We start from the raw sequence: 55490 nt of genomic DNA, 5'->3' as shown, positions 1-55490 counted from the left end.
TGCAGAACCGCTACTACGCCACAGCCACGCCCGGATGCGATGGCTACGATTTCACCCCGCCCGGGCCGCCCCGCTTCGCCGACGAGCTGGCGTGGTGGGTGTACACATGCTGGCACGAAGGGCTGCGCCGGATCGACCCGGCCAAGATCGTTTGGTTCACCCAGGCCCTGCCCGCCGCCGCCGCCGAATACCGGCGCCGCCACGGCCGACCCCCGGCAAGCCTGCTCGATATCAGTGTGCCCGACATCGTGCGGCACGCCACGGTGCTCTTCGAGCAGCGCCGCCACCGCCTGCCCACCGCCTCCTACCGCCGCAACCTGGAATGGACCGTCGAGCACCTGCACACGCTGCTGGCGGTGCGCACCGCTTCGGCGCCGTGGTGGAGCTATGACACCTGGGACTTGCGGATCGACCCGCGGATCCCGCAACGCGAGCATGAACCCCATCACGAGCGCGTGCTCAAACTCGCTGGCATACAACCGGTGTGGCTGCGGGAGGGGCTGCGGTTCTGGATGCGCACCGCCATCACCCACCAGCTGTTCACCTGGACCACCGCGGTGAGCCGCTGCCAAACTCTCGGCCGGCATCTGGGCCTGTTCTGCCAACGCAACAACTACCACGACAACCCGCTGATCACCGCTGATCCCGAGCAGCTGCGCGCCGTGTTCATGGATTTTCTGGCCTACTTGCGCAGCCCTGAGGCCACCACCAAATCCGGCACCCTGGGCGACTACCTGGTGACCGAGATCCAGTACCAGGTGCAAGCGTTCTACACCTTCATGCACGATCACGGCGCCGAAGCTGCCGCCGCCACCGGGGACAAACGCTGGAAAGAGTTGGGGATCGGCCATACCCGGCTGTGGGCACCGGCCTACCTGCCGCGCAAAACCCGTCGGCCGCGCGAGCTGACTTGGTATAGCACCGCTGATTTGCAGCGGATGCTGGCCTACTTACAGGTGCTGAGCGCCGACACGGAAGAACGTGTGGTGCTCACCCACCCCGACGGGCAGATCTCGGTGATGGCCGGCCTGGGCGATCCGCAAGCCGCCCGCGCCTGGCTGCTGCAGGCGATGACCGGTCGGCGGGCCTCGGAGATCCTGATGCTCGATCATGACCCGCTGCAAGCCATTCCGGGTGCCGCAGCCCCGGCCGGTGCAGATACCGGCATCTTCGTGGCGCGGCTGCGCTATCAGCAGACCAAGGTCGCCGGAGTGGATCCCACCATCTTGGTAGAACAACAGATCGTCGATGTCATCCGCGAGCAGCAGCGCTGGCTGGCGCGCCGCTACCCCGGCATCAAGCCCAAGTACCTGTTTGTGGGGATGGTGCACCAGCACCAAGGCCAACGCGCCCGCCCCTACACCTCATATCTGAACGCACTCAAGAAACTGGACGCCGTCCACCGCCTCGTCGATGCCCAGGGCAATGCGCTGCGGTTCTCCCAGACGCACCGGCTGCGGCACACACGCGCTACCGAGCTACTCAATGACGGTGTCCCGTTCCATGTCGTGCAGCGCTACCTGGGTCACAAAAGCCCGGAGATGACCGCCCGCTACGCCGCCACGCTGGCGGCCACCTCCGAAGCAGAATTCTTGAAACACAAGAAGATCGGTGCGATGGGCGCCGAGATCGCGATCAGCCCCTCAGACATTTACGAGATGACCCAACTCGGCAAGCGCACCGACCGGGTGCTGCCCAACGGGGTGTGCCTGTTGCCGCCGCTGAAATCATGCGATAAGGGCAACGCCTGCCTGTCGTGCGGGCACTTCGCCACCGATGCCACCCACCTGCATGATCTGCGCGGTCAGCTCACCGCCACCCAAACCCTCCTGGCCGGGCGCCGGCGACAGTTCGCCGAGCGCACCGGACGCGAGCTAACCGACGACAACGTTTGGGTCAGCGAACGCCTCCGCGAAATCGTCTCACTACAAGCCATCATCGCTCGCTTGTCCAATCATTCAGATGCTTTGGCGGGCAGCGGATCTGCGCCCAGCGCGATTGCGGGCGCGGCCACCGCGGGCAGGCGGCCCCAGCTGCCAATCGCCACCCGCGGCGCCCACGAGAGCATCATCAACCATGCCAGCGGCGGGCGGCGCAGCGATGGCTGAGCATCACCGCGGCACCGACGGGCTGCGCCGCCACGCCCATCAGCGCTCCGATGAGGCCCGCCGCCGCATCGATAAAGCCATCCGCGATCGGCGCAAACGCGGCGAGCCGATCAACGTTAATGCCGTCGCCCGCACCGCCAGGGTCACCCGTAAAACCATCTACGCCCACCCCGACCTGCTCGAACGCATCCGCGCCCACACACCCCTGCACGTGGCGCCACTGGCACCCCAACCACGGCCTGCAGCCGAGAGCTCCATCGTGGCCGCACTACGCCGCCAGCTGACCACCCAACAAACTCAACTGAGCAAACTCAGAACCGAACTCAAAGCCCGCGACGAAGCGCTTGCGGCCGCGCACGGCGAAATCGCCCGCCTCTCAAACCCGCCGCGCTAGACCAGCTGCAGCAGCAGGGGGACTCTGCCTGATGCCCGATGTCTCACGACAGATCGAACTATCGTTGAGCTAACCCGAGTAAGGAGGCTCAGATGGTTGCTCAGGTAGATCGCGGCGCGGTCGCGGTCCGCTACTGCCCGTCCTGTGGCGCCGAACTGCCGGACCGGGTGCGCCACGATGCCCTCTATTGTTCGTCCGCGTGCCGGGCACGGCATTGGCGGTGGGCCCAACGCAGCCGCTCGCGGATCTGCGCGATGCGCGGCGAGGGCCAGCTGCGGGCCCGATGCGCTGAGTGTGACAGCACCTGGGTCGTCGGACTCGAGCACCGGGCCGGGACTATTTACTGTTCGCATCGGTGCCGGACCCGGGCTTGGCGGCGTTGCCGTTCGCTGTAGACGTCACCGTGACCGTTACCGCGAACGGCTACACAAATCTCTTTAACACCGGGCCTGACCAGCGTAATTAACGATCCGAAACTCTTGATCGGCGGCCGCGGCAAGCGCACAATGATGCAACAGCCGGTTTGCAGCCGTTCTTCAAGCGGCACCGGTGCGCGCAAGAAGGTGATAGACACAAGCACATCGATCATGCGGGCCCCCGCTGCAGCGCAGGGGCTCGGCCCACGGCGCACGGACGGCGTGACCGCGGTGCATCGAGCATCAGGTGCAGTGCAGGCCCGCGTGGCCCCGGACGGGAATCACGCGAGGAGACAACAATGCCCGAAAAAATCGGAAACGTCAGCAAGCGCCGCTACGACCAGCTGGTCGCCGAGGGCCGCAACCTAGTCGAGCAGCAATCTCGCTGCCAGTTCGAGCTCGGTGATCGAGCCCTGGAAATCGAGCCGCTGCAGCCGCGCGGCGGAGCGCACCCCGGCCCGGGCGTCGAGCTGCTCAGCGTCACCGCCGCGATCGCCATGTACGCCCAGGACATTGGCCTGGCCGCATCGACGATCATGGACTACCGGTGGGTCGCCTCGCGGTGGCCCACCGGTCAGCGAGTGCACACCGTGTCGCACTACATCCACAAGGTGCTCGCCGGCCACGACAACCGGTACGCATTGATACAACAACCACCCACGAACAGCCGTACTGGTGAGCGCCGATGGGATAGCGAGGCTGCCCGCCGGGCGGTCGGGTGGACGCCACGCACCCCCGTTACCAGCCAAGAGAAAGTCAACCAGGTCCACGACCTGACCAAGGACGACCACGTCGCGGTATCGGTGGCTCGGGACCTGCTCAAACGCCCCAACGTCGCATTCGAAGCCATGGGCGACCAATCAGCACGCCACGCGGTCAACAGCGCCCAATACGACCGATCCCGGCAAACAATCGTGTGCGCACGCCAACGCACACCGGCCATCCGGGCGCTCGAACATAGCATCGAATACATCGATCTGGTCGGTGCCTGCGCCCAGTTCGTCGCCGGCGTCGGCCGCATCCTGCCCAACCTGCGCGGCCAGGAGTTCAGCACGCAGGAAAAGGCCGCGGTCCAGCAGAACCTGGCCCGGGTGCGCAGCACGGCCGATTGGATACAACATGCGATGGACACCGGGGATGTCAGCCTTGATGAGGCTCTTGCCGAATTACTCAAAGGCGGGTGAACCATGCCCCACCGCATCCCCCGCACCGTCAAATCCGAGCGCGTGCGCTTAGCACTTCTACAAGCCCGACCCGGCGGCCTTACCCTACAACAGCTTTGTGCCGCAACAGGTCTGACCGCAAGCCAGATCCGTGACGGCCTCAGAGAGATCAAGGAACACGCCGCCATGGAACATATGACCCCCTTTGCCTGGTCCCGCAAGAACGGCTACGCCTTTCCCGAGGAGCCCTCCGACTGGATCGCCTACGAACGAGCCCAAGCCCACACCGCACTGACCCGATTCGTGCGCCTGATCACCGGCACCGTTTATCCCCACCAGCAACTTCTGCCGCACGATGACTACGCCAGGCTGCTGCTGGATCAACTCGTCGGCGTACGTGCATCACTGGAAAGCATCACCCGGCTAGCCAGTTGAGTACCGACCATCACGGTGCACCACAGGACCACGGCACCGACCCACGGTCTCCGGAAGCATCTGAGGGTGTCCAGGGCGACGGGTTGGCCGTCGTCGAGCAGCCGCAGCAGCGGCACCAGCAGGGCCGGGTCGAGCCCGGGATTCTCCGGAACAACCAGGCGGTCAAGGAAATTCGTCATAGTCACCTCGTCGTAGGGCGCGGGTCAGGACGCGCAGCAGGACAGTTGCGAAATATCGGTGGTAAACGACTGGGCGGCGATCTTGATGCTTTCAGCCATCGTCAGGTACGGCGCCCAGGACCGGGCGACCTGGTCGACGGTCATCGCGGCGTCGAGGATGTACACCCCCGCGGCGGCGATCTCACCGGCGTCGTCGGCGACGGCGGTGATGCCGCGCAGCCGTCCGGTGCCAGCGTCGGCGACCAGTTTGATGAACCCGCGGGTGTCGCGGTTGACCAGTGCCCGCGGCACGTACGTGAGGGGCAGAACCCGGCAGTCGCAGCGTATCCCCGCCGCGCGCATGTCGGCTTCGGTCATCCCGACCGCCCCCACGGCCGGGTTGGTGAACGTCACCCGCGGCAGGGTGGTGTAGTTCACTGACCGGTCCGCCCCACTGAACATGTTCTCGGCGGCCAGCGCGCCGTGATGGGCGGCGACGTACACGAATTCGGGGTGCCCGGTGACATCACCGGCCGCCCAGATACGCGGATTCGACGACTGCAACCGGTCGGTGACCACGATCTCGCCGGCCGCGCCGGTCTTGACGTCGACCGCGGCCAGGTTCAGGTCGGTGACAGGCCAGCGCCCGAGCGCGACCAGCAGCTTGTCCGCACGGAAGGGTTGTTCGCCGCCTGCGACCGCTGCGGTCACGACCGCCTGCCCGCCCACCCGTTCGGCCTTCACGATGGTGGCGCCGCGCACCACAGTGATGCCCTCGTCGGCGAACACGTCCTGCAGTGTCGTGGACACTTCCGGTTCCTCCCGGGACGCCAAGCGGGAGCGGACCAGCATCGTGACCACCGACCCGAGCCGGGCGAACAGCTGCGCCAGCTCCAACGCGACGTACCCGCCGCCGAGCACCAGCAGTGACTGCGGAACCTCGGCCAGTTCCATCGCGGTGGTCGAGGTCAGGGCGTCCACCTGGTCGAGTCCACGGACCGGCGGCATCCACGGCCGCGCACCGGTGGCCACCAGATACTGCGCGGCCTCGATCGTGTGGGTGCCCACCCGCAGTACCGGGTCCTCGGGTGTGCCCGCGAACGTGGCGTCAGCCTGGATTCGACGCCACCCGTAGGTGTCGGCCAGGTCGGCGTATTTGTCCGAGCGCAGCCGGTCCACCAGGTGCTGCTTACCGCCGATCAGCGCCGCCATGTCGACCGGGCCCGCGGTAGCCGAAATGCCGGGAAAGCGCTCGGCGCCGGCCGCGGTGTGCCGGGCCCCAGCGGCGGCGATGAGCGCTTTGGACGGCACGCAGCCGGTGTTCACACACGTACCACCGAACGTGCCGCGCTCGATCATCACCACCGACCTGCCCAGTGAGGTCGCGCGTATCGCGGCGGCCATCCCCGCCCCGCCCGACCCGATGACCGCAAGGTCGAATCTCTGACTCATGCACCCATCCTCAACCTTCAAGTAGGCTTGAAAGTCAAGTGATCGGTGAGGAGACCTCGTGCGAATCGGGCAACTCGCCGAAGCGACCGGGACGACTGCGGCGACGCTGCGCTACTACGAAGACGAGGGCCTCCTGCCGCCCGCCGAGCGCACCCCAGCGGGGTATCGCCAATACGGCGGTGATGCGATCGCCCGGGTCGGCTTCATTCATCGGGGCCAGGCAGCCGGGCTCACCTTGGCCCAGATCCGCCAGATCCTCACCGTCCGAGACAGCGGCCACGCACCGTGCACGCACGTACGTGAGCTGCTCGGCACCCGCCTGGCCGATCTCGATGAACAGATCAGCATCCTGGTTGCGCTGCGGGCCACCATCGCCCGGCTGCGCGAGCAGGCCGACACCGTCGACCCCGGGTCGTGCAACGCTGACGACGTCTGCCGCTACCTGTAGAAGGGGCTCGTCGCAAACCCCTGAGCACCGACACCCGATACGCAAAGATAGTGCGCTCCGTCGTCATCAGCGACACCCTGACCGTACTGCGGTACCGGAGGACATAAGCATCGACCTGGGCACGCCCGCTAAAGGCAACCTGGGCTACGCGTACGGCATGGGTCGGTTTCGTCAAGTAGTTCGGCCCCGGGCGGGAGATGGTTGCCGAATGGGGGGCTCTACGGCCCGAAGGCGCCACCGGTGATGAGGATGGTGACGCCGATGCTGATCAGCGCTACGGGCAGCACGATGTGACCCCAGCGCGATAGCACGTTGGCAATCAGTGGGTGCGAAGCGACGTACTTTCCGCCCGCGCACCAGATGGCCACGCCAATGAGAAACACGGCGGTGAACATCGAAATAGTGGCGGTGGTTGCAACCGCGAAGATCGGCACGTAGACGCCGATGTTGTCGCCGCCGTTAGCGAAGGTGACGGCGGCGACCTGCCACATTCTGGGACCCTGACGCGGGACCGCCGGTATCTGTGGGGCCGGGTCGGGGTCGCTGCGGCGTTCACGGTAGGCGCTCCAGCCCGCTTTGAGTCCGAGCAAGATGGGTATCAGCCCGAAGTATGGGAGCGCGGCGGGCGGCAGCAGTGTCGATCCCAGGGCGGCGATCGCGATCGAGACTGCCACGATCGCGATGAACGCGAGGTACTGACCGGCGATCACCCGGATGGCTGCTCCTCGATGGCCCGGCGCCTGCCCAAAGTTATCTCTAGGTCGTAAAGTCGTAAATGTGCGGGTTTGACGTTCATGACGGTGTCGGGCTGTCGCATTTTGGCTCTGTCGTGGCCGGGTTATCTGTAGGAAGGTGTTGACGAAGAAGGGCCCGGTTCTCGATCAGCGGCCCGCGATGTGGCCGTGTGGGAATTCTCAGTTGAGCATGATGTCGTTGACCCATTGGGTCCGCTGTTCGCGGGTGGAGATCCAGTGGTCGGCGATCTTCTGGCCCACAGCACGTTGCAGGTTGCGTAGATCGGCGTGGGAGCGGGCTTGGCGGGCGTCGTTTTGTTCGTGATGGATTCGGTACTGTTCGCGTTCGGTGGGGGTGGCGTGTGAATAGCAGTGTGCGCCAAACATTCCCGATCCGAGGTAGATCGCCGAGTTGGTGCAGTCCTGGCCGGTGCTCTTGACCAGGGCCGAGCATTTGGGGCGCGCGCCGGCGACGGTTTGGGTGCGGTCGGGTCGGGGCAGCTGGTACAGGTGGCGCTCTAGCCGGTCGCACAGCGCGGGCATCGCGGTTACCTTCGTTGCCCCGCGGCGCACCGCGGCGTTGTGCCGGGCGAAGATGGCTTTGGGGCGCGATAAGCCGTTGCCCCATCGCTGGTCGAGTTCGGCGCCCTGGTGCACGATGCTGGCCGCCTGATAGGCCTCCAGGGTGGCTCGGTGCGCGGCCAGGATGTCGTTGGCCAGATCGGTGAAATTAAGGTCGGCTTCCTCGGGCAGAGTGTGCAGCACCAGAAGGCATTCGAGCATTTTCATGCGCACCTCATCGATGACGTCCAAGGCAAACGAGGACACCGTTTCGTTGGGCTCAAAGTCAGAGTCAGTTTCGAACACGATCCAGCAATGTACTACTAGTAGGGCAGACTTTTGGTACGGGCGCCTCATTACTGAGGTGCGTGCCCACCCGTCCCAGTCAGAACGATCCCGAGCGTGTCGCGCAGTGGGAACGCGTCCGCGTCGAGGTGGGCGCCCGGATTCGACGTGAACGTCTGCGGCAGGGTTTGACTCAGGAGCAGTTGGCATTGGCCTGCGGGGTGACCCGCAATGTGTTGATCGACGTCGAACACGGCCGCCGTGGCTTGCTCTACGAGCGTTTGGTCGACATTGCCGAGGCACTGGTGGTGCCTACCGGCTCATTGTTCGGCGACACCTGATCGATTTCTGCTGCTGGGTATCGCGCAACACCATGGCGGCCTCAACAGCACAGGGCCTGTGCGAAAAGCCCTGGCGCTACGGTGCGTTGCGAACTCAGATCATCCCCGGCGCCGCCGGCGTATTCAGTGCGCCATCGCCTGGCACTGTTGGACGCATCGCCGGCAGGCCGCCGCGCACGCCCGGCAATACTGCATGTCGTACTTGTCGCATTCGGCGGCACACGCCGCGCAGATCTGGGCGCAGACCTGACACAACGGGCCGACCCAGCTGGACCCGCGCGACAACAGGGTTATGCACGCCGCACAGATCGCCGCGCAATCCAGACACAGCCGGGCGCAATCGGCCATCTGCCCGTCATTGACACAACAGTTGTACGCGCACACCTCACATGCCTGCGCGCACTCACTACAGGCATCCACGCAGGCTTTGTTCGCAGCGCTGACCATTGCCACTGACATGATCAAGAACCTCCTTGTTCGGCTGGGCATTCACCGGACCCGGACCCTGTCATGGCAGCCCGGCGGTTGGTGTTTCCCGGACACAGCGAGCCATACCCGTACGCCCCGGGGGTAAACACCGATGCACGCACCCCACCCGCAGACATACCCCGTGGGGGTATAGTGGTGTTGGTGGGTGCGGCGGCTATGGCCGTGTGGCATCACCGATTCGTTTCCGCGGAGAAGAGAGCGCAGATGGCACACACCTTGGGTCACAGTGCCCGGATGGTTCTGGCCGATGGCCGGGCGTTGCACTATATGCGCGCCGGTAGCGGTGCCGGCCCGACAGTGGTGTTCGAGTCGGGTTTGGGTGCTTCACGCTCGGAGTGGGGCCTGGTGGCGCCGCTGGTGGCCGAGCAGTTCCCGACGGTGGTCTATGACCGGGCCAATCTGGGCCGCAGCGACCCCGACCGGGCCCCGCGCACAGTGCAGCGTTTGGCCGCCGATCTGGGGGAATTGTTGACAGCTCTTGATGGCGGCCCGTACATCCTGGTCGGGCACAGCTACGGGGGCACGATCGCACTGGCCGCCGCCGGCGATCGGTCCGATATCGCCGCGCTGGTGCTCGTGGATCATTCCGATGAGCAGCTCGATGTGTGCTGCGGGTCTTCGCTCAAACATCTGCGCCGGCTGGCGCTGGCAGGCCGTTGGAGCATGGGTGTGCTGCGGCGGCTGCACCTGCTGGGGCCCCTGGTGCGCCGCGCGGCACCGGGGCTGCCCGCCGACGTGGCCGCCGATCTGATCGCCGAAGACTTGACCGTCGCCGCGCAGCAGGCCGCAGACGCCGAGGAGCAGTTCTTTCTGGCCGGGTTGGCCAGCCTGCGTGCGCAGCGCCCCGATCTCGGGGGCATCCCGGTCACCGTGATCTCGGGGGTCAAGACCACACTGCTGGACCGCTCGATCCGCGCGGCGTTCCTCGGCGCCCACCGCCGCGCCGCCGAACGCCTCGGCGCCCGCCACGTGCTCGCCCAAAAATCCGGGCACCTCGTGGTGTTCACCGAACCGCACCTGATCGCCGACGAGATCAGCGGCATCGCCGCACGTATCGCGACCACACCGCGCTAACGAGCGCGCGCACATCGCGCCCGTCAACCAGCCCGCCCCCGCAAGGTCCGCCCCCGGCGCTGTCGGGCCGCCGAATTCCTATGTGCGGCATGCATATCCACAGCTCCCCGCCCACTGGTATCCCGTTGCGCCACCGGTATATCGGCCGGGCCAGGGGCCCCTGACGTTCACGTCCCCTAGCCCGGCGAGAATGGTTGCCGATAGCGTGGTGCGGTAGCGCGAGCCGCCAGATCCGGCCGCGGCGGGGCACCACCGCATCCCGGCGGCCGCTGTGAAACAGCGAAGAATCGCCTGATAGTTTGCTGATGATCGTCGCCGCGGTGAACGTTGGGGCCGTGTTACTCGTTGAAATAAGTGTACGTTCCCTATTTTTGGGCCGAGCGGCCAGGCCGGCCCGGGGTGCGGAGAGGAGGTTGCGAAATCATGCACATGACGATGTTCGCGGCGCTCGCCATGATCGGTGCGGCCGGTGTTGCCGGGCTGGCCACACCGGCACCGGCGGACGCTGATCCGCCCCCGCCACCGGTTTGCTATGCGGCCAAGCCGAGCGTGAACGCGATCGAGCACATCCCGTGCCTGGCCCCAGGTTCGGTGCAGTACCCGCAAGGGGTGCATCAGCCGACCTACGGCGGGGCTAACCCACTGGTTCCCTATGGCACCAATCCGCTTGTGCCCTTTGGCACCAACCAAAACAACGCGGGCTAGCTGCACCGTCGGAAGCGGGGAAACGGGGCGGTGGGTGTGGTCATCTCTTTTTGGCGCCGGTTTGGTGGTTGTTCTTCATCAATGCTGGCCCCGCCCGGGTCGGGTGCGGTGTGTCGTTATAGGGGCCCGGGTGCCGGGATGCCGTTGGCGCTGACTTCATGCAGGCACCCGGTGTCGGTGCTGTAGAAGGTGCCGGCCACCCGCAGGCGCCCGGAGACCGCGGCGGCTACCAGGATCGGGTGGCGCACAAGGCGTTCGACCTGGATCACCACGTTGACCACGGCCAGCTGATCGGCCTGGCTAAAGCCGCTGGCGGCCGCACCCACGCGGGCCAGGTGATGATCGCGGTAGGCCACCAGGGTGTCGCGGGCGTTGTCGAGCCAGCGGCCGACCGGGCTCGTGGGTGCGTCGATCGATTCAGACAGCAGCGCAGCCATGGCCCCGCAGCCCGAGTGCCCGCACACCACGATCGAACGCACCCGAAGCTCGTTGAGCGCGAAATCCAGTGCGGCATCGACCGATCCTTCGGCCGGATCGGTGGGTACCAGGTTGCCGACATTGCGGATGGTGCACAGCGCGCCGGTGGCCGCTGGCGGCCCAACCGGCCAATCCGAGCAGGTCAGATACAGCGCGTCCGGGTGGGCCGTGGTGTCGGTGGCCAGGAAAGAGTTCATGACGAAAGTGCCCCAATCGAAAAAGCAGCACCAAGCACACCGGTGGTGTGCCGGGCCGGATGGAAGGTTGGCGAATCGGCAGGCAGGCACGGCGGCGGCTCGTGGACCCTCGGTGCAGCACCGCACGCGATCGAGTGGGCCGATCGCGGTGCTGCGGCAACGTTGGGTGTTCGGTGATGCCATCGCCGACGGTCACCGGCGCACGCCGGTGACCGCACGTGGCACAGATCAGCGGCGGAGGATGCACAGCTCAGTCAGCAGCACACGCCCTGACCTCGATATCGCGGCGGCACGCACCGGCGGGCCCCGGCTGATGCCGGCCAGCAGCGGTACCGCGGTGGCCGCGGCCAGCAACGCTGCGGCGGATGCGGCCAACAGACCCGGACTGGTCTCGGCGCGCACGGTCGCGGCCAGTGCCTCGACGCTGTGGCACAGCGCCGCATGTGCGGCCTCCTGGGCGCGCCGGGGTGTGATGGACACACCGGTGCCCCCGGCTGCTGTTGCGGCCGACGCTGTGATCAGCGTGCTTTGCTGGCGGGCAGGCCCGTGGCGGTGATGGCTCTGTCCGGGCAGGCAATGCGCCACCGCGGGCGCCGCCGCCAGCACACCGACCAGCAGCGCCACCAGCACCAGCTGGCTGCGGCGGGGCCTGCGCACCAGGGCCCTCACGCCTCCGCCACCGGCACCCGAGCCGGAATGTGCGGGTGCGCGCCACCGCACGGGCTCAGCATGGGGTGTCCGCCGCTGCCGCCCAGCCGCTGATCGGTGCGATGGCCCGCGCCCTGTGCAGCGGCGCGGGTTTGCTGTGCGCACGGTGCACATCGCAGACCGTCAAGCGCAGCGGGATGTGGGCTACCTGCTGGATTCTGGTGATGCACCAGCTCACCGCCGCCGAGCGCAGGTGCCGCTCCAACAGCTGCGGTGTCTTCCAGGTCTGCTGTATCAGGAAATGGCCGGGGTCGCCGGCGTCCCGGAAAATCTCGTAGCCCAGGTTGCCCGGGTCGTAGCGGGTGCGTTCGAGCAGCATGTTGAGCAGGCCCCACACCGTTTCCTCGGCACCCAGTGTTGCGGTGACCTCACCGGCCACATACACCGGCGCTGGCCCGTCGGCGCCGGTCAGCATTGGACGTCGACGTGGTACACGCTGTAAAGCCATGTCCGTCTGGTGGGCCCGGAGGAGATGTTCGGGTAGATCCGGGGATTGCCGTAGACGTCGAGGTCTTTGCGGATCCGGGTGGCCACACATTGTGACAGCGGTTTGTTGCCGGTTTTGGTGATGATGACTTTGTTGCCTTGGGCCTTGAGGCTGTTGATGACGTCATCGGCGTCCCCGAGACTGCCGGGCCCGGCCTGAGCGGCCGGGGCCATTAGCAGTGTTGCGGCAGCAGTGGCGGCCAGTGTCCAGGCAACGGCACGGCCACGGAAATTTCTGTTCATGACAGATGCACCTCGTTAGGTGTGGGTCCGCCGCGCACAAGAGCGCGAACGGGGCGGCTGAGGGTCGGCGAGAAGACCTCAGAGCGCACGCTGAACGCGGCGTGCAGCACTGGGCCGGGCCGCGATCAGCGGCGCAGCACGCACAGACGGTGTATGAGGGTGCGGCCGGTGACGATGGCCACCGGCCCGGTATGCGGCGGCCCGCGCATCAGCACCGGCAAGACTGCCGTGCCTACCGCGTACGCGAGCACGATCAGCGCCGCGATCCACAGCACCCGTACCGCCGCGGGCGCGGTCAGCTGGGCGCTGACCGCATCGGTGAGCGCGCACATCGCCGGGGCGGGTGCCCCCAGATGATTATGGGGGGCGATCGCGGCCTGGCTGCGCTGCAGCGCGGACCCGGCGGCAATCGCGTGATGCGGCGCCGCCGCCGGCACGCTCATGTGGTGGGGCGGCCCGGCGCACTGCAACAGCAGCAAAAGAGTGATCATCGCGGCCACGATCAAGGCTCCCAGCCACGGCGCACCCGGCCGGATGCGGACCCGGGCCCGCATCATCGCCGACCGCCCCGCCGGGAGTTTCCCGGCAGGTTGCAGCTCGCCAGTGGACGGCAACACCCCTTCACCATAACATGATATGCGCATACCCTTACCCGGTATTTGACGTGTATTTTTCGGTGGTCGGCGCGGTGGTGTGGACGCGGCATGGAAGGGAGCAGTTCATGGCGGTAGCGCGATCGCGGTGGGGCCGGCGCGAGTTTTTGCACCTGGGTGCGGCCACGGCGGCAGCTGGGGTGCTGGCCGCCTGCGGCACCCGGCCATCAGGCGGGTCCGGCGGGCAGCTGATCGGGCCGGACTCACCGCGGGTGGGTGCAGTCGAGGCGATCCGCCGCGACGGCGGCGGGCGGCTGGTGCCGGTGAATCTGCACGCGGGGCCGCTGCAGCTGGATTTGGCCGGCACGACCGTGTCGACGTGGGGGTATGGCACCCAGATTCCCGGCCCGGCGATCCGCGCCCGCAAGGGCCAGGTGCTGCGGGTGAACTTGACCAACGGGCTGGCGGCGCCCACCACGGTGCACTGGCATGGGATCGCGCTGCGCAACGACATGGATGGCGTACCGGATCTGACGCAGCCGCAGATCGCGCCGGCGGGTTCGTTCACCTACGAATTCGCGCTGGCCCATGCGGGCACGTACTGGTTTCATCCGCATGTGGGCACCCAGCTGGATCGGGGCCTGTATGCGCCGCTGATCGTCGAGGACCCCGAGGAGCGCGCCGACTACGACGCCGAACTGGTGGTGGTGCTCGATGACTGGATCGATGGCACCGGCACCGACCCCGACAAGGTGCTGGCGGGATTGCGGGACAAGGGCATGCCCGGCATGGATATGGGCTCGATGAGCCAGATGCCGGGGATGCCGGGGATGTCGATGGGTTCGATGGGGGTCAGTGCCGCCGCGCCGCTGGGTACCGACGGCGGCGATGTCACCTACCCGTACTACCTGATCAACGGGCGGGTGGCCGCCGACCCGCAGACCGTCGATTACCGGCCCGGAACCCGGGTGCGGCTGCGCATCATCAACGCCGCCGGCGACAGCGCGTTTCGGGTCGCGGCCCCCGGTACGGCGCTGACGGTGACCCACACCGACGGCTTCCCGGTGGCGCCCCGGCAGGCCGATGCGCTGCTGATCGGCATGGGCGAGCGCATCGATGCGATCATCACCGTCGGTGAGATGTCGGTGCCGCTGCTGGCCGCCCCCTACGGCAAAGACGGCTACGCCCAGCTGGTGCTGCGCGCCGGCGGCAAACCCGTTACCGGCTCTGCGGCCAACGCGGCCGCGGCGCTACCGACGATGACCGCGCTGGACACCGCGTCCCTGACGGCCACCGAGGCGGTCACGCTGGCCGTGCGTGAACCCGACATCTCCTATGACCTGCGGCTGGCCGGGCCGGGCGCCAAATACGCCTGGACAATCAACGAAAAAACCTACAACCCGGCCGACGGGCTGCCGGTGCGCGAAGGCCAGCGGGTGCGGCTGCGCTACCTCAACAACTCGATGATGTTTCATCCCATGCACCTGCACGGACACACCTTCGCCGTGCGGACCGCGTCCGGGGCCTACGGAGCCCGCAAAGACACCGTGCTGGTGGCGCCCATGCAAACAGTTGAAGTCGACTTCGACGCCGACAACCCGGGCCAGTGGCTCACCCACTGCCACAACATCTATCACGGCGAAGCCGGAATGATGACCGTCATCTCCTACCGCCAATGATCCCGAACACCACAAGGTCTCGCTGCACGGCCATCCGCGCGATCGGCGCGAAAATGTCATCGACTACACATAAGGAGATCACCGTGTCAACACTGCGTGTCCTCGGGCTGGCCCTGGCCGCGGCCGGGTTTTTCCTCGCCGGGCTGCTGGCCCCACCGCTGGGGCACGCCGCCGGGTCCTGTCCGCACCGCTTCGGGGCCGCTCAACAACTGCCCGACGCCGGCGGCGGTACCCAGGGATGGACCGTCAGCGGCCTGAAGAAATCGGCCGCCGTCCTGCCCGGCTACACCCCGGCCGGTCAGCTCTGGGAAGCCGCTGCCACCGTGCGGGCCGATCGCGGCACCATCACCCCGCTCATCCCGAACCTGGCCGCCCACGCCATCGGCGGGCACTACCCGGTGCTCTGGCAGGTTGGCACCGATCAGGGCCTGCCCGCCGCCACCCTCGATGAGGGCCAATCATCTTCGGGCACAGTATATTTTGATGTCACCGGGCCGGACCCCATGGCCGTGGTCTACACCGCCGGCGCCGGCGCGCCGGCGATGATGTGGTGCTGCGACGCCGCGATGGGTACATCCGCGAACAAGACCATGGACCCGAAGATGAACGCCGAGATGAAGGCCATGATGGCGCACTGCCCGTGCTGCCAGGACATGCCCGCCCCCACAGCTGCGCCCGGTGCCGGGTGCCCGTGCTGCGGGCCCGCCCCGGACCCGGCCTAGCCAACCCAGCCTGCCTGCACGCCGTAAATCCTGCGGGCACCGCCACAGCCCGGGCCCGGGCTCCTAGCAGTTGACGGCGCCGGCGCCGGTCAGCACTGCACGTCGACGTACATGGTGCGATACAGCAGCTGGGTACCCACCCCATGGGCGCGTTTGGCCCGGTTGGGGTCGACCACCTGCGGGTGGGTCCACCAATACTCGGATCTGCCTTCGCGTACCGAGGTCACCGTGCACATCTGCAGCGGCTTGCCGCCGGTGCGGTTCACGATGACCTTGTCGCCCTGACGCTGCAGCGCCAGAATGACCTGCAGCGCATTGGGCGCGGCCGGACCCGCCCAGGCAGGACCGGCAGCGGCCAAGGTCGCCGCAGCAACAGCTGCCGCGGCGGCGGCAGTGACGGCGGCGCTGCGGTACAGAAAACGGTTGTTGCCCATGAGAATTCCCTACGTTGAGGTCGCCGCACACAAGGCGGCGAGGAGCTGGCGAAGAACACCCGAAGCCGATACCGTGCGGCCACAGGGGCCAGACATCGGCAGGGTGTGCCTCAGCGCCGAATCACGCAGAGCTGATGTAAAGACAGCGGGCCGGCGGCCGCGGCCCCACGGGGCGGCCCCGGCGGCCCCCGCACGGGCGCCCCGATGACCGCATCGGCGGCGGGCACGGCGCTCGACACCATCGGCAGAGCCCACCTCAGGGACAGCTCGTCGCCGCCGAGTGCCGCCGCGGGGGCCAGCTGCGCGTGTGGGCACGGTGCATCCAGTTGCGCGCCCACCGGGTCCGCGGGGGCCCTGAAAAGCCCCGGCGCCCCCGCCGCCGCGGCGGCGGCCACAGGCACCAGGGCACCGCCGCCGGCAGCCCGGGCACGGTGCGCATCGGCCGCACACCCGGCCACCGCCATCGCCGCCAGCGCCGCGATGAGCACCGCCGCCGCGACCACCGCGATCTGCTGCCGCAGGCGGCAATGGCGGCGCCCCGGGCGTATCCGCATGCCACCCATCCTAGCGCCTACCCCTACCCGGTATAGCCATATTGAGGTGGTGTGCCGCCGATACCCAGGAACTCGTGCAAGGATGCCCCCCACGGGTACCGCCGGGCCGCGCGGCGGATAGGGGCGCGGCGGCGGCCCGGCTGGATGCAGGAGGTGGATCGGTGGGTGCGGTGCTGGCGTCGGTGCGGCTGCAGATCGCGGTGGTCGCGGCGGTGGTGTTGGCTGCGGCGGGGGTGGTCGGGATCGCAGTGCGCCACCGGCTGCTGTTGGGTCCGGACACGGTGGATTGTGCACGCTACAAATGTGTGGCGCTGACCTTCGATGACGGCCCGACCCCGTTTACCGATCGGCTGTTGCAGGTGCTTGTCGACCGCGGCGCCAAGGGCACCTTTTTCCTGATCGGCAACAAGGTCGCCGCCGACCCTGCTGCGGCCCGCCGCATCGCCGCGGCCGGGATGGAGGTGGCCAATCACACCTGGGAGCACCCCAACATGGCGACCATCCCGATCGAGGCTATCGGCGGCCAGCTCAGCAGGGGCGCTGAGGCGATCACCGCGGCCACCGGGATCCGGCCACATCTGTATCGGCCCGCCGGTGGGGTCTCTCGCGCGGCGGTACGCGCCGAAGCCGGCCGCCAGCACATGGCCGAAATCTTGTGGGATGTCATACCGTTCGACTGGATCAACGACGCCGACACCGCCGCCACCGTGTACATGCTCAAAACTCAGATCAAGCCCGGTTCGGTGGTGCTGCTGCACGACACCTATTCGAGCACCGTCGATATCGTCTATCAGTTCCTGCCGGTATTGATCGCCAACGGCTACCACATGGTCACCGTCAGCCACCTGCTCGGCGACCGCGCCCCCGGCAGCAGTTACGGGGGCCGCGAAAACGGTCCGCCCGTCAATGACATTCACGACATCCCGCCCGCACAGATCCCGGCCCTGCCGGCCACGCCCTCACCACGACCGGCACCCAACCTGCCGATCACCGACATCGACGGCCAAAACCCCGGCGGCCCCCAATGAGGCGGGCACGGTAGAGAAGTATTCGATCGGGTAGTCATCATGGCCGCTCGTCCCGTGCGCTGGCGCTGCCCGGCGCCACCGGGGTGCCCACGGGTGTGTCCGGCTGACGCGGGGATCTCGCCGCGGGGTGTGCGGGGTCGCGGGCGCGGCGGCGGTGATGGTGCAGGTTGGCGGCGCCGATCGCAGCACAGACCGCGGCGGCCGGGATCAGCGCGTGATCGCCGATGCGGCCCCCGACGATCACTCCTACGGCCGCACCGGCGACGAAGAGCACCACCGTGGCGGTGAGCATCGCGGCCCGCCACCGGTCCACGCCATGGCGGTAGCCGCGGGCCAGCAGCAGCCCCAGATCGGTCAGTGTCCCGGTGAAATGGGTGGTCCGCACGGCCATCGACGGAAGCCCGGACGTCATCGCGTTCTGCAATCCGCAGGCGGCCGCAGCCAGCGGCGCCCGGATCAACGGGTGTTCGATTCCCGCGGCCGCCACCAGCAGCGCCGCCTCGGTCACCAGCACTGCGGCCTGCCGCGGGCCGGTGTGCGTGTGCGCCGCTGCCAGCACCGCACCGGCTGCTATGACACCGACAACGAACCCGGCCACGATCACCGCGATCATGCGGCCCGAATACAGCAGCGGATTGCTGGCATGCATGCCCACCCGGGTGGTCAGCGCGGTCAGGTTGCCCACAGGAAACACCCACACCAGCAGCGCCACCGAATTGACATAGCCGGCCACTGCGGCCAGGGACCCGCTGTAGCCCACCGCAAGGGCCCGCCGGTCCACCGCAGGGTGCGTTCTTACCCCTGCCATGACGCATCCCCGGTGGCCCTCTGCGCGGCACAGGCACACCCCGCTGCTGCCGTGCTAGCGGTGCTATTCAGTGCCTGGCGGTGCGGGCAGGCGCCGGGTGCGGCGGTCAGCACTGCACCGTGACGTACATGACGTGCGAAGCCAGGGTGCGGGTCGGCGGGCCTTTACGTTGGGGCACCTGGTTGTAGATGTGCCGCCCGACGCGCACGGCGGCGGCGGTGCATTTCGACAACGGTTTTCCGGTGGTATCGCCGTTGATGATGACCTGATCGCCGCGGGCCTTCAATTCGGTGATGATGACCTGCGCGTTGCCCGGGGCCTGCGGCCCGGGCCGGGCGGGCCCCGCGGCGGCCGGCGCCGCCCATGTCAGCGCGGTCAGCGCGGCACCGAGCGCCACCCCCACCACGAGCCGCCCAGGGCGTCGGGCCGCTGCTCTCAAAGAGGTATATGTGGCGGTACCCATGTCGGCATACCTGTACATCGCTATTGGTGTGGTCATGAATATCCTTGTGTCACAACAGTATTAGTAGCTCTGGCATATTGGGGGCGTTCAGATGCCCGGCGTAAGGCAGCAGCCGGCGCCGCCGGATGTGGGTGGGGGTGCCGCCCCCGCGTGGACGCAAGTGAGCGGGGACGGCACCGGTTCACGGGGGGGTTAGCGGTGCCCGCCGAAGCCGCCGTGTCCGCCCCAGCCGCCGTGACCCCAGCCGCCGCCCCAGCCGCCGTGTCCGGGGCGGGGCCAGCAGTTGTGGTGCCGGCAGCCGGGCCCTGCCGGAGCGGGCCCGGCGGCACTGATCGTTGCCGGAGAGGCCGGGGCCTCTGCGGCGGCCTGCGCCAGCACCGGAGTCGACAGGGCCAGCGCGACAGCGGCCACGGGTGCGGCCACGGCCGCCACGACGCGGTGAACAGAGTTGATGATCATGGGTGATTCCTTGCGTGAGGGGGCCACCGCAGGGTGGCCATGAGTGGATGGCGTTGACCGTGTGCCGGGTGCACGCAGGCACCGGCGGACAGCTGGTCAGCGCCGCATCACGCAAAGATGCTGCAAACGTTCACGTCCACTGCACAAAAAACCGAGTCGGCCACGCCCGGGTGGTCCGCGCGAGGCCGGCACCCATGCCGCGGCCGCAGCAGCCAGCAGCGCCGCGGCCACGGCCAGCGCCCACCACCCGTGCCCGGGGCCGGCAGCGGCCATGGTCGCAAGGACCGCTGCCGGCAGCGAGCACCCGGAGTGAACATCCACGACCTGTACGGCGGTCAGCTGTGCCGCGGCGATATGTTCGGCGCCGGCCTGAACCCGCACGACTTGAGGGCTTGCTGTCGCGCCGACGTGCGCCAGCGATGCGCCCACCGCATGGGGAGCCTCGACATCGAGTGCCGGAGGGCACCGCAGCACCGGAACCAGTGCCACGGCCAACGCCAACAACAGCGTCATCAGCGGCGTCAACAGCAGCACCCAGCGCACCGCGACGACGCGGCCGCCGCGGGCGCGGGCACGATCACCGGTGAGCGCCATCACCTGACCGTACACCCCGCATCGCTACCCGTAGGGGGTATATGGCGAGAAAGTGAGAACGGGTGCGGGTGCCCGGGGACCACGGGCGGGGCAGGGCCGCACTGAACTCTCGCTCTACAGCCTGCAGATTGAACCCTACGGGGGTAGCCTGTCCCGATACATTGCGCGAGTAAGGAGGTCTCTGATGAGCACGACAACGCTGAAGGTCTCGGGCATGACCTGTGGGCATTGCGTGGCGGCGGTGCGTGAACAGGTGGCCGCCGTGCCGGGGGTCACCGGCGTGCAGGTGGACGTGGCTACCGGCACGGTCACCGTCACCAGCACCGGGGCGCTGCCGGCCGAGGCGCTGGCGGCCGCGATCGGGGCGGCCGGCTACGCACTGGCCAGCTAAAGCCCGCCACCCCCCGAAAATCCCCCGAGATCTGTGAAGGACATCCGATGATCACTACCCGTATCTTGGCGCCCGCGGTGGGTGCGGTGAGCATTCTGGCCGGTGTGCTGGCCGCACTGTCCGCCCCTGTAGCGGCCGCGGACCCGGCGCCGCCCATCCCGTTCATTCCCGCGATACCTGCGCCGCTGCCGGCGGTGCCGGGCAGTTACACCTACAGCTACTACAACTTCCCGGCCGTGGCCCCGGCGACGGTGGACGCCCGGGGAGTCAAGATCGCCACCAACGCCGATCCGGGCGCCACCGCCGCCGGGCTGCCGGGCAGCAAGCTCGGCAACGCCGCGCACCCACCGAACATCCAATCGTCCTCCAGCACCCGGTACGGGATCGCCGGGGGCGTGCGGCCGGCCTCGGCGCCGAGCACCACCGGTGTGCAGTTCGCGGCGGGCAATGAAAATCCCGCACTGGAAGACCCCTACGGGCGGTCCCCGCAGAGCATCGCCGGCGCCGAGGCTGCCGCACCGCCCACGGTCATGCCCGGCGCACCGGCGGCCCCGATCCTGGAAGACCCGCACGGGCAACCCCCCGCCCCCGCCGAGACGCCGTAACGGCGCCACCACGCTGCGTCACAATCCGATCACATACCCGGCAGGGGTATGGGGTAGCTGTGGTAGGTTGGGGCCATGAGGATCTGGGGCCGCTGCCCTCGCTCTGGCCGGGCACGGCTGGGGTTGGTGGCGGCGCTGCTGGCCGGTATCGCGGTGGCGCTCGGGGTGCCGATGGCGCACTGCCTTGCCGGTGCGAGCCACCCGGTGCGCCCCGAGCATCACCATCAGGTACTGATCACCGTCTCGGGCATCGCAGCACCTAATCCTGCTGCGGTATCGGCCCATCCGCATGCCGGCACCGCCGTACACGCCGCGTGGTGCTCGGTCTTAGAGGCCGCCCCGGCGGTCATCGCCCGCGCCGATAATCCGCTGCGGGTGCTGTGGGTGGTCGCTGCCGTACCGGGCGCCGGTATCGCGGCGATGTGGTGGTCGGCGCGGGTGGGCCGGGGACCGCCCCGGCGCCCAAACCGCACAACCCCGCGCTTCGGGCGGGTTCTTCTGACCGATCTGTGCATTATCCGCCGCTGAGGGTCACCCCCCTGGGCTGGCGCAGCGATCTGTGGGTCGCTGATGCCGCCCCTACGCCCGTGACCATCTCCGGCCGCATCCTCGTGGCCCTCACGCAGGGACTTTTCCTCACATGACCAACAGCATTGCTCTGTCATCTCGTCGTAGCTGCACTCACCTGGGACCGAAGTTTCACGATCCCAACACCTTGGTGGGCAACACCCCGGTGTTGTGGGTGTCCGAACCGTTCTCGGGCCCCGGGACCGGTTTTTGGGCCAAGCTCGAAGCACATAATCCCAACGGCATGAAAGACCGGCCCGCGCTGTACATGGTGGAGCAAGCCCGCACACGCGGGGATCTCAAGCCTGGCGCCATGATCGTCGAATCAACCAGTGGAACATTGGGGTTGGGGCTGGCGCTGGCCGGAATCATCTATCGGCATCCGGTCACCCTGGTCACCGATCCCGGGCTGGAACCGATCATCGTGCAGATGCTCACCGCCTACGGCGCCGTGGTGGACATCGTCACGCAGCCCCATCCGGTCGGGGGCTGGCAGCAGGCACGCAAGGATCGCGTCGCGCAAATACTTGCCGCCGAAACGGATTCATGGTGCCCCGACCAGTATCAGAACCCCGACAACGTCGACGCCTACCGCGGCGTGGCCGAGGAGCTCATCGACCAGCTCGGCACCATCGACACCCTGGTCTGCTCGGTGGGAACCGGTGGACACTCCTCAGGCGTGGGACGTGTGCTGCGCGAACACAATCCGGACCTGCGGCTGGTCGGGGTCGACACCATCGGCTCCACGATCTTCGGGCAGCCCGCCAGCGCGCGGCTGATGCGCGGCCTCGGGTCGAGCATCTATCCGGGCAATGTCGACTACCCGGCATTCGACGAAGCCCACTGGGTCGCACCCAATGAGGCCGTCTGGGCGGCCCGCACCCTGGCCGCCAGCTATCATGCCAGCGGCGGATGGAGCGTCGGGGCGGTGGCATTGGTCGCAGGGTGGGTGGCGCGCACCTCAGCCCCCGGCACCCGGGTCGCCGCCGTCTTCCCCGACGGCCCGATGCGCTACCACGGCACCATCTACGATGACGATTACTGCCGCGAGCACGATCTGTTGGATCGCCCCCCGGCCCAAGATCCCGATGTGATCGACGATCCCTCGGATCGGGTGGTAGACCGCTGGACCAGGCTGACCCATGTGATCGATCCGATAGGGCGCACGGAGTGACCGATGCGCAGGTAAGACCCTCCGGGACTGGCCACGCCCTGTTCGGCCAGTTCCGGTCTTTCGATCGTCCCAGCCAGATCCTGATGGTGAACCAATTCGCCATCAACGTCGGCTTCTACATGCTGATGCCGTACCTCGCCGGATACCTTGCCGGTCCACTGGGTTTGGCGGCGTGGATGGTGGGTCTGGTGCTGGGTGTCCGAAACTTCTCTCAGCAGGGCATGTTTCTGGTCGGCGGCACTCTGGCCGACAGGTTCGGATACAAGCCACTGATCGTGGCCGGATGTCTCTTGCGCGTCGCCGGATTCCTGATGTTGGTCTTTGTCGGCTCCCTGCCGGCGATATTGATCGCCTCGGCGGCAACGGGTTTCGCGGGCGCACTCTTCAATCCCGCAGTGCGCGCATACCTGGCGGCGGACTCTGGGGAGCGCCGGGTGCAGGCCTTCGCGGTCTTCAACGTCTTCTACCAGGCGGGAATCCTCTTCGGGCCGATCATCGGTCTGGCGTTGACAGCCTGGGATTTCAGGATCACCTGCGCCGTCGCCGCAGCGGTTTTCGCGGTCCTGACGGTGATCCAATTGATGGCCCTGCCACCGAACCGCGCCGAGCAGGACGTGGATCGGCAGCCCGTGCTGGCCGACTGGCGCTCGGTGGTGTCCAACAAGGCCTTCCTGTTGTTCTCCGGCGCCATGATCGGTTCGTACGTGCTGACGTTCCAGGTGTACCTGGCGCTGCCGCTGCAGGCGGCGCTGCTGACCAGCGACAAGAAATCCGAAACGGTCTTGGTGACAAGCATCTTCGTGGTCTCCGGGCTGGTGGCCATCGCCGGGCAGGTGCGGCTCACTGGGTGGTTGTCCGCGCGATTCGGCCCCAGTCGCAGCTTGGTGCTCGGGATGCTGGTCATTGCGGCGGCCTTCGTCCCACTGGCGCTGCTGCCGTCGGCAGCAGCCGGGTCGGTCCCGGCGATCGTTGCGCTGCTGCTGGCGGCGGCCCTGCTGGCCGTGGGCACCATCGCGACCTTCCCGTTCGAGATGGACACCGTGGTCAGGTTGGCGCGTAACCGGTTGGTTGCCACTCATTACGGGTTGTACAACACGATCGTCGGTGTCGGCATTCTGGCCGGGAATCTGCTGACCGGCTCGATATTCGGCTACAGCCAGCAGCACGGTAAGCCCGCCTTGCTGTGGGTATCGCTCACCGGTATTGGACTGGTGTGCGGGGCGGCATTGTTCGCGCTGCGGCGGGCCGGACTGCTCGACCGGGGCAGCCAAGCGGCACCGGGTGAGCAGCCCTGCCCTGATCATCAGCTGGCGGCGCGGCGGTAGCCCGCAGATGCGCGCGGGCGCACACGATGCCGCATATCGGGGCTGCATGCGCTGGGCCTGGACCCGTCCGGGCCGAAAAGCTGTCGGGCCCCATGGGGCGATGCCCCGCGCGCACCTGAACTCGTGGGCGCCCACAAGCTGTGCCGGGGGCTCGGGTCAGGAGTTCAGGATGTGGCGGGCGCTGGTTTGTGGGCGCAGGTCCAGGCGGCGCAGCAGCTGGGAGTTTAGGGCGACCACCACTGTCGAGAGCGACATCAGGATCGCTCCTGCGCTCATGGGCATGACGAAGCCGATCGGGGCCGCGACCCCAGCGGCCAAGGGCACCGAAATGAGGTTGTAGCCGGCGGCCCACCACAGGTTTTGCTTCATCTTGCGGTAGCTGGCGGCGGAGAGCTCGATGACCGAGAGCACCGAGCGGGGATCCGAGCTGGCCAAGATGACCCCGGCCGAGGCGATGGCCACGTCGGTGCCGGCGCCGATGGCAATACCCACATCGGCTTGAGCCAGGGCCGGGGCATCGTTGACGCCGTCGCCGACCATCGCCACGGTGTGACCCTCATCTTGCAGCTGGGCTACAGCGGCGGCCTTGTCCTGTGGCCGCACCTGCGCAAAAACGCGGTCCACCCCCAGACGGCCCGCCACCGTCTCGGCGACCGCGTGGGCATCGCCGGTGATCATCACGACCCTGACCCCGAGCTTGTGCAGGGCGTTGACGGTATCGGCGGACTCGGGGCGAATATCGTCGGCCAGCCGCAGCGCCGCGGCGACCTGCCCGTCGAGCAGCACATGCAAAATGATGGCGCCTTCGGTGCGCCACTGCTCAGCGACCGGCAGCTCGGCGACGTCGTGAGCTGCCAGCAGCGCCGGACCGCCTACCTGCACGCCGGACCCGGCGACGTCGGCGCTCACGCCCAGCGCCGGCTCGGAGGCGAACCCGCTCGCGGCCGGGATATCCAGGCCGCGTTGTTGTGCGGCGGCCACAATGGCGCGCGCCAGCGGGTGTTCGCTATCGGTTTCAGCGGCCGCGGCCAGAGCCAGCACCGCCTCGCCGTCACATCCAGGGGCAGCTTCGATCCCGGTCAGCGTCGGGGTGCCCTTGGTCAAGGTGCCGGTTTTATCGAAGAGCACCACATCGACGGTGCGCATCTGTTCAAGGGCCAACCGGTCTTTGACCAGAACGCCGCCGCGGGCGGCGCGCTCAGTGGCGATCGAAACCACCAGCGGGATGGCCAGGCCCAGCGCGTGCGGGCAGGCGATGACCAGCACCGTGATGGCCCGCACCACCGCGGCATCGGGATGCCCCAGCAGCATCCACACCGCCGCAGTGATGATGGCCGCACCTAACGCGAACCAGAACAGCCACCCGGCCGCGGTGTCAGCGACCCGCTGAGCCCGCGACGTCGAGGCTTGCGCATCGGCAACTAGCCGTTGGATACCGGCCAACGCTGTGTCAGCCCCCACAGCACTGACCTGCACCCGCAGCCCAGAATCGGTGGCCACCGTACCGGCGACTACCTGATCACCAACCTCGCGGCGCACCGGCGCTGACTCGCCGGTCACCATCGACTCGTCCAGGCTGGCACTGCCCTCGACCACCCGGCCATCGGCCGGCACCGACCCGCCGGGGCGGACCACCACAATGTCGCCAACGTGCAGATCTGCCAGCGGCACGGCCACGACCTGCTGGCCCGCGACCCGCTCGGCGGTATCCGGCAGCAACGCCGCCAGCGAATCCAGTGCCGAAGTCGTCTGCGCCAACGACCGCATCTCGATCCAGTGCCCGGCAAGCATGATCACCACCAGCAGCGCCAGCTCCCACCAGAAGCTGAGCTGATGGTCGAGCACCCCAATGCTCGCCCCCCAGGAGGCGGTGAAGGCCACCGTGATAGCCAAACCGATCAGCAGCATCATTCCTGGTGTGCGGCTGCGAATCTCACTGACCGCCCCGACCAGAAATGGCTTGCCGCCCCACAAATACACCACCGTGCCCAGCACCGGCGACACCCACCGCACCCAGCCGGCGGCGGGTAACTGATAGCCGATAAGCATCGCGAACATGGGATCGAAAGCCACTACTGGGACCGCGACAACCACCATGATCCAGAACAGTCTGCGGAACTGCCCTACATGATCCCCGTGGCCGTGATGGCCCCCCTGCCCTTGGCCGTGATCGGCATGGCCTTCATGATGGCCCGCATGCTGATCGCGCTGGTGTGCGGCCGCGTCGTGCTCGGCATGCCCGGGTGTGCCGAGCTGGTGTCCCTGATGGTGCCCGGAATGGTTGGCTGCGGTGTCCACCCACCCAACATATACCCCTAGGGGGTATATCTTCAAGTGTTGCTGACCGCTTTTAGCAAGCGCCGGTGTGCCTGACGGGCTTGCCGTGGTCTGTGTATGCCCGCGGTAGTCGGTGGATCGGCCCTGTCCTGTTCAGGAGCCGCACAGCAGCGCCCCGGCCAGGGACAGCGCCGCGATGAGCGCGGGGCCGGCCGCGATCAGCGCCGCGGCCGTGGCCCACAGCGCCGCGGCGCGGGCGCGTGCTGCATTCCCTGGTGGTGTGACGAGTCGTTCGGCGCGGCGCAGGACGGCGAGGTTGGCCGCGCCCAGGGCGCCGGCGGGGGCGGTGGCTGCCAGCTCCCTGAGGCCCGAGAGCAGCGCGCTGCTACCGTGTTGGCGCACGCAGGCATCGTCGGCGCACATTTCCAGCAGCCGTGCTACTTCAGCGGCTCCCTCTGTGATCAGCCGCACCCGCGGCAGGACGGCGGCCGCAGCACGTAGCGCGCAGACAAGCTGAAGGTGATGCCCGGCCAGGTGGGCACGCTCGTGGGCCAGGACCGCGGCAAGCTGTCGGTCATCGAGAGCGCCCAGCGCGCCGGTGGTGAGCACGATCGCCGCGGGGCGCCCGGCCACGCAGTAGGCGCCCGGTGTGGCGGCGTCCACCACCAGTACATCGTCGTCGCCGCTGGCCCGGCCCACGATGCGTACCGCGCGGGCGTGTTCGTGGGCGCGCTTGCGCAGCCCAACAAGGGCCCGGGCCAGCCGCACCGTCAGCACCGCAGCGGCCGCACCGGTCCCCGTCGCTGCGGCCACCAGCGCAACTTGTGCCGCCACACCGGATTGGCCCACGGCCATCGCCTGCAGGCGGGTCACACACGCGGCCAATACCAGGGCCGGCGAATCCCAGTGTCGGGCAACGTCGATGCCCATGAGGGCGGTCGCGGCCAGCCAGGTGGCCAACACACTGGCGATCGCAGCTAGCCACGCCGTGATCGCCAGATGCGGGGCGTGCTCGGCGCAGCGCAGCCGCGACAACACCCGCGGCCCTAAAACGGCGACCACGGCGCTGTAGAGCAGCAGACAGACCGCAATGCTCATCGGGGGCGCGGCCGGGTGGCGGGACGGGGCAGCAGCGCGGCCAGCCGCGCGGACTCCTCAGCGCTGATCTGTTCCAGGAAATGGGTCAGCACTAACTCAGCGCGGCCGCCGCCGGTGAGTGCTTCACGCATGAGCCGGGCGCTGTGCTGCTCACGGGTCAACGTGGCCCAATACCGGTATGCCTTACCGTCGCGCTCGCGGGCCAGCCAGCCCTTGGTGTGCAGGTTGTCCATCGTGGACATCACCGTGGTGTACGCGATGTCACGCTCGGCGGCCAGCTCCTCAAAAACCTCCCGCACCGTGGTGCAGCTGTCATCGCCGCGGCCCCAGACACGGTCCATCACCACAGCTTCCAGATCACCGAACCCTCGGCTACTCAATCTCGGCCTCTCCCACACCACCCGGGGCGCCACCGGCACCTAAATTTACGTCGTACTATTTACGTTCTACGTACGTAAATAGTACGTCGCTGCGGTCCTAGGTGCCCTCGGGAAACCGATACGTGGCGGGGATCGACTCATCCGGGTGCGGCAGGCCGTACACGATGGCGATCTCATCGTGGTCGGCCACGATGACCGCGGCGGGGTTGCCCGGCCGGATCAGCCCGTTGACCACAACGCGCAGCTGCTTTCCGGCCCCGACGTACAGGCCGCCGAGATGATCGGCCGCCAAGCTGAGCTGCCATTCGCTGAACAACTCCCCGAGGCTGAACTGGCGGGACACCGGCGACTCGATATGGACCACACCACTGTTGTCGTGCGTGTGCAGAGCGCTCATCGTGCCCCGGCGGGTATCGACCCCGATGTCAGCCGGCACCGGCACCGGCAGGCCATCGACCACCACATCAAGGTGGGCATGCATGTGTTGCACAATGCCTTCCATGCGGGCCATCGGCAGCCCCGCCGCCTGAGCCGCCGCGGAAGCATCGGCAGGCGCAGGCCACGGCGGCAGCACCTGGGCGCCCACTGCCACGGTCGCCGGTGGATGGTCCAAGCCCGTTACCGGATCAGGGGCGGCACGCTGCCCGGCCCGCGAGGTCACCGTCGCGGCGATAACTACCGCCGCGAATACCGACACCACCGCCACACCTACACCCCAGACCCAACGCCCACTGACGTCTGCCCGCAGATCTGGCATCGCGGTGCCCGCGCCGCGCCACCGGACAGCACGCGTTTTTCTCCCCAGAGCCATAGAACAACTTTCCGTTCACTAGATTCACTAGACGGGGCCCCGACCCCACGCCCGGATGCACCGACGCACCCGCTGGCACGGACGAAACGGGGCGCCACCGCGCTCACCACGCCCACTACTGGGTGCGCTCACGCAGTGACCTGAGTTCGTCGAGCTCGGCGCGCAATGCCTGCAGCTCCGATGGCGCCGCACCCTTGGCGCCATCGCCGCCCATCATCGTCCACATCATGGCGCCCATCACCAGCGGACAGACCAGTACCGCCGCCGCCGTCAGTATGTAGGTCATCGCACTCCTGTCCGGGGCAGGCCATATACCTGGAACCGCCGGCCGCATCGCCCTGCCCGCCAGGCGAATTCGCCACGAAGAAGCTCCCGCTAGGACTTGTCGGCGCAGCAGTCCGGGGCAGGCGCGGGTGCGGACATCTCGGCGCAGCACGGGCAGCCCGCATCCGGCGCGGACTTCATCGCCGTCATCATGGCTTTCATGGCCGCCTTGTCGCACCACATACCGGCCGGCATCGGGGCGCCACCGGCGCGGTAGGACACCATCGCCGGCGCATCACCGGTGACATCGAAGTACACCTTGCCGGTCGCGGCGCGCCCTTGAGCCAAGGTGGCCGCCGGGATGCCATAAGGACTGGCCACCTGCCAGAGCACCGGGTACCGCTCGCCGGCCGCCGAAGTCGCCGACAGATCTGGGATGAGGGGAGTCACCGGCCCCGCTGCGGCGTACACCCACGCCGTTGCCTCCCAGAGCTGTCCGGCCACCGGATAACCCGGTGCCGCATCGGCACTCTGGCGCAGCCCGCTCACGGTCCACTCCTGCACCACGGCGCCATCAGCATCACCGATCCGCTGATGTGTGCCCATCGCGTGCAAACAGCCTGGTGTAGCCGCCTCAGCTACCGACACGCCACCGACTGCAGCCATCGCCGCCGTCGCCGCAGCACTCATCAACATCCTTGACAAACCACGCACGCGCTTACCCCTTCCGGCCGAAATCCAGTACCACACACCCAAATACCCAAGCGCCCAATACCTCGGCGCCCAGCACCTACGTACGCACCGGCGCCGCGCGTTCTGTTGTCCCGACACCGATCTACTATCTACGTACATAGACAGTAGATCATAGGTTGGTGCTGGCGATGCAGACCATGGCCCATCTGGTCGTCGCGAGCGGGCCGCTGAGGCCTCAGGCCCGTACCCGCTATCGGTGGACAACCACGAACTCGGACATCGCCCGCGCACGTCACCCCCCAACGTTGAATACACAGCTACACAAAATCATGTATCCCACGGTCCCCAAATGATCAATAAAACACCTAGGGAACAATCAGATACACCACCCGAGCAGTTACAGATAAAATGGCCGCGGCGAACTGAGAGTGAAGTGCGGCGCGGTCGAGACCACCGAGCGCACCGAGCGCCTCCAGCCGCGCGGGAACCTCCGCCGCGGCATTGGCGTGCACTGTTCCTGCGCCGCCGTCATGACCCGTGTTGAGTGCGGTGAGCAGCTCGACCACCTCAGCCCCGCGCACCTCGCCTACCACGATTCGGTCGGGGCGCATCCGTAGTGCCTGACGCACCAGTTGGCGCAGCGTCACCTCCCCCACACCCTCGACGTTGACGGCGCGCGCCGCCAGGCTGACCACATGCGGGTGCCGCGGCGCCAGCTCCACCGCGTCCTCGGCACAGATGATGCGTTCGGACGGGTCGACCGCCGCGAGCAGCGCGGATAACAGGGTTGTCTTGCCCGCACCGGTTCCCCCGGTGACCAAAAAGGCAAGCCGGGCGGCCAGCATCCCGCGCAGCAAGCCGCCGGCGTCCTCGGCGACGGTGCCGTCGGCGATCAGCTGATCCAAACCTTTATCCATGGGCCGCAACACGCGCAGCGAGATACACGTCCCACCGGACGCGATGGGAGCGAGCACCGCGTGCAGACGCACGACCGAACGCGGTGGACCAACACCTGTCAGCTGCCCGTCGACGAAGGGCTGGGCATCATCGAGACGACGTCCCACCGCAAGCGCCAATCGCTGCGCCAGCCGCCGTACCGCTGCCTCATCAGTGAATCGCACTGCGGTGAGGTGCAGACCCTGGCCGTCATCCACCCAGATTCGATCTGGCGCGGTGACCAACACGTCGGTGATGCCGTCCGCGCACAACAGTGGTTCCAAGATGCCGGCGCCAGACAGCTCACTCTGCAGCTCTTTTATGCTGTGCAACACATCGCTATCGCCCAGCACCCCAGCGGATTCAGCGCGGATTGCCGCTGCCACCGCAGTGGGACGCAGCGCCACATTCTCCCTGGCGAGGCGCTCACGAACACGGTCGATCAGTGATCCGGTCATGCCGCCGCACCCGTGCTCTCCTGCGAGAGCAAGGCCAGCACCGACCGCGCCGCGCCGGCCAGGGGTGATCGCCTGGACAACCGCAGGCCGCCGTTGTCCAGGCGACTGGCGAGATTCGGTTCGGGCCGCATCGCCGCTATCAGCGGAACCCCGACGATTTTGGCCACCTCAGTCGCACGCAGTCCACCCGGAGCCGGACCGCGAACCACAACACCGACATTCGGATTGGTGCACCGCACCGCCTCTGCCACCAGCGCGGCCGACGCGCACGCCCGCACCTCGGCGGGTGTCAGCACCACCGCCAGGTCGGCGCGTTCCAGTGCCACCGTACTGATCGCACCAAGCCGCCGCGAAAGATCAACGACCACCGGCACTCCGGCCGAACGTGCGCTGTCGATTACCCCCGCAATCGTCTCAATGTTGCCCGCGCCGCCGCGTCTATCCCCCGACAGGACAACAAGTCCGCGACGGTGGGGCAACGCGCGACGAAGAGCGTCAAAGCTCACCCGGCCACTGCGCATGTCTATGTCCGGCCAGCGCAGACCTTCCATGTCCTCCCATCCGAGCAGCAGATCGATCCCACCGCCATAGGGGTCGGCATCCACAATCAGCGCGCCGTCCGGCGCGCAAAGACCAATCGCCGCACACAAAACGGACGCGCCTGCCCCGCCACGCCCGCCCACCACGACAACCACCGGGGCGCGCCCCGCTGATGTGACGGACGACATCCCCGCGAAGGCCTCAATGAGCCTGGCCTCGTCCTCCGGCAAGGCAAGCACTTGCTCGACGCCCACCTCCACCGCCCGGCGCCAGACCTCGGATGTCGGCTCGTCCCGACAGATCAGCAGGACCCGGCCACGGCGCGGCAGCTCCGACAGCGCGGCCATCGAGGGATCCGAGCCATCAAGGACCACCGCGCCGGCGCGCGTCCAGGCCTGGCGGCTGATCGAACCGGCGTCGGTAGCGAGGATCAGCGGCCTACCGGCCGCCGCGACGATTCGTTCGATGTCGTTGCTCAGCCGCCGATCGCCCACAGCGACCACGATCGGCTCGCCCGCGTTTCCTTCCACACATCCCACGATCGAGGTTGCACAGTGGTCGTGCCAGAGGCCGCATCGAGATTGGGGATGGGCGCAAATCTGTGGATAGATCTGAGGTGAACCGCAAAAATCGGTGATAAACGTCCCCAGAAAAGAGGACGACCCTCGCCAGGGGGGGAGGAGGCGAGGGTCGTCGTGCATCAGCCCCGGGGGGTCGGGCTGAGACACACTCGGCATAGCCGAGTAACCCCACTATACACACGAACCGGGTGAGAGTGGCAAGACCAATCAGCTGAAAAAAGGGAAAGAAAGGCAACCCTTCTTCTGGTGGCTCGGCGTTACCAGACCACCCCGGTTGAACTGCGACTTTCCAGATGGACACGACGGCACAGTCGGCTAGATCTATCCTCGACCTGTGACCGATCACGCAACGGCACCCGGACCCTCCCCTTCGATCGAAGACCGGGACGCCGCGGCCAGCACACAGTCCACAGGCGCCGGACCGGCCCCGAAAACGGCGGCCTTCTTCGACCTCGACAAGACCGTGATCGCCAAATCAAGCACCCTGGCCTTCAGCAAGCCATTCTTCGATCAGGGCCTGATAAATAGACGGGCCGTCTTGAAATCGAGTTACGCGCAATTCTTCTTCTTGCTGTCGGGCGCGGATCACGACCAGATGGATCGCATGCGCACGCACATCACCAACATGTGCACGGGGTGGGATGTCGAGCAGGTGAAGGCGATCGTCGCCGAGACGCTGCACGACATCGTCGACCCCCTGGTGTTCGCCGAGGCGGCCGATCTGATCGCCGATCACAAGCTCTGCGGCCGTGATGTGGTGGTGGTCTCCGCCTCCGGCGAAGAAATCGTGGCACCCATCGCGCGGGCCCTGGGCGCCACCCACGCCATGGCGACGCGCATGGTCGTGGAGGACGGCAAGTACACCGGCGATGTCGCCTTCTACTGTTACGGGGAAGGCAAGGTCGCGGCGATCCAAGAGCTCGCCAAGCGCGAGGGCTACCCGTTGGAGCACTGCTACGCCTACTCCGATTCGATCACCGACCTGCCCATGCTGGAATCCGTCGGTCACCCGACAGCCGTGAACCCAGATCGCGCACTACGCAAGGAATCCATGGCGCGCGGATGGCCGGTACTGACCTTTTCGCGGCCGGTGTCACTCGGCGATCGGATACCGGTCCCCTCCGGTGCCGCGGCCGCCACCACGGCCGCGGTCGGCCTGAGCGCGATAGCGGCTGGGGCGCTTACCTATTCACTGATCCGGAAGCTGCGCCCGTAGTAGTGAACACGTGTCACTTATGCCGCGTGGGTAACAATGTCATGACCTTGCGAATTACCCCTTGATGTGACCGTCGTCTCAGTGTAGAAAGTAGGTACGGAAGCCCGACAAGGCCAAGGTCGATCCGGAAGAGAAGGACCGATCTCCCGAAGCGGGAGTCCCAGCACGGACCACGGCACCCACGCGGAGCACGCCGCGACAAGGGCAGAAGCGTTGTGGGCCTGCGTAATCGCGAACAGAAATAACTCATCAGACTTCTTGGGTGAAGTCCGAGTTAGAGATGTCGTGAAAGCGCCGAGGCCACCCACACAACCCACATTGCACGCTTGGTAACCGGAGGATCCGTGCTAACGGGCGGCGGGCCGATTCATTCGGACCGTCGCCCGTTTTTATGTCTGACCAACCCGACTCAGCCTGCGGCAGTGTCAGCGATCGATGTCGCCTCTGCGGCTCCTGCCGTTAATGCTTGGCAGCAGAACACAATCCATGCGGAAATAGCTTCCGGCGAGCCCTGCGCGAATGCGGCGGAAAGCTCGCGGTACCGACCCGACTGACGCATCCACATCACTTCGGGTACACCGAGCGCATGCGGATCAAGACCTCGCGATACCGTCACCAATCGGGAGGCCGCGCGAGCCACGACACCATCGGCAGATCCAAATGGATTCAGCACCAACAACTCTCCATGTGCTATCGCCGCCAGAATCGGCGCCGATACCGACGTTTTACCGGAGATCAGCTGCGCCAACAGCTCCAATCTCTCGGTGTCGACGCCGGGGCGGGGCCGCCCCAGGGTTTCTTCGTCTGACATTCCGGTGGCCGCCAACACATGCAGCCGCGCCAGTGCTTGCAGTGGAGCGCGCGACCATACCGCCGCCAGCTGCGTCAACGCGTCACCGTCAAGCGCCTGCCCGACGCGTAACGCGCCGGCGAGTATCGGGTCCTCCACCGCCCCATCAGCACTGAGCTTCATGGTGCCGCCGTCCAGCGCGGACGACGACCTGGCCGCACGTACCGCCGCCTCCGCGGCGGTAACCCGCCAGCCGCGCAGATTGGCGCGGTGCCGGTGCACCTTGCTCAACGCGTCACGAGCGGATTCAGCGGCTTCGGACACGCCGGGCAGGGAGGCCAACGGTGCGAGTGGATCAGTCATGATCAATCAACAGTACTCAACACCCTCATCGCAGCCCCTGGCGCTCCTCGCGCCGGATTCGCTGCTGCTCGGGATCTGGGACCGGCACCGCCGCCAGCAGCCGCTTGGTGTAATCATCCTGGGGATCGGTCAATATCTGTGCGTCTGAGCCGAATTCAGCCAGCCGACCGTGGTTGAGCACCGCGATGCGACTGGCCACCAATTCAACCACCGCCAAGTCGTGGCTGATGAACAGGCAGGCGAACCCATGCTCACGCTGCAGTTCGGCGAACAGTTCGAGCACCTTGGCCTGCACCGACACATCCAGCGCGGAGGTGGGCTCGTCTGCGATCAACAGTGTTGGTTCCAGCGCCAGAGCCCGTGCGATACCAACGCGCTGTCGCTGCCCACCAGAGAGCTGGTGGGGGAAGCGGTTTCGCATGGCTGCCGGTAGCTGTACTTGCTCCAGCAGCGTCTTGACCCGGCTCTCCCGTTGCGCGCGATCCATCTGGGTGTGCAGGCTCAGCGGTTCGGCGATCGATTGGCCAATCGGCCACCGTGGATTCAGCGAGGATCCCGGATCCTGGAAAACCACCCCCACCTTGCTCCGGATATCTCGCAGCTGCTTGCGGTTGGCAGTCGAGATATCCTGTCCTGCAATACATATAGATCCAGAGGTCACCTTCAGCAGACCCACTGCCGCCCGTCCGATGGTGGACTTCCCAGAGCCCGACTCGCCGACGAGCCCCACCACCTCACCCCTGCCGATGGTGAAAGATACGTCGTCGATGGCCCGGAAACTGCCGCCCTTGCCCGGATACTCGATGACGGCATGCTCCACGCTCAGCGCCAGATCTGTTGGTGTTTCGACTGTTTCACGGCCACCGGCCAGCGTCGCGCCCAGGTGCGGCACCGATGCCAACAGCTGCTGGGTATACGGCTGCTGCGCCCGATGAAAGATGCTGTCGGCGTCTCCCTCTTCGACCACCTCGCCGTCCTTCATCACCATGATGCGATCGGCCATATCGGCCACCACGCCCATATCGTGGGTGATGAGGATGATGCCCGCGTCAATACGATGCCGCAGATCACGCATGAGATCCAGGATTTCGGCCTGCACCGTCACGTCCAGCGCTGTAGTTGGCTCATCGGCGATGAGCAGCCCCGGGTCCAGGGCGAGTGCTTGCGCGATCATGGCGCGCTGGCGTTGGCCACCGGACAACTGGTGCGGGTAGTGCTTGACTCGTTTCCGCGGTTCGGGCATATCAACCAACTCGAGCAGTTCGACCGCCCGGTTCCGCGCCTGCCTACGCGTCATCTTCTTGTGCGCACACACGGCTTCGGCTATCTGCCAGCCGATGGTGTACACCGGATTCAGCGCCGTCATCGGCTCCTGGAAGATGACGGCGACATCCTTGCCGCGTACTGCCCGCAATTCGTCATTGGTGGCGCCAAGCAGTTCGGCGCCATTGAGCTTGACGCTGCCGCTCACGCGGGCACTCGGCGGCAACAGTGCCGGGATGGCCATGGCAGTGGTGGATTTTCCCGAGCCGGATTCACCGACAATCGCCAGCACCTCGCCCTTGCCGACGGCCAAGGAGACACCTTTGACGGCCGGCACCCACTGCTTGTCGACCTCGAAATCGACAGCAAGGTCCTTGATTTCAATCACGGATTGTGAGGGCACCTCCGCCTACCTTCTCCTGGGATCGAGCGCGTCGCGGAGGGCATCGCCGACCATGATGAACCCCAGCACCGCCGCCGAGAGGAACAAAGCGGGAACGATGACCAGACGCGGCGTGGTGGCGAAGCGAGATTGTCCATCGTTGATCTGCAGGCCCCACGAAATCTCGGGCAGTTCCAACCCGATACCCATGTAGGTCAGAGTGGCCTCTGCCGCGATGAAACTCCCCACCGCGATGGTGGCGTACACCAGCACCGGAGCCAACGCGTTAGGAAGGATGTGCCGCAGCAGGATTCGCCATGTCGGCGCGCCCAGTGCGATGGCGGCCTGGACGTAATCGCTCTGTTTGATGGCCATCACGCTCGATCGCACCAATCGCATCGAAGTCATCCAGCCGAAGGCGATGAGCGCGCCGGCCACGCTCCACACCGTGCGATGACCGACCACCGACAGCAAGATCATGCCGCCGAGAATCGTGGGGATTCCGTAGAAGACGTCTGTCAATCGCGACAGCGCGGAGTCGGCGATACCGCCGAAGTATCCGGCCAGCGCCCCGACGATCACCCCGATGATCAACACACCCACCATGGCGATGAGCCCGATGGTCAGTGAAACCCGGGCCCCGTACACCACATTCGCGTAGTAGTCACAGCCCTGCAGGTCGGTGCCCAGCCAATGAGCCGCGCTGATTCCCTTGCGGGCCTGATACAGATCGCAGTCGCGGGGATCCTTACCGAAGACGAACAGCTGCGGAGCCAGCGCCATCAACACCAGGACCGTCAATAGGATCGATCCGGTGATGAAGAAGCCGCTGCGCCGCAGGTACTTCCAGGCGTTGCCCCACAGATCGGCCTGCTCCACCAACGATTCCGCGGTGGCATCGGGGCCGGACAGCGGACCGGGAGCGTTCACGGGATCACTCATAACGAATCCTCGGATCCAGCAGCGCGTACAAGATATCGACGACGAGATTGAAGAAGATGTAGAAAAACACGATCAGCGTCAGGATGCTCACCACAACGGCACCCTCCTGGTTCCGCACCGCGTCGAATGTCGCGCGGCCCAGTCCCGGGATGTTGAACACCGACTCGGTGACAACCGCACCGGCCAACAACGCCCCCACGTCGGCCCCGATGAAGGTGACGACGGGAATCAGGCTGTTACGCAGGGTGTGCCGCAACAGGATGCGTGACTCGGAGATGCCCTTCGCGCGGGCGGTGCGGACAAAGTCCGCGTCCATGGTCTCCAGCATTGAGGTGCGGGTCAGCCGTGCGACATAGGCCATGGACAGCGATGCCAGCACCAAGCCCGGCAGCAGAAAGCTGTACCAGCCGTCGCGGATGCCCGCGATGGGAAACCAGCCGAGTTTGAAGCCGAAGAGATACTGCGACAAGAAGCCCAGCACGAACACCGGCATCGAGACCAGGAGCGTGGTGGTGACCAGAACCAGGTTGTCGTAGAAGGATCCGCGACGCACCGCGCACAGCACCCCAGCCGTGATCCCGATGATGCTCTCGAATGCCACGGCCACCACGGTGAGCCGCAGGGTCACCGGCAGGCGCTGCGAAACAGTCTGTGCGACAGGGCGTTGCTGGAAGTCAGTGCCGAAGTCACCGTGCAGAAAGCCCACGATGTACTTGCCGTACCGCACCAAGAAGGGATCGTTGAGATGGAAGCGTTCACGCAGCTGTGCCATCACCTCAGGGGTGAACGGACGGTCGCCCGCCAATGCCCGGATGGGATCACCCGGCAGCGCATACACCAGGCTGTAGATGAGCAGGGACGTCCCGATGAGCACGGGTACCGCGAGCAACAGTCGCTTGACCACGTAGCGGAAGAGGCCGGCGTTCTGCCAGAACTGCCGGACATTGCCCAGAGCGGTGGTCATTGCACCACCTCCACATCGGCGTACTCGATACAGTCCTGAATGCCGATCTTGACGTTGCGCACCCGCTTGGAATGAACCGCCTGATTGACCTCATAGAACAGCGGCGCGGCCGGAAGGTCCTTGAACAACAGATCTTCTGCCTTTTGATACGCCTTGGTGGCGAGTTCCACCGTCGGCTGGTTGTTGCCCTGCCGTAGCAGTTCGTCGAATTCCGGGTTGCTGTAGAACACGTAGTTGGAGCCGTTCGGGGGCAAGGCCACCGTGCCGTACAGCGATTCCAGGAAGTTGTAGATCGATGGGTAGTCCATCACCCAGCCAGACCGGAACGGCCCCGTCATCCCCTTGCTGTCCTGTAGCGGCAAGAACTGCGACCAGGGCAGGCTCTTGAGCAGGTACGGCACCTTCAGGTTGGACTGCAACTGATTGCCGATGGCCTGCACCCACCCCAACGCACCGGTGCTGGACGAGCTGTACCAGAGCTCAATCGGCTTGCTCCGATCGAAATGCGCATCGTCGAGCAGCTTGTTGGCCTCGTCTACATGCAACTCGCACAGCTTGCCGCAGGCCCCCTTGCGGTACCCGTAGACCACCGCCGAGCCGTACGAGGTGGCGGGTGTGCGGGTACCGGAGAAGATCACCTGAGTGATCGCCTCGCGATCGATGGCCATGGAAATCGCCTGCCGCACACGCACATCGCGATACCGCGGGTCGTACATCGGGAAGCCCAGTGAGGTGATGTCCGGTCGGGGACGCTCCAGGAATGCCGATCCGAATTCGGCCCTGGCGTTCTCATACGCCGCATCGGGCAGGTCCAATTGAATATCCAGCGCGCCGGCCTGCATATCGGTGTAGGCGGTCAGGCCCTCGGTGTACACCCGCCAGATCAAGCCCTTGGCCTTGGCCTTCTTCTCGCCGCCGTACTGGTCGTACCGACTGAGTGTGAACCCGACACCGCGCACCCAATCACCGTCGGCCTTGAACGGGCCATTACCGATGGGATGCACACCGAACTTGACCGGGTCCTGGAAGAACGCTTTGGGCAGGGGCAGGAATGCGGTGTACCCCAACGTCATCGGATAAATCGCGAACGGCGTGTTCAGCCGCACCGTGAACGTCACGTCGTCCACCACGTGCAGTCCACGCAGCTGCGTGGCCTTTGGCGGAATCTTGTTCTTCGGATCCCCTTGCAGATCATCGAACCCGTCGACGTTGGCGAGGAAGCTCGACGACCCCTGCGCGTTGGTGCTCAGCGCGGTGTAATTCCAAGCGTCCACGTAGGACTGTGCGGTGACCGGTTCACCGTTATGGAAGGTCCATCCCGGCTTGAGCTTGATGGTCCAGTTGATGTTGTCGTGACTGGTGATCGATTCGGCCACACCGGTGTACTCCACGGCAGCGGTCTCGTTGTTGAACTCGACCAGTGCGGTGAATAGCGAGCGCAGGATTCGACCACCCTGATTTTCTGTGGTGTTTCCCGGCACCAGGGTGTGTTCGGGCTCGGTGATGTACATGCTGAAGTAGCCCGGAGGCGCCGGGGTCACCAGGTCGCCACAGCCGGCGGGCAGGATCGCGGCGACGCTGACAAGCAACGCGATGGCCAGCCGGCGCAACCTCATCCTCGCCCTTCCCTTGGTAGCTGAATAGGTAGGACGAACCATAGGCGGGGAACGCGCCGATGTCTCTCCATCGACACACCGGTGCGCCCGGATCTGGACGACAGCACCAATTACTTCTCGGTAACCAGGACCGCCCACTAGGCTTTTGGATCGGACCTGTCTAGGGCAGAAAGGCCAGATCAGATGACCGAAACCAGTATCGAGTCGGACAGCTATCCGCCGTCGCCGGAATTCGTGGCGACAGCGAATGCGACCGCCGACCTCTACCAGGCGGCCGAAGAAGACCGGCTCGGATTCTGGGAACAACAAGCGGGCCGCCTGCACTGGCACGAGCCCTTCGGTCAGGTCCTCGACTGGTCCGACCCACCGTTCGCGAAGTGGTTCGTGGGTGGCAAGCTCAACGTTGCCTACAACTGCGTCGACCGCCATGTGGAGGCCGGCAACGGCGACCGGGTGGCCATCCACTGGGAGGGCGAACCCGGCGACACCCGCACCATCACTTACGCGGAGCTGCTGACTCAGGTCAGCCAGGCGGCCAACTACCTGACCGAACTCGGCCTGGTCTCCGGCGACCGGGTGGCCATCTACATGCCGATGCTGCCCGAGGCCATCGTGGCGATGCTGGCGTGCGCCCGGCTGGGCCTGATGCACAGCGTCGTCTTTGCCGGATTTTCCGCGGCGGCGCTGCGGGCCCGCATCGATGACGCGCAGGCCAAACTGGTCATCACCTCCGACGGCCAGTGGCGCCGCGGCACCGCGGCACCCTTGAAGGCCGGTGTCGACGAGGCGCTGGGCGGCGAGCCGAGTTCCGTCGAGCACGTTCTGGTGGTGCGCCGCACCGAGATTCCGGTCGAATGGACCGACGGCCGGGACCTGTGGTGGCACGAGACGGTGGAGAAGGCCGGCACCACACACACCGCTGAGCCCTTCGATTCCGAGCATCCCCTGTTCCTGCTGTACACCTCGGGGACCACCGGCAAGCCCAAGGGCATTGTGCACACCTCGGGCGGGTTCCTGACCCAGACCTCATACACCCACTTCAACATCTTCGACCTCAAGCCCGAGACCGATGTGTATTGGTGCACAGCCGATATCGGCTGGGTCACCGGCCACACCTACATCGTCTACGGACCACTCTCCAACGGCGCCACCCAGGTGGTGTACGAGGGCACACCCACCTCACCGAACGAGCACCGGCATTTCGAGATCATCGAAAAGTACGGCGTCACCATCTATTACATCGCCCCCACCCTGGTGCGGACGTTCATGAAGTGGGGCCGCGAGATCCCGTTCGCACACGATCTGTCCAGCCTGCGGCTGCTCGGCAGTGTCGGCGAGCCGATCAACCCCGAGGCGTGGCGCTGGTACCGCGAGGTCATCGGCGGCAACCGTGCACCCATCGTCGATACCTGGTGGCAGACCGAAACCGGCTCGGCGATGATCTCCCCGCTGCCCGGTGTCACCGACACCAAGCCCGGCTCGGCCATGCGCGCCGTACCCGGCATCTCCGCGAAAATCGTTGACGACGACGGCAATCAGCTGCAGCCGGCAACCGGCGATGAGCCGGTCACCGGCTACCTGGTGCTGGACAAGCCATGGCCGTCCATGCTGCGCGGCATCTGGGGCGACCCGGAGCGATTCAAGGAGACCTACTGGTCCCGCTACGCCGAACAGGGCTGGTACTTCGCCGGCGACGGCGCGCGCTACGACAGCGACGGCGCCATCTGGGTGCTGGGCCGCATCGACGACGTCATGAACATCTCCGGGCACCGCATCTCCACCGCCGAGGTGGAATCCGCGCTCGTCGGACACGACGGGGTGGCTGAGGCTGCCGTCGTCGGCGCCTCCGATGAGACAACCGGCCAGGCCATCGTCGCGTTCGTGATCCTGAAGGCCAGCCACACGGTCGAGGGCGATGAACTCGTCTCACACCTGAAAGCTCAGGTTTCCAAGGAGATTTCGCCGATTGCCAAGCCCCGCGAGATTCACGTGGTGCCGGAGCTGCCCAAGACCCGCAGCGGCAAGATCATGCGGCGGCTGCTGCGCGACGTGGCCGAGGGACGCGAGCTGGGTGACACCTCCACGCTGGTCGATCCGAGCGTGTTCGAGGCCATCAGGGCCAGCAAGTAGTCGCCGTTTCCCTTACTGCGTCGACACGCCGCGTTTTGCGAGCCTTACTCGCGAAACGCATCACAAAACGGCGTGTCGACGCATAAGAACTAGCCGACCGGAGTGAAACCCACCCCCGCGGTGCGGTTCTTGGCGTTGATGTCAGCCAACACGGTATTGATCGAGTACGTGGTGGTGGGCGTGTGCAACGGGATGTACTTGATGACGCAGACGGGCAGCTTGGTCGCCGCGCCGTGGATCATGCCCACCAGTTGTCCGTTCACGGTGACCGGCGCTCCCGAGTCACCCGGCTGACCGCATACCTGGTTGAGGAAGGTGCCGGGCTCCGCGCCGGCGCCGAATGTCACCCCACACGAGTCGCCGGTGGTGCGTCCCAGCTTGCACGCGATATCACCGGGCTGAGGGTCCGGCCCGATTCCGGCGATGGTGAAACCCTTGTAGGTGGACACCGGTGACACCTTGTCCGGATCGAACTGGATGGTCGCGTAGTCGTACTGTTCATTTCCGTTGACGAACTTCCCGAGCACACCCTTCTTGGGGAAGTCCTCGGAAGCCACCTGTGATCCGGCCCCGCCGCAGTGCGCGGAGGTGAAGCCCACCAGATTGCCCTTGTTGTCGTGACCGATGGTGGTCAGTGTGCACAGGGTGTCGCCGTTGATGATCAACCCGGCGCCGCCGCCCATCGGCACTTTGTCATCGGCGCCGGCCGCAGGAGCCGCGGCGGCCGGAATCACACCCGCGACGAGGCCAAACAGCACCATCAGGACCGGCAATACGTACCGCATACGCCGCCCGGGTGACCTCATGTCATGCAGCCTTTCTCATTCCGGCCGCATCTCATCCCCCGTCGGCCACGCCTGCTTCATTCTAATCAAGATTCACACTGGCCACTTCTGTCACAGGGCTATCAATTGGGTAACAAAGCCCCCACGTCAGACGCGCCGCACCCCCCGCGCCACCGACGTGGCAACATAGGCCGCACTAGATTTCACCGGAATCACACCGGGCCCGCGAGGGACACGGAGGGAGCACAGTGAGCAGCCCTGGAAGCCGCAACTACCGCACGGACAGCAATGGCGTTCCGATCACCGTCGCCGCCATCCCACTATCCGATCCGAACGCGACCGGCACCGGCGAACCCACCATCGGCAATCTCGTCCGTGACGCCACCACCCAGGTTTCCGCCCTGGTACGCGCCGAGGTAGAACTCGCTCGCGCCGAGGTCATCCGGGACGTCAAGAAGGGCGTGGCCGGCAGCATCTTCTTCATCGCGGCGCTCGTGGTGCTGTTCTACTCAACGTTCTTCTTCTTCTTTTTCGCCGCCGAGGTGCTCAAGATCTGGCTACCCGCCTGGGCCGCCTACCTGATCATCTTCGCCGCGATGGTGTTCGTCGCGGTGCTGGCGGTGCTAGTCGGCTATCTCCAAGTCAGGCGCATCCGCGGGCCGCAGGCCACCATCGAGAGCGTCAAAGAGACAGCAAGCGTCTTCAGCCGCGAGGACGACGCACCGGCGGCCACCAAGGCCATCAAGCCCGCAGATCCGTCGGGCTGGTAACCGACTGACGTCGGCTCGATACCGACATATCCATGCTGTTTGACCAAACCGCCCGGCATCCCGACCCGTCGGTGGTCCGCATCGTCGGCCCCTGGCGCCACTACGACGTCCATGCCAACGGAATTCGATTCCACGTGGTGGAAGCCGAGACCCCCGGCACACCGGCCGTCGCCGTCACCAGTAGACCGCTGGTGCTGCTGCTGCACGGGTTTGGCTCCTTCTGGTGGTCGTGGCGCCATCAACTCGGCGCACTCCCCGATGCCCGGGTGGTGGCGGTCGATCTACGCGGCTACGGGGGCAGTGATAAACCTCCGCGCGGATACGACGGCTGGACCTTGGCCGGCGATACCGCCGGATTGATTCGCGCCCTGGGCCACACCTCGGCCACTCTGGTCGGACATGCCGAGGGCGGGCTGGTCTGCTGGGCCACCGCCAACCTGCATCCACGCCTCGTCAATGCGATCGCCGTGGTCAGCTCGCCGCACCCGATCGCCTTGCGCACCTCAACATTCCGCGGCACCGGGCAAGGCGGAGCGCTGCTGCCCTCGCTGATGCGCTATCAGGTGCCGATCCTGCCCGAGCGCACCTTGACCCGCCATCACGGCGCCGAGCTTGAACGCCTGGTGCGCCTGCGCGCGGGCACCTCGTGGACCAGCACCGAAGACTTCGCCGACACCCTCAAGCATCTGCGCACCGCCATCTCGATTCCCGGTGTGGCGCACTGTGCGCTGGAATACCAGCGCTGGGCCGTGCGCAGCCAACTACGTAGCGAAGGTTGGCGTTTCATGCGATCCATGAACCGCGAGCTAGCGGTACCCGTGCTGCATATGCGCGGCGAGTCGGATCCGTACGTGCTCGCCGACCCGGTCCATCGCTCGCTGCCCTACGCGCCCAACGGTCAGTTCGTCGCGTTACGGGGAGTAGGTCACTACGGGCACGAGGAAGACCCCACCACCGTCAACGAGCAACTACGGCGCTTTACTGGGCGCCGGTGACTGCGGCCCGTTGACGGGCTGCTCGGGCGACTTGCTGGCCTCGGGCGCGGAGATGCAGCTGCCGGTGGCGACCGAATCCGCGAGCTCCGCCTTGACCAGCTGATCCTTCACCTGTTTGGCGGTGAGCGCGAAGCCGGTGTCGTCATCATCGATCGCCGCACCGAAGACCACGCCGAGCACGCGGCCCTCCGTGTCGACCAGCGGCCCACCCGAATTGCCCTGCAGCACCGAACCCCTGACGGTGTACACCTCGCGGGTGACCGTGGTGGAACGATAGATATCGGGGCCATTGAGTTCGATGATCTCGCGCACCCGCGCCGGAGAGGCCTTGTAGTTTCCGCCGCCCGGGTAGCCCAGGACGATCGCGTCGTCACCGGTCTTGGCGGGCTTGGACGCGAAAACCAGCGGCGTCGCGGGCATATCGGGCACCGCCAGGATCGAGATGTCGGCGTTCGGGTCGTAGGACACCACCGTGGCATCGAAGGTCTGTCCCGCCGACTCGACGGTGACGCTGTTGGTGCCGGCCACGACATGTGCGTTCGACATCACCCGGTGCGGCGCGATGACGAATCCGGTGCCCTCCAGCGATTTTTGGCAGCTACGCGCGATGCCCTTGATCTTGACGACACTTGGTTCGGCGCCACGCACCACCGGGCCGTCGGCCAGCACCGGGTCGGGAGCGTCCACCGCGGCGATGGGTGTCTTGCCGAACGGCTGTAACACGCTGGGCAGGCCGGAGGTGTCCAGCAGCTTCGACAGGTCGTTGGGCACCTTGCGCAGCTGATCGGGCGCGTACTTGTCGACCTGACTCAGTACCTTCGAATCCCGCGCTGCCGCAGAGATATTCGGCTGATTGGAACTTTGCATCGGGATGGAGAGCAGCCATGCGGCCACCAGCACGGCGGCCACCTGCAGTACCACCCCCACCACCGAGTCGCCGGTGCGTAACACGCGATTTCTGATGGCACCGCGCATGGCGCGGCCCAACACCACACCGGCGACCTCACCGATGACCACCAGCACCAGGATGAGGAGCAGCGAGGCGAACAGCTTGGTGCGCGAGCCCTCGATGTTGGCCACCACATGCGGTGCCAACATGATGCCGGCCACCGCACCGAGAATGACCCCCACGAAGGACATGAGGGAGCCCAACGCGCCGGAACGCCATCCGGACACGGCGGCGATGAAAGCGACGGCGATGACGCCGATATCGAGCCACTGCGATGGATTCAGACTCATACCGACCCTCCCAGGTGCTCGGCCAGCAGCTCATCAAGATCACGAAGGTTACGAGTGTCCCACGGCTGCGCCCAGCCAGAGACCTCCAGCATCGCCGAGATGATCTGCCCGGTGAAACCCCACACCAGCATTCCCGGCAGCAAGAACGCGGGACCGCTGTACTTGATCCCAAAGGTCTTCTTGCTCACCATGATCCGATTCGCCGGGTCGACAAGGTCGCCGATCTTCACCCGTGATACCTCGGCCGTCTCGCCGGGATCGACGGCCAGTACCGGGCCGGGGTCGGGCGAGTACGCCAGCACCGGTGAGACGTGGAAACCGGACGGCGGGATGAAGAGTGAATCCATCACCGTCAGCGGCTGCACGCGGACCGGGTCAAGCCCCGTCTCCTCCTGGGCCTCGCGCAAGGCGGTCCCCACCGGTCCGCCGTCACCCGGATCGGTGGCGCCACCGGGGAACGACACCTGACCGCTGTGCTGGCGCAGCGTCGATGCGCGCACCGTCAACAGCAGATCCGCATCGGTCGGGTCGGTAACCGTGCCGTCGGCAGACACCAACACCAGCACCGCCGCGGGCCTGCCGGACGAGGGCAGGTTGCGCGCCCGCAGCACGGCCTTGACCGCGGGATGCACGCCGCGGCCGTAGATGTCCTTGACGCTGGCGGCGTTGTCCACCAGCGGACGCATCCAGTCGGGGGCGGCATCGGGAGCCAAAGGAGCGACGGTCATCGACTAGAACCTCACTCCCAACGCTTGTTCCACCTCGGCACCGATCTCATCCGCCGAAGTGAACGAACGCGGTAGCACTCGGGCAACGCTACCGTCCGCGCGGATCAAAATCGTGGTGGGCATGACATTCGGCGACTTCAGCGCCGCCGCGATCCGGCGGGCCCCGTCCTGGATCATCGGCAGGCGTACGTGTAGCTCGGCAAGCCTGCTCAGCCCGGCCGCCTCGTTCTCGTCCTGGTGCACGGTGATCACGGTGAGCTTGGCGCCGGCCCGTCGCTGCAATTCGGCCATGGCAGGCAGCTCGTCGGCGCAGGGACCGCACCAGTAGGCCCACAGATTCAGCACCACCTGATGGCCGGCCAGTACCGGACCCACCGGCACCCGCACCCCGCCGCATTCCAGCGTTATCCCGGCCAGTTCGGGCATGCCCGGATTGGTACCCGGCGTCGGGCACGGGGGAAGTTGCGCCTCACGGCGCAGCGCCGCCAGCGCCTCAGGGGTATCGGCATCTCGGCGTTCGCGCGCGGCCACCGGATCGCCTCCGTGTGATCCGCGCCGCTGCTGATCGTGTTGCTGCGACAGCATCACAGTGATCAGCGCAGCGATCAGCACCACCCCGACGATCGTCCACCGGGCTCCGGTGTTGAGCCGCCGCACGTCACAACCCGGCCAGCGCCAGCAGGTGCTCGGTCTCGGGACCCTTCACCAATGGCGCGGCCAGCTCCGGGTCCGTCGGGCCCAGCCCGTAGGACGGACAGTCCTTGGCCAGCACACAGACTCCGCAGGCGGGCTTGCGCGCGTGGCACACGCGTCGGCCGTGGAAGATCACCCGGTGGCTCAGCAAGGTCCATTCCTTGCGCTCGATGAGCTCGCCGACGATGTGTTCGACCTTGACCGGATCTTCTTCCTCGGTCCACCGCCAGCGGCGCACCAGCCGGCCGAAATGCGTGTCCACGGTGATGCCCGGAATGTCAAACGCGTTGCCCAGGACAACATTTGCGGTCTTACGACCGATACCGGGCAGAGTCACCAGGTCCTTGAGCCGCGGCGGAATCTCGCCACCAAAACGCTCCACCAGCTGCGCACCCAGCCCCATGATCGAGTTCGCCTTGTTCCGGTAGAAGCCGGTGGTGCGAATCATCTCCTCGAGCTCGGCCCGGTTGGCCCCCGCATAGTCCTGGGCGGTGCGGTACTTGGCGAACAATGCGGGCGTCACCATATTGACGCGAACATCGGTGCACTGGGCCGAAAGAATGGTCGCCACCGCCAGCTCCAGCGGATTGGTGAAGTCCAGTTCGCAGTAGACGTGCGGAAATGCTTGCGCCAGAGTGCGATTCATCCGCCGTGCGCGACGGACCAGCCCGGTATGCGTCTCGGGTTTCCAGGCGCGAAGCGGCGCCCCGGTCTTAGCCGACGATTTCGCTCTGGGCTTAGCGGCTGATCCGGTCGTTGGCACAACCCCAGGGTAGCCGCGGGCCACGACAAGGGCTGGGTCGGCCCGCCCGCCATTTCGCCCCTTGCGCAGGACAAACCGGTTGTTTTTCGTGACCTTGCCGAGATCTTGAACGTGTTTACTTCAACCCGTGTCGGGCCTATTCGGTTTGTTGGTACCCGGACTTCTCATGCTTGCCAGCCTTGGGTTGGGGAAGCTGGAAGCCGGGTTGATGCGGCATACCTTGCAGCCGAGTGAGGTCGCCGACTTCCTGGACCAAGCAAGTCCGTCGGATATGAAGCGCCTCGCTCGTGACGGCATGCCGTCGGCCATCGAGGGTTTGCATCGCCGTCAACTGCAACGCATCGAGCCGTCTCTGGAGGCGGTGTACCAAGCCACCGCACACACCTATAGCCAGCCGCTTTCGCGGACAGGTGAAAACGGCTCCCGGTTGCGGGGAAACGGCCCCAGCCTGCGCGAAGAGGGCGTGCCCTCGATGCGCTCGCGGCATTCGGTGGTGGATTCACTGCGTGCCGGTGGTGCAGCGGTGTAGCTTGGATCACGTTCTTTAGCGACCTGGCCTCTAGACTCTTGTCGAGGCGAACAGGCCTGCGCAAGCATGACTAACAATTTGGGTAAGGGGCAAACGTGGACGAGATCCTGGCCAGGGCCGGAATCTTCCAGGGTGTCGAACCGAGCGCCGTCTCGGCGCTGACCAAGCAGCTACAGCCGGTTGACTTTCCGCGCGGGCACACGGTGTTCGCCGAGGGCGAGCCTGGCGACCGTCTGTACATCATCATCACCGGCAAGGTGAAGATCGGGCGCCGGTCACCTGACGGCCGTGAGAATCTGCTGACGATCATGGGTCCGTCGGACATGTTCGGTGAGCTGTCGATCTTCGACCCGGGTCCCCGGACGTCGAGCGCCACCACCATCACCGAGGTGCGCGCGGTGTCCATGGACCGTGACGCGCTGCGCGCCTGGATCGCCGACCGCCCGGAGATCGCCGAGCAGCTACTGCGCGTGTTGGCCCGCCGCCTGCGCCGCACCAACAACAATCTCGCCGATTTGATCTTCACCGACGTGCCCGGCCGCGTGGCCAAGCAGCTGCTGCAGCTGGCTCAGCGGTTCGGCACCCAGGAGGGCGGCGCCCTGCGCGTGACGCACGACCTGACCCAGGAAGAGATCGCACAGCTGGTCGGTGCGTCCCGCGAGACCGTGAACAAGGCTCTTGCCGATTTCGCGCACCGCGGCTGGATCCGGTTGGAAGGCAAGAGCGTCCTGATCTCGGACTCCGAGCGCTTGGCCCGCCGCGCACGCTGAGCGCGCGGATGTCAGCGCGCCGCGCTGAATGCCACCACCGCTACGCACACCAGCGTCAGCACCGCCCCAGCCTGTTGGACCCTGCTGAGGCGCTCATGCAGCACCACGCGGGCAATGAGGACGGTCACCACGGGGTATAGCGAGGACAGCACCGCCGCGACACCCAGGCTGCCGTGCCCCGAGGCGTACGCGAACAGCAGCATGGCCGACGTGTCGAGCACACCGGCGAAGGGCACTACCCCGAACGGCGGACGCAGGTTCTCGCGCAGGCTCTTCCAGCTCAGCGCCCCGAGTATCAGGATCAGCAGGACCTCGGTGGCGCGGGAGACCACCACCGCCTCCACGGGGTGATATCTGCCCGCCTCGGCAAGCAGGATCATGCAGACCCCGAACATCACCATGCAGAAGAACGACCACACGAGCACCTGTCGCCCTGGCCGCTGCCCGTCGAGCCCTTCCGAGGCAGAGGCCAGCATGACCCCGACGAGAGTGCCGGCCAGTCCCAGGTAGGTCAGGCCCGACAGCGATTGCCCGATGATGGCGCCCCACAGCACCGGCACCACCGCACCGACCGCGGCGATCGGGGACACCACACCCATGGGGCCGATGGCGAGAGCACGATACAGCGCGTAGAGCGCAGTGAAAGCCGCTGGACCAGAAAGCATTCCGAGCATCGTGCGGCCATCGAAATGCGTGGAGGCGGTGAACACGGCCACCAGCCCCACGACCGCCAGTCCGACGGGCCGGCTCAGCGTCAGTACCGCGAGCGTCGAGCGTCGCTTACTCGCATGCCCACCGATGAAGTCGCTGATGCCCCAACTCAGTGAGCCCGCAAGGGCGAGGGGGATCGAGTTCACGGTTCCCCGACGCTACCCGCGGGCTCATCTCAGCAGCGAATCGAGACTGAAGGGCACCGGCCCACCGCGCGAGAGATGAGCGAGCGCGAAGGCCGCCATCATCGCCGACGTCACCGAATAGGCCAGCATCACCGAGGGCCCCAGCGACACCGTCATAGCAATTGCGAAGGTCGCGAGCAGGGCACCCGCGGCCAACCCGGTCCAGGGCACGAAGATCCCCACCAGCAGCGCGACGGCGATAGTCAGCTCCGCGGCGGTGGCCGCCCACGCCAGGATGGTCAGCAACTCTCCGTCGACGAATGGCACCAATTGGTGCGTGTACTCCCGGAAATGTTGCATATCGCCCCAGCTCACCCAACTTTTACCGTTGGGCCCAAGCCATCCGAGCCGGTCGGCCACAGCACTCAAGAAGGACGCCGCCAGGGCGAGGCGCAGGCCAAGAATCAACATCACTGTCCCGGCTCGTCGTAGATGGTCAATGGCTCATCGCCGGTGTCCATGATGATGTCCGCGAACAACACCGCAGGCGCAGAGCTGCTCAAATTCTCTGTTCGTAAGTGGTGCGCGCCCGGCTCCTCGTACCAGTACTGCCCCGCCGAGTAGTCGCGAACTCCGTCTCCCTCCACTTCATTGCGGAGCGTGCCGGACTCCACAAATGCCTGAATGAAGGCCGAGCCAGCGTGCCGATGCGGGGGGCTCACCGCTCCTGGAGGGAAGTCGACGCGAACTATCACAAACGACTTTCCCGGAATGTTTGAAATCTCCCGGGAAGAGACCACGGTTACCGTCGGTGTTCTCTTCTCGGGCTGCGCGCTGGCGATCGGTATCGGCGCCAACGCTGCCAGCAGCAGCGACAACACAATGCGGATGAACATGACGCAATCCTGTCTCGTTCAATGGTGCAGGAAAAGGTTCAAGACTTACGTAAAATCTTGTACCGTCAGCCGGCGTGGACCCCGCATTGGAGCTGGACGTAACGCGCAGCTCTCCAAGGTCGCTGTCCGAACAGATTCGGTTGGGTATCGGCGCCGCAATCCGGGAGGGCCGTCTGGCGCCCGGGGCACGGCTACCGTCGTGGCGCGATCTCGCAGTACAGCTGGGGGTAGCGCGCGGCACCGTCCGCGTCGCCTATGAGCGTCTGGCCGACGAACAGCTGATCGTCGCCCTCGGTCCGGCAGGCACCTTTGTCGAAGACCGGTTGCCGGCGCTGCCGGCTGTCGTCCCGGCGCCTCCATCCGTCCGCATGTTGGCGCCGCGAATACCCATCGAATTCGACACGCCGCCACGGCCATTTCAGGTAGCCGTGCCCGCACACGATGCCTTTCCGGTGGCGCAATGGTCGCGCATCGCCGCGCGAGCGACCCGCGCGGTTGCCGAGCGCGGGGTTTTCAACGCCGACCCCCGGGGCGAACCCGCACTACGGCGCGAGATCGCCGCACATCTTTCCATCGCGCGTGGACTGCGCTGCACCGCCGAGCAGATCTTTATCACCAGCGGCTACGCGGGCGGCCTTGGCATGGCACTGCGGGCGCTCCAGTTGCGCACCTCGACAGTGTGGACAGAGGACCCCGGATACCCCTTCACCCGTGAGGGATTGAGGATCGCCGGACTTTCGCCGGTGCCGGTGCGGGTCGACGGGGAAGGGATGGTTGTCCAGGAAGCACTCGCCACCGAGCCGACGGCCTCGCTGGCAGTGGTCACGGCCGCACAACAGTCGCCGCTAGGGGTGTCGCTGTCGTTGGCGCGGCGCCGCGAGCTGCTGTCCTGGGCCGAGTCGGCCGACGGCTGGATCATCGACGACGACTACCTCAGCGAGCTGCAGCTGACCGGGCGAGCCGCACCCGCGCTGGCGTCGCTCGACCAGCACGGCCGCGTCATTCACGTCGGCACGTTCAGCAAGACCATCAATCCCGCTCTGCGCCTTGGATTCATCGCGGCGCCCACCGCACTCATCGATCGGTTCGACGCCATGACATCGCTATCCCCTGCCTCGGGTGCCAACACCCAAATCGCGGTCGCCGAGTTCATGCGCGACGGGCATTTCCTGCGCCACCTGCGACGCATGAAACGTCTGTACCTCCGCCGCAGAGAGGCCGTTGAATCCAGCCTGGGACAGTGGTTTCCGCTCACGCGGCTAGCTGGGCCGATGATGCTGTTACAGCTACCGGCCGGCGTCGACGATGTTGAGGTCGCCAGCCGTGCCTGGGCATCGGGCTTTGGTGTCGCACCATACTCGCCGTGGTTCCACGATGAACGGAATTGCCAGCGCGGCTTAGTACTTGGCGTAGCCAATACGCCAGCCGAGGCGGTTGCGAAGCTAGCTGGAGACCTGGCGCAGGTAATCGAGCTGAGCCTGCACGGACCACTCGGCGGCGCCCCATAGCGACGGATCCACGTCGGTGTACACGAACTCGACAACCTGTCGTGCCGAAGCGTCCTCCCCCAGCGCCGCGAGCGCCGTGCGCACCTGATCCAACCGCTGCTCGCGATGTGCCAGATACTCGGCCGAGGCCGCGGACAGGTCGCTCAGTTCCGGCCCGTGACCAGGCAAGACAGCCCGTTTTCCCAGTCCCTGCAGTCGTTTCAAGGAGTCCAGGTAGTCACCGAGGCCGCCGCCGTCCTGTGCGATGACCGTGGTACCGCGCCCCAGGATGGTGTCCGCGGTCAGCACCGCGTCATCGAGCACGAAAGAGACCGAATCATCGCTGTGCCCCGGCGTCGCCAGCACCGAGATCGACAATCCCGCGACGTCGATGCGCTCGCCATCGCTCAGTGCGACGGAATCGCCGCGCAACCAGGCCGGATCCGCCGCGCGCACCGGAGCGCCGGTCAGCTCGACCAGACGGTCGACGCCGCCGGTGTGATCGAAGTGCCGGTGACTCACCAGCACCAACGCCACCTTGCCGATCTTGGCGAGCTCCTCGACATGCACATCGGGGTCACCGGCGGCGACGCCCGGACCCGGGTCGACGATGACGATCTCGTCGCTGCCCGGCGCCCGTAACACCCAGGTGTTGGTGCCCTCCAGCGTCATCATCCCCGGGTTGTTGGCCAACAGCACCGAGGCGGTCTCGGTGACCGGCCGCAGCTGCCCGTAGGCGGGATGCACTATGCGGACACTCCCTCGCGCACCTCTACCAAGATCTCGACCTCGACCGGGGCGTTGATGGGCAGCTCGGCAACTCCAACGGCCGAACGCGCATGCACGCCCGCGTCGCCGAACACCTCGCCCAACAGCTCCGAGGCCCCGTTCACCACGCCGGGCTGGCCGGTGAATCCCGGTGCCGATGCGACAAATCCGACGACCTTGACCACCTTCACCACGTTGTTGATCCCGACGAGGGCGTCCACGGCCGCCACCGCATTCAGGGCGCAGATGCGGGCCAGCCCCTTGGCGTCCTCCGGAGATACCTCGGCGCCGACCTTGCCGGCGGTGACCAGATTGCCGTCCACGATGGGCAGTTGTCCGGAGGTGTAGACGTGGTTGCCGCTGCGTACCGCGGGCTGGTAGGCCGCCAAGGGTGCTGCGACGGCGGGGAGTTCGATGCCCAGCTCGGCCAGCCGGGCGCTATGCGTGCTCATTTGGACCTCTTCAGGTAGGCGACGTGCTGTTCACCGGTGGGCCCCGGCAGCACGCTCACGAGCTCCCAGCCATCGCTTCCCCATTGGTCCAGGATCTGCTTGGTGGCATGTGTCAACAGCGGGACTGTCGCGTACTCCCACGCGGTGCGTTCTGTCATAGGGGCAACCCTAGGGCGTTGTGGGTTGGCAGTCGATGGCGGACAGTTAGCATGCGTGCGTGGTGAACACTTCCCCTGACAATGACGCAGGGACCCCAGCCAACACCTGGCCCGCGCGCGTCGCGAATGCGCGGCTGCACTTTGTGACCGGCAAGGGCGGGACCGGAAAGTCCACCATCGCCGCGGCGCTCGCCCTCGCGCTGGCCGCGGGGGGCCGCAAGGTGCTGCTGGTCGAGGTCGAAAACCGGCAAGGCATCGCCCAGCTCTTCGACGTTCCACCACTGGCACCCAAGGAACTCAAGATCGCCACCGCCGAGGGCGGCGGAGTGGTGAACGCGCTCGCCATCGAGATCGAGACGGCGTTCATGGAGTACCTCGATATGTTCTACAACCTGGGCCTGGCGGGACGCGCGATGAAGCGCATCGGCGCCATCGAGTTCGCCACCACCATCGCACCGGGTCTGCGCGACGTGATCTTGACCGGAAAGATCAAGGAATGCATCGTCCGTACCGACAAGTCAGGACGGCATGTGTACGACGCCGTGGTGGTCGACGCACCGCCCACCGGCCGGATCGCCCGCTTCCTTGACGTGACGTCCGCACTGTCCGATATCGCCAAGGGTGGCCCGATCCATTCACAGTCCGAGGGCGTACGCAGGCTGCTGCACTCGGACCAGACCGCCATCCATTTGGTAACCCTCCTCGAGGCACTGCCCATGCAGGAAACCGCCGAGGCCATCGCCGAACTCACCGAGATGGGCTTGCCGGTGGGCAGCGTCATCGTCAACCGAACCGTGGTGGCGCACCTGTCTCCCGCCGATCTGGACAAGGCCGCCGAGGGCGTCATCGACGCCGATGCGGTACGTAAGGCGTTGGACGAGAACAACGTAACGCTTTCCGACGCCGACTTCGCGGGCCTGCTCACCGAGACCATCGAGCATGCGACCCGGATGCGGGCGCGCGCCGAGAGCGAGGAGCTACTCGGCGAGCTGCGCATTCCGCGCCTGGAATTGCCTACCCTGCCCGACGGCGTCGACCTGGGCAGCCTCTACGAACTGGCCGAGCACCTGGCCGAGCAGGGAGTCCGATGAGCAACGCACCTGCCGTCTTGGACATGGCGGCCATCCTCGAAGATCGCAAGAATCGCGTCGTAGTCTGTTGCGGCGCAGGCGGTGTCGGCAAGACCACGACGGCAGCATCGGTCGCGCTACGCGCCGCGGAGTATGGGCGCACCGTGGTGGTGCTGACCATCGACCCGGCACGCCGGCTGGCGCAGTCGCTGGGCATCGAAGCCCTGGGCAACACCCCACAGCAGGTGCAGATCGAGGGCCTCAAGGGCGAGCTGTTCGCAATGATGCTGGACATGCGCCGCACCTTCGACGAGCTGGTCGTCCAGCACGCGGGATCTGATCGCGCACAATCGATTCTGGACAACAAGTTCTATCAAACGGTCGCCACATCCATGTCCGGCACGCAGGAGTACATGGCCATGGAGAAACTGGGACAGCTTCTCCATGAGGACAAATGGGATCTGATCGTGGTGGACACACCGCCGTCCCGTAACGCCCTGGACTTCCTGGACGCGCCAAAACGGTTGGGCAGCTTCATGGATGGTCGCCTTTGGAAGATGCTGCTGGGATCCAGCCG

64 protein-coding genes (2 of these 64 running past the window's edge) are annotated in these 55490 nt (G+C 66.4%); 25 read left to right on the top strand and 39 right to left on the bottom strand.

The features are described from left to right. From ABG82_RS02900 to ABG82_RS02885, 4 genes are all read left to right on the top strand, one after another. Window positions 1–2108, top strand: the 3' portion of a protein-coding gene (locus ABG82_RS02900) for a tyrosine-type recombinase/integrase (RefSeq protein ID WP_043079360.1). Its footprint begins 148 nt before the window's first position; only the last 2108 of its 2256 coding nucleotides appear in the window; the start codon falls outside the window, past its left edge; its stop codon occupies window positions 2106–2108. Then, window positions 2101–2502, top strand: coding sequence for a DUF6262 family protein (locus tag ABG82_RS02895; RefSeq protein WP_043079390.1), 402 nt, complete (start codon window positions 2101–2103; stop codon window positions 2500–2502). Before ABG82_RS02900 ends, ABG82_RS02895 begins: the two co-directional genes overlap by 8 nt. A 715-nt stretch (window positions 2503–3217) precedes the next feature. Then, window positions 3218–4102, top strand: coding sequence for a DUF6192 family protein (locus ABG82_RS02890; protein WP_043079359.1), 885 nt, complete (start codon window positions 3218–3220; stop codon window positions 4100–4102). Window positions 4103–4105: 3 nt separating this feature from the next. After that, on the top strand, window positions 4106–4516 hold the full coding sequence (locus ABG82_RS02885; RefSeq protein WP_052511081.1) for a hypothetical protein: 411 nt from the start codon (window positions 4106–4108) through the stop codon (window positions 4514–4516). Here the strand turns inward: ABG82_RS02885 and ABG82_RS27470 are convergent. Next, the gene (locus tag ABG82_RS27470; RefSeq protein WP_078311565.1) at window positions 4462–4695 is read right to left on the bottom strand and encodes a hypothetical protein; all 234 of its coding nucleotides are present in this window, start codon (window positions 4693–4695) and stop codon (window positions 4462–4464) included. The two genes, ABG82_RS02885 and ABG82_RS27470, sit on opposite strands and share 55 nt — an antisense overlap. Before the next feature lie 24 nt (window positions 4696–4719). Then, window positions 4720–6126, bottom strand: coding sequence for a mercury(II) reductase (gene merA, locus ABG82_RS02880; protein WP_043079358.1), 1407 nt, complete (start codon window positions 6124–6126; stop codon window positions 4720–4722). Window positions 6127–6184: 58 nt separating this feature from the next. Here merA and ABG82_RS02875 point away from each other — a divergent pair, with 58 nt between their 5' ends. Continuing rightward, window positions 6185–6574, top strand: a complete 390-nt coding sequence (locus ABG82_RS02875) for a heavy metal-responsive transcriptional regulator (RefSeq protein WP_043079357.1) — start codon at window positions 6185–6187, stop codon at window positions 6572–6574. Between the two features lie 218 nt (window positions 6575–6792). Here ABG82_RS02875 and ABG82_RS02870 read toward each other — a convergent pair whose 3' ends face one another. Both ABG82_RS02870 and ABG82_RS02865 read right to left on the bottom strand, forming a co-directional pair. Beyond that, window positions 6793–7284, bottom strand: coding sequence for a cadmium resistance transporter (locus ABG82_RS02870; protein WP_234708073.1), 492 nt, complete (start codon window positions 7282–7284; stop codon window positions 6793–6795). Between the two features lie 204 nt (window positions 7285–7488). Further along, entirely contained in the window at window positions 7489–8175 is a 687-nt protein-coding gene (locus ABG82_RS02865) for a hypothetical protein (protein ID WP_043079356.1), read from the bottom strand. A 62-nt stretch (window positions 8176–8237) separates the two neighbouring features. Here ABG82_RS02865 and ABG82_RS02860 point away from each other — a divergent pair, with 62 nt between their 5' ends. From ABG82_RS02860 to ABG82_RS02845, 3 genes are all read left to right on the top strand, one after another. After that, a complete protein-coding gene (locus tag ABG82_RS02860) occupies window positions 8238–8495 on the top strand; it encodes a helix-turn-helix domain-containing protein (protein ID WP_043079355.1) in 258 nt (85 codons plus the stop codon). 693 nt (window positions 8496–9188) lie between these two features. Further along, entirely contained in the window at window positions 9189–10058 is an 870-nt protein-coding gene (locus tag ABG82_RS02850; RefSeq protein ID WP_078311665.1) for an alpha/beta fold hydrolase, read from the top strand. A 420-nt stretch (window positions 10059–10478) separates the two neighbouring features. Beyond that, entirely contained in the window at window positions 10479–10763 is a 285-nt protein-coding gene (locus tag ABG82_RS02845) for a hypothetical protein (protein WP_407028674.1), read from the top strand. A 116-nt stretch (window positions 10764–10879) separates the two neighbouring features. Here the strand turns inward: ABG82_RS02845 and ABG82_RS02840 are convergent, their stop codons facing one another. The 5 genes from ABG82_RS02840 to ABG82_RS02820 all read right to left on the bottom strand — a co-directional run bounded on the left by ABG82_RS02840 (window position 10880) and on the right by ABG82_RS02820 (window position 13491). Then, window positions 10880–11437, bottom strand: coding sequence for a carbonic anhydrase (locus ABG82_RS02840; RefSeq protein WP_043079352.1), 558 nt, complete (start codon window positions 11435–11437; stop codon window positions 10880–10882). Window positions 11438–11665: 228 nt separating this feature from the next. After that, a complete protein-coding gene (lpqS, locus tag ABG82_RS02835; protein WP_043079386.1) occupies window positions 11666–12067 on the bottom strand; it encodes a putative copper homeostasis (lipo)protein LpqS in 402 nt (133 codons plus the stop codon). Between the two features lie 94 nt (window positions 12068–12161). Next, window positions 12162–12560 (bottom strand): putative quinol monooxygenase, encoded by a 399-nt coding sequence (locus ABG82_RS02830; RefSeq protein ID WP_043079351.1) that lies wholly within the window; start codon window positions 12558–12560, stop codon window positions 12162–12164. After that, a complete protein-coding gene (locus ABG82_RS02825) occupies window positions 12554–12874 on the bottom strand; it encodes a hypothetical protein (RefSeq protein WP_043079350.1) in 321 nt (106 codons plus the stop codon). Before ABG82_RS02825 ends, ABG82_RS02830 begins: the two co-directional genes overlap by 7 nt. Before the next feature lie 125 nt (window positions 12875–12999). Further along, a complete protein-coding gene (locus ABG82_RS02820; RefSeq protein ID WP_109475888.1) occupies window positions 13000–13491 on the bottom strand; it encodes a hypothetical protein in 492 nt (163 codons plus the stop codon). A gap of 104 nt (window positions 13492–13595) precedes the next feature. On the opposite strand from ABG82_RS02820, the gene ABG82_RS02815 reads away from it, so the two are divergent. Both ABG82_RS02815 and ABG82_RS02810 read left to right on the top strand, forming a co-directional pair. After that, window positions 13596–15146 (top strand): multicopper oxidase family protein, encoded by a 1551-nt coding sequence (locus tag ABG82_RS02815; RefSeq protein WP_043079385.1) that lies wholly within the window; start codon window positions 13596–13598, stop codon window positions 15144–15146. Between the two features lie 83 nt (window positions 15147–15229). Beyond that, on the top strand, window positions 15230–15868 hold the full coding sequence (locus ABG82_RS02810; protein WP_109475890.1) for a DUF1942 domain-containing protein: 639 nt from the start codon (window positions 15230–15232) through the stop codon (window positions 15866–15868). Between the two features lie 89 nt (window positions 15869–15957). Here the strand turns inward: ABG82_RS02810 and ABG82_RS02805 are convergent, their stop codons facing one another. Next, a complete protein-coding gene (locus ABG82_RS02805; RefSeq protein WP_043079347.1) occupies window positions 15958–16302 on the bottom strand; it encodes a hypothetical protein in 345 nt (114 codons plus the stop codon). Window positions 16303–16412: 110 nt separating this feature from the next. After that, a complete protein-coding gene (locus ABG82_RS28535; RefSeq protein ID WP_196770509.1) occupies window positions 16413–16856 on the bottom strand; it encodes a hypothetical protein in 444 nt (147 codons plus the stop codon). A 161-nt stretch (window positions 16857–17017) separates the two neighbouring features. Here ABG82_RS28535 and ABG82_RS02795 point away from each other — a divergent pair, with 161 nt between their 5' ends. Beyond that, window positions 17018–17884 (top strand): polysaccharide deacetylase family protein, encoded by an 867-nt coding sequence (locus ABG82_RS02795; protein WP_043079346.1) that lies wholly within the window; start codon window positions 17018–17020, stop codon window positions 17882–17884. Between the two features lie 37 nt (window positions 17885–17921). Here ABG82_RS02795 and ABG82_RS02790 read toward each other — a convergent pair whose 3' ends face one another. The 4 genes from ABG82_RS02790 to ABG82_RS02775 all read right to left on the bottom strand — a co-directional run bounded on the left by ABG82_RS02790 (window position 17922) and on the right by ABG82_RS02775 (window position 20208). Continuing rightward, complete coding sequence (locus tag ABG82_RS02790; protein ID WP_043079383.1) at window positions 17922–18644, bottom strand: YoaK family protein; 723 nt, start codon at window positions 18642–18644, stop codon at window positions 17922–17924. 154 nt (window positions 18645–18798) lie between these two features. Then, the gene (locus tag ABG82_RS02785) at window positions 18799–19155 is read right to left on the bottom strand and encodes a hypothetical protein (RefSeq protein ID WP_308213279.1); all 357 of its coding nucleotides are present in this window, start codon (window positions 19153–19155) and stop codon (window positions 18799–18801) included. Window positions 19156–19347: 192 nt separating this feature from the next. Beyond that, window positions 19348–19614 carry a hypothetical protein gene (locus ABG82_RS02780; RefSeq protein ID WP_043079345.1) on the bottom strand — a complete coding sequence of 89 codons (267 nt, stop codon included), beginning with the start codon at window positions 19612–19614 and terminating at the stop codon, window positions 19348–19350. A 96-nt stretch (window positions 19615–19710) separates the two neighbouring features. Then, window positions 19711–20208 (bottom strand): hypothetical protein, encoded by a 498-nt coding sequence (locus ABG82_RS02775; protein WP_043079381.1) that lies wholly within the window; start codon window positions 20206–20208, stop codon window positions 19711–19713. A gap of 184 nt (window positions 20209–20392) precedes the next feature. On the opposite strand from ABG82_RS02775, the gene ABG82_RS02770 reads away from it, so the two are divergent. The 5 genes from ABG82_RS02770 to ABG82_RS02750 all read left to right on the top strand — a co-directional run bounded on the left by ABG82_RS02770 (window position 20393) and on the right by ABG82_RS02750 (window position 24270). Continuing rightward, window positions 20393–20599, top strand: a complete 207-nt coding sequence (locus ABG82_RS02770; protein ID WP_043079344.1) for a heavy-metal-associated domain-containing protein — start codon at window positions 20393–20395, stop codon at window positions 20597–20599. Window positions 20600–20646: 47 nt separating this feature from the next. Further along, window positions 20647–21204, top strand: coding sequence for a hypothetical protein (locus tag ABG82_RS02765; RefSeq protein ID WP_043079343.1), 558 nt, complete (start codon window positions 20647–20649; stop codon window positions 21202–21204). 75 nt (window positions 21205–21279) lie between these two features. Next, a complete protein-coding gene (gene lpqS / locus ABG82_RS02760) occupies window positions 21280–21732 on the top strand; it encodes a putative copper homeostasis (lipo)protein LpqS (protein WP_043079342.1) in 453 nt (150 codons plus the stop codon). A 187-nt stretch (window positions 21733–21919) separates the two neighbouring features. Next, a complete protein-coding gene (locus ABG82_RS02755; RefSeq protein WP_043079380.1) occupies window positions 21920–22945 on the top strand; it encodes a PLP-dependent cysteine synthase family protein in 1026 nt (341 codons plus the stop codon). Window positions 22946–23028: 83 nt separating this feature from the next. Continuing rightward, window positions 23029–24270, top strand: coding sequence for an MFS transporter (locus tag ABG82_RS02750; RefSeq protein WP_043079379.1), 1242 nt, complete (start codon window positions 23029–23031; stop codon window positions 24268–24270). 156 nt (window positions 24271–24426) lie between these two features. Here ABG82_RS02750 and ABG82_RS02745 read toward each other — a convergent pair whose 3' ends face one another. The 8 genes from ABG82_RS02745 to ssd all read right to left on the bottom strand — a co-directional run bounded on the left by ABG82_RS02745 (window position 24427) and on the right by ssd (window position 32257). Then, window positions 24427–26367 carry a heavy metal translocating P-type ATPase gene (locus ABG82_RS02745; RefSeq protein ID WP_043079341.1) on the bottom strand — a complete coding sequence of 647 codons (1941 nt, stop codon included), beginning with the start codon at window positions 26365–26367 and terminating at the stop codon, window positions 24427–24429. Between the two features lie 333 nt (window positions 26368–26700). Beyond that, the gene (locus ABG82_RS02735; RefSeq protein ID WP_043079339.1) at window positions 26701–27645 is read right to left on the bottom strand and encodes a M56 family metallopeptidase; all 945 of its coding nucleotides are present in this window, start codon (window positions 27643–27645) and stop codon (window positions 26701–26703) included. Continuing rightward, on the bottom strand, window positions 27642–28025 hold the full coding sequence (locus ABG82_RS02730; protein ID WP_043079378.1) for a BlaI/MecI/CopY family transcriptional regulator: 384 nt from the start codon (window positions 28023–28025) through the stop codon (window positions 27642–27644). Before ABG82_RS02730 ends, ABG82_RS02735 begins: the two co-directional genes overlap by 4 nt. Before the next feature lie 97 nt (window positions 28026–28122). Further along, the gene (locus ABG82_RS02725) at window positions 28123–28836 is read right to left on the bottom strand and encodes a MoaD/ThiS family protein (protein ID WP_054432060.1); all 714 of its coding nucleotides are present in this window, start codon (window positions 28834–28836) and stop codon (window positions 28123–28125) included. A gap of 115 nt (window positions 28837–28951) precedes the next feature. Further along, complete coding sequence (locus ABG82_RS28530; RefSeq protein WP_165589745.1) at window positions 28952–29122, bottom strand: hypothetical protein; 171 nt, start codon at window positions 29120–29122, stop codon at window positions 28952–28954. 89 nt (window positions 29123–29211) lie between these two features. Further along, a complete protein-coding gene (locus ABG82_RS02720) occupies window positions 29212–29796 on the bottom strand; it encodes a DUF1942 domain-containing protein (RefSeq protein WP_052511080.1) in 585 nt (194 codons plus the stop codon). A gap of 362 nt (window positions 29797–30158) precedes the next feature. After that, on the bottom strand, window positions 30159–31187 hold the full coding sequence (locus ABG82_RS02715; protein WP_043078511.1) for a TadA family conjugal transfer-associated ATPase: 1029 nt from the start codon (window positions 31185–31187) through the stop codon (window positions 30159–30161). Next, the gene (ssd, locus tag ABG82_RS02710) at window positions 31184–32257 is read right to left on the bottom strand and encodes a septum site-determining protein Ssd (protein WP_043078510.1); all 1074 of its coding nucleotides are present in this window, start codon (window positions 32255–32257) and stop codon (window positions 31184–31186) included. The genes ABG82_RS02715 and ssd overlap by 4 nt, the downstream gene beginning before the upstream one ends. A gap of 424 nt (window positions 32258–32681) precedes the next feature. On the opposite strand from ssd, the gene ABG82_RS02705 reads away from it, so the two are divergent. Continuing rightward, window positions 32682–33524 (top strand): HAD-IB family hydrolase, encoded by an 843-nt coding sequence (locus ABG82_RS02705; RefSeq protein ID WP_407661875.1) that lies wholly within the window; start codon window positions 32682–32684, stop codon window positions 33522–33524. A 409-nt stretch (window positions 33525–33933) separates the two neighbouring features. Here ABG82_RS02705 and ABG82_RS02700 read toward each other — a convergent pair whose 3' ends face one another. The 5 genes from ABG82_RS02700 to ABG82_RS02680 are packed head-to-tail and all read right to left on the bottom strand — an operon-like array spanning window position 33934 to window position 39844. Continuing rightward, the gene (locus tag ABG82_RS02700) at window positions 33934–34677 is read right to left on the bottom strand and encodes a Fic family protein (protein ID WP_043078508.1); all 744 of its coding nucleotides are present in this window, start codon (window positions 34675–34677) and stop codon (window positions 33934–33936) included. 25 nt (window positions 34678–34702) lie between these two features. Further along, window positions 34703–36328, bottom strand: a complete 1626-nt coding sequence (locus tag ABG82_RS02695) for an ABC transporter ATP-binding protein (RefSeq protein WP_043078529.1) — start codon at window positions 36326–36328, stop codon at window positions 34703–34705. Window positions 36329–36349: 21 nt separating this feature from the next. After that, window positions 36350–37264 carry an ABC transporter permease gene (locus ABG82_RS02690; RefSeq protein ID WP_043078507.1) on the bottom strand — a complete coding sequence of 305 codons (915 nt, stop codon included), beginning with the start codon at window positions 37262–37264 and terminating at the stop codon, window positions 36350–36352. Continuing rightward, window positions 37257–38228: an ABC transporter permease gene (locus ABG82_RS02685; RefSeq protein WP_043078506.1), complete on the bottom strand. Its 972-nt coding sequence runs from the start codon at window positions 38226–38228 to the stop codon at window positions 37257–37259. The genes ABG82_RS02690 and ABG82_RS02685 overlap by 8 nt, the downstream gene beginning before the upstream one ends. Further along, the gene (locus tag ABG82_RS02680) at window positions 38225–39844 is read right to left on the bottom strand and encodes a peptide ABC transporter substrate-binding protein (RefSeq protein ID WP_043078505.1); all 1620 of its coding nucleotides are present in this window, start codon (window positions 39842–39844) and stop codon (window positions 38225–38227) included. The genes ABG82_RS02685 and ABG82_RS02680 overlap by 4 nt, the downstream gene beginning before the upstream one ends. Before the next feature lie 183 nt (window positions 39845–40027). On the opposite strand from ABG82_RS02680, the gene acs reads away from it, so the two are divergent. Continuing rightward, window positions 40028–41974, top strand: coding sequence for an acetate--CoA ligase (acs, locus tag ABG82_RS02675; protein ID WP_043078504.1), 1947 nt, complete (start codon window positions 40028–40030; stop codon window positions 41972–41974). An 89-nt stretch (window positions 41975–42063) separates the two neighbouring features. Here acs and ABG82_RS02670 read toward each other — a convergent pair whose 3' ends face one another. Continuing rightward, window positions 42064–42759 carry a chymotrypsin family serine protease gene (locus ABG82_RS02670; protein ID WP_043078503.1) on the bottom strand — a complete coding sequence of 232 codons (696 nt, stop codon included), beginning with the start codon at window positions 42757–42759 and terminating at the stop codon, window positions 42064–42066. A gap of 248 nt (window positions 42760–43007) precedes the next feature. Between ABG82_RS02670 and ABG82_RS02665 the strand changes: the two genes are divergently transcribed. Further along, window positions 43008–43529: a phage holin family protein gene (locus ABG82_RS02665; protein ID WP_043078502.1), complete on the top strand. Its 522-nt coding sequence runs from the start codon at window positions 43008–43010 to the stop codon at window positions 43527–43529. Window positions 43530–43561: 32 nt separating this feature from the next. Continuing rightward, a complete protein-coding gene (locus ABG82_RS02660) occupies window positions 43562–44524 on the top strand; it encodes an alpha/beta fold hydrolase (RefSeq protein ID WP_043078501.1) in 963 nt (320 codons plus the stop codon). On the opposite strand, the gene marP is transcribed toward ABG82_RS02660, so the two are convergent. Genes marP through nth form a run of 4 tightly spaced genes read right to left on the bottom strand, consistent with a single transcriptional unit; the run spans window position 44498 to window position 47947 of the window. Next, window positions 44498–45763 (bottom strand): acid resistance serine protease MarP, encoded by a 1266-nt coding sequence (gene marP, locus ABG82_RS02655; protein ID WP_043078500.1) that lies wholly within the window; start codon window positions 45761–45763, stop codon window positions 44498–44500. The genes ABG82_RS02660 and marP overlap by 27 nt on opposite strands. Further along, complete coding sequence (locus ABG82_RS02650) at window positions 45760–46491, bottom strand: NUDIX hydrolase (protein WP_043078499.1); 732 nt, start codon at window positions 46489–46491, stop codon at window positions 45760–45762. Before ABG82_RS02650 ends, marP begins: the two co-directional genes overlap by 4 nt. A 3-nt stretch (window positions 46492–46494) precedes the next feature. After that, a complete protein-coding gene (locus ABG82_RS02645; protein WP_043078498.1) occupies window positions 46495–47148 on the bottom strand; it encodes a TlpA family protein disulfide reductase in 654 nt (217 codons plus the stop codon). A 1-nt stretch (window position 47149) separates the two neighbouring features. Next, window positions 47150–47947, bottom strand: coding sequence for an endonuclease III (nth, locus tag ABG82_RS02640; protein ID WP_078343767.1), 798 nt, complete (start codon window positions 47945–47947; stop codon window positions 47150–47152). 166 nt (window positions 47948–48113) lie between these two features. Between nth and ABG82_RS02635 the strand changes: the two genes are divergently transcribed. Both ABG82_RS02635 and crp read left to right on the top strand, forming a co-directional pair. Continuing rightward, window positions 48114–48476, top strand: coding sequence for a hypothetical protein (locus tag ABG82_RS02635; RefSeq protein WP_043078496.1), 363 nt, complete (start codon window positions 48114–48116; stop codon window positions 48474–48476). 95 nt (window positions 48477–48571) lie between these two features. After that, window positions 48572–49246, top strand: a complete 675-nt coding sequence (crp, locus tag ABG82_RS02630; protein ID WP_005063269.1) for a cAMP-activated global transcriptional regulator CRP — start codon at window positions 48572–48574, stop codon at window positions 49244–49246. Between the two features lie 11 nt (window positions 49247–49257). On the opposite strand, the gene ABG82_RS02625 is transcribed toward crp, so the two are convergent. Genes ABG82_RS02625 through ABG82_RS02615 form a run of 3 tightly spaced genes read right to left on the bottom strand, consistent with a single transcriptional unit; the run spans window position 49258 to window position 50978 of the window. Continuing rightward, window positions 49258–50103 carry a DMT family transporter gene (locus ABG82_RS02625; protein WP_043078495.1) on the bottom strand — a complete coding sequence of 282 codons (846 nt, stop codon included), beginning with the start codon at window positions 50101–50103 and terminating at the stop codon, window positions 49258–49260. 24 nt (window positions 50104–50127) lie between these two features. Beyond that, window positions 50128–50553 carry a MauE/DoxX family redox-associated membrane protein gene (locus tag ABG82_RS02620; RefSeq protein ID WP_043078494.1) on the bottom strand — a complete coding sequence of 142 codons (426 nt, stop codon included), beginning with the start codon at window positions 50551–50553 and terminating at the stop codon, window positions 50128–50130. Then, window positions 50553–50978 carry a cupin domain-containing protein gene (locus tag ABG82_RS02615; protein ID WP_043078493.1) on the bottom strand — a complete coding sequence of 142 codons (426 nt, stop codon included), beginning with the start codon at window positions 50976–50978 and terminating at the stop codon, window positions 50553–50555. Before ABG82_RS02615 ends, ABG82_RS02620 begins: the two co-directional genes overlap by 1 nt. Window positions 50979–51052: 74 nt before the next feature. Here ABG82_RS02615 and pdxR point away from each other — a divergent pair, with 74 nt between their 5' ends. After that, on the top strand, window positions 51053–52486 hold the full coding sequence (gene pdxR / locus ABG82_RS02610; protein WP_043078492.1) for a MocR-like pyridoxine biosynthesis transcription factor PdxR: 1434 nt from the start codon (window positions 51053–51055) through the stop codon (window positions 52484–52486). On the opposite strand, the gene ABG82_RS02605 is transcribed toward pdxR, so the two are convergent. From ABG82_RS02605 to ABG82_RS02595, 3 genes are read right to left on the bottom strand one after another with little or no spacing between them, the layout of a single operon-like run. After that, entirely contained in the window at window positions 52421–53212 is a 792-nt protein-coding gene (locus ABG82_RS02605) for an MBL fold metallo-hydrolase (protein WP_078343765.1), read from the bottom strand. The two genes, pdxR and ABG82_RS02605, sit on opposite strands and share 66 nt — an antisense overlap. After that, the gene (locus ABG82_RS02600; protein ID WP_043078490.1) at window positions 53212–53685 is read right to left on the bottom strand and encodes a RidA family protein; all 474 of its coding nucleotides are present in this window, start codon (window positions 53683–53685) and stop codon (window positions 53212–53214) included. Before ABG82_RS02600 ends, ABG82_RS02605 begins: the two co-directional genes overlap by 1 nt. Continuing rightward, a complete protein-coding gene (locus tag ABG82_RS02595; RefSeq protein ID WP_005063257.1) occupies window positions 53682–53843 on the bottom strand; it encodes a DUF4177 domain-containing protein in 162 nt (53 codons plus the stop codon). Before ABG82_RS02595 ends, ABG82_RS02600 begins: the two co-directional genes overlap by 4 nt. A gap of 59 nt (window positions 53844–53902) precedes the next feature. Here ABG82_RS02595 and ABG82_RS02590 point away from each other — a divergent pair, with 59 nt between their 5' ends. Both ABG82_RS02590 and ABG82_RS02585 read left to right on the top strand, forming a co-directional pair. Then, window positions 53903–54934, top strand: a complete 1032-nt coding sequence (locus ABG82_RS02590) for an ArsA family ATPase (protein WP_043078489.1) — start codon at window positions 53903–53905, stop codon at window positions 54932–54934. Beyond that, on the top strand, window positions 54931–55490 hold the beginning of the coding sequence (locus ABG82_RS02585) for an ArsA family ATPase (protein ID WP_043078488.1). Its footprint extends 562 nt past the window's final position; 560 of the gene's 1122 nt are visible here — the first part of the coding sequence; it begins with the start codon at window positions 54931–54933; its stop codon lies beyond the right edge, outside the window. Before ABG82_RS02590 ends, ABG82_RS02585 begins: the two co-directional genes overlap by 4 nt.

The organism is Mycobacteroides immunogenum (assembly GCF_001605725.1).
GTDB classification, from domain to species: domain Bacteria; phylum Actinomycetota; class Actinomycetes; order Mycobacteriales; family Mycobacteriaceae; genus Mycobacterium; species Mycobacterium immunogenum.
Note: the sequence above shows the minus strand (reverse complement) of the source record. Positions and strands in the feature narration are given on the sequence as shown.

Coding starts and splice junctions, on each gene's coding strand:
- ABG82_RS02620 (WP_043078494.1), bottom strand. CDS start 50,553: ATGTTGATTCTTGGCCTGCGCCTCGCCCTGGCGGCGTCCTTCTTGAGT.
- ABG82_RS02685 (WP_043078506.1), bottom strand. CDS start 38,228: ATGACCACCGCTCTGGGCAATGTCCGGCAGTTCTGGCAGAACGCCGGC.
- ABG82_RS02765 (WP_043079343.1), top strand. CDS start 20,647: ATGATCACTACCCGTATCTTGGCGCCCGCGGTGGGTGCGGTGAGCATT.
- ABG82_RS02785 (WP_308213279.1), bottom strand. CDS start 19,155: ATGGGTACCGCCACATATACCTCTTTGAGAGCAGCGGCCCGACGCCCT.
- marP (WP_043078500.1), bottom strand. CDS start 45,763: ATGAGTCTGAATCCATCGCAGTGGCTCGATATCGGCGTCATCGCCGTC.
- ABG82_RS02720 (WP_052511080.1), bottom strand. CDS start 29,796: ATGTTGATGAGTGCTGCGGCGACGGCGGCGATGGCTGCAGTCGGTGGC.
- ABG82_RS02595 (WP_005063257.1), bottom strand. CDS start 53,843: ATGACAGAACGCACCGCGTGGGAGTACGCGACAGTCCCGCTGTTGACA.
- ABG82_RS02890 (WP_043079359.1), top strand. CDS start 3,218: ATGCCCGAAAAAATCGGAAACGTCAGCAAGCGCCGCTACGACCAGCTG.
- ABG82_RS02780 (WP_043079345.1), bottom strand. CDS start 19,614: ATGATCATCAACTCTGTTCACCGCGTCGTGGCGGCCGTGGCCGCACCC.
- ABG82_RS02805 (WP_043079347.1), bottom strand. CDS start 16,302: ATGGGCAACAACCGTTTTCTGTACCGCAGCGCCGCCGTCACTGCCGCC.
- ABG82_RS02650 (WP_043078499.1), bottom strand. CDS start 46,491: ATGACCGTCGCTCCTTTGGCTCCCGATGCCGCCCCCGACTGGATGCGT.
- ABG82_RS02635 (WP_043078496.1), top strand. CDS start 48,114: ATGCTTGCCAGCCTTGGGTTGGGGAAGCTGGAAGCCGGGTTGATGCGG.
- ABG82_RS02775 (WP_043079381.1), bottom strand. CDS start 20,208: ATGGCGCTCACCGGTGATCGTGCCCGCGCCCGCGGCGGCCGCGTCGTC.
- ABG82_RS02615 (WP_043078493.1), bottom strand. CDS start 50,978: ATGTTCATCCGCATTGTGTTGTCGCTGCTGCTGGCAGCGTTGGCGCCG.
- ABG82_RS28530 (WP_165589745.1), bottom strand. CDS start 29,122: ATGACCTACATACTGACGGCGGCGGCGGTACTGGTCTGTCCGCTGGTG.
- ABG82_RS02745 (WP_043079341.1), bottom strand. CDS start 26,367: ATGGTGGTTGTCGCGGTCCCAGTAGTGGCTTTCGATCCCATGTTCGCG.
- lpqS (WP_043079342.1), top strand. CDS start 21,280: ATGAGGATCTGGGGCCGCTGCCCTCGCTCTGGCCGGGCACGGCTGGGG.
- ABG82_RS02690 (WP_043078507.1), bottom strand. CDS start 37,264: ATGAGTGATCCCGTGAACGCTCCCGGTCCGCTGTCCGGCCCCGATGCC.
- ABG82_RS02600 (WP_043078490.1), bottom strand. CDS start 53,685: ATGAGCACGCATAGCGCCCGGCTGGCCGAGCTGGGCATCGAACTCCCC.
- ABG82_RS02725 (WP_054432060.1), bottom strand. CDS start 28,836: ATGGCTCTGGGGAGAAAAACGCGTGCTGTCCGGTGGCGCGGCGCGGGC.
- ABG82_RS02680 (WP_043078505.1), bottom strand. CDS start 39,844: ATGAGGTTGCGCCGGCTGGCCATCGCGTTGCTTGTCAGCGTCGCCGCG.
- ABG82_RS02660 (WP_043078501.1), top strand. CDS start 43,562: ATGCTGTTTGACCAAACCGCCCGGCATCCCGACCCGTCGGTGGTCCGC.
- ABG82_RS02750 (WP_043079379.1), top strand. CDS start 23,029: ATGGTGAACCAATTCGCCATCAACGTCGGCTTCTACATGCTGATGCCG.
- ABG82_RS27470 (WP_078311565.1), bottom strand. CDS start 4,695: ATGACGAATTTCCTTGACCGCCTGGTTGTTCCGGAGAATCCCGGGCTC.
- ABG82_RS02715 (WP_043078511.1), bottom strand. CDS start 31,187: ATGACCGGATCACTGATCGACCGTGTTCGTGAGCGCCTCGCCAGGGAG.
- ABG82_RS02850 (WP_078311665.1), top strand. CDS start 9,189: ATGGCACACACCTTGGGTCACAGTGCCCGGATGGTTCTGGCCGATGGC.
- ABG82_RS02700 (WP_043078508.1), bottom strand. CDS start 34,677: ATGACTGATCCACTCGCACCGTTGGCCTCCCTGCCCGGCGTGTCCGAA.
- ABG82_RS02885 (WP_052511081.1), top strand. CDS start 4,106: ATGCCCCACCGCATCCCCCGCACCGTCAAATCCGAGCGCGTGCGCTTA.
- ABG82_RS02670 (WP_043078503.1), bottom strand. CDS start 42,759: ATGCGGTACGTATTGCCGGTCCTGATGGTGCTGTTTGGCCTCGTCGCG.
- ABG82_RS02830 (WP_043079351.1), bottom strand. CDS start 12,560: ATGCTGACCGGCGCCGACGGGCCAGCGCCGGTGTATGTGGCCGGTGAG.
- merA (WP_043079358.1), bottom strand. CDS start 6,126: ATGAGTCAGAGATTCGACCTTGCGGTCATCGGGTCGGGCGGGGCGGGG.
- ABG82_RS02770 (WP_043079344.1), top strand. CDS start 20,393: ATGAGCACGACAACGCTGAAGGTCTCGGGCATGACCTGTGGGCATTGC.
- ABG82_RS02825 (WP_043079350.1), bottom strand. CDS start 12,874: ATGAACAGAAATTTCCGTGGCCGTGCCGTTGCCTGGACACTGGCCGCC.
- acs (WP_043078504.1), top strand. CDS start 40,028: ATGACCGAAACCAGTATCGAGTCGGACAGCTATCCGCCGTCGCCGGAA.
- ABG82_RS02815 (WP_043079385.1), top strand. CDS start 13,596: ATGGCGGTAGCGCGATCGCGGTGGGGCCGGCGCGAGTTTTTGCACCTG.
- ABG82_RS02735 (WP_043079339.1), bottom strand. CDS start 27,645: ATGAGCATTGCGGTCTGTCTGCTGCTCTACAGCGCCGTGGTCGCCGTT.
- ABG82_RS02895 (WP_043079390.1), top strand. CDS start 2,101: ATGGCTGAGCATCACCGCGGCACCGACGGGCTGCGCCGCCACGCCCAT.
- ABG82_RS02840 (WP_043079352.1), bottom strand. CDS start 11,437: ATGAACTCTTTCCTGGCCACCGACACCACGGCCCACCCGGACGCGCTG.
- ABG82_RS28535 (WP_196770509.1), bottom strand. CDS start 16,856: ATGCGGATACGCCCGGGGCGCCGCCATTGCCGCCTGCGGCAGCAGATC.